The organism is Streptomyces sp. MMBL 11-1, assembly GCF_028622875.1.
In the GTDB taxonomy this organism is placed as follows: domain Bacteria; phylum Actinomycetota; class Actinomycetes; order Streptomycetales; family Streptomycetaceae; genus Streptomyces.
Map to the genome: position 1 here is coordinate 1,141,459 of NZ_CP117709.1, position 57,064 is coordinate 1,198,522.

The 57,064-nt window shown below is 71.1% G+C and carries 49 protein-coding genes and 1 pseudogene (1 of these 50 cut by a window edge); 15 read left to right on the forward strand and 35 right to left on the reverse strand.

What is annotated here, in order from left to right; genetic code table 11:
• The 3 genes in view from PSQ21_RS04775 to PSQ21_RS04785 are tightly spaced (each overlapping or abutting the next) and all read right to left on the reverse strand, a layout consistent with a single transcriptional unit that may run on beyond the window.
• Positions 1 to 1,017, reverse strand: the 5' portion of a protein-coding gene (locus PSQ21_RS04775; protein ID WP_274029154.1) for an SAM-dependent methyltransferase. The gene continues 249 nt to the left of window position 1, outside the view; only the first 1,017 of its 1,266 coding nucleotides appear in the window; it begins with the start codon at positions 1,015 to 1,017; its stop codon lies beyond the left edge, outside the window.
• Positions 1,014 to 1,736 carry a DUF1365 domain-containing protein gene (locus PSQ21_RS04780; protein WP_274035643.1) on the reverse strand — a complete coding sequence of 241 codons (723 nt, stop codon included), beginning with the start codon at positions 1,734 to 1,736 and terminating at the stop codon, positions 1,014 to 1,016. Before PSQ21_RS04780 ends, PSQ21_RS04775 begins: the two co-directional genes overlap by 4 nt.
• The gene (locus PSQ21_RS04785) at positions 1,733 to 3,028 is read right to left on the reverse strand and encodes an NAD(P)/FAD-dependent oxidoreductase (RefSeq protein WP_274029155.1); all 1,296 of its coding nucleotides are present in this window, start codon (positions 3,026 to 3,028) and stop codon (positions 1,733 to 1,735) included. The genes PSQ21_RS04780 and PSQ21_RS04785 overlap by 4 nt, the downstream gene beginning before the upstream one ends.
• A 290-nt stretch (positions 3,029 to 3,318) precedes the next feature.
• Here PSQ21_RS04785 and PSQ21_RS04790 point away from each other — a divergent pair, with 290 nt between their 5' ends.
• Together PSQ21_RS04790 and PSQ21_RS04800 are read left to right on the forward strand one after the other, a co-directional pair.
• The gene (locus PSQ21_RS04790; protein ID WP_274029156.1) at positions 3,319 to 3,966 is read left to right on the forward strand and encodes a fasciclin domain-containing protein; all 648 of its coding nucleotides are present in this window, start codon (positions 3,319 to 3,321) and stop codon (positions 3,964 to 3,966) included.
• A 378-nt stretch (positions 3,967 to 4,344) separates the two neighbouring features.
• A complete protein-coding gene (locus PSQ21_RS04800) occupies positions 4,345 to 4,782 on the forward strand; it encodes an SPW repeat protein (protein WP_274029157.1) in 438 nt (145 codons plus the stop codon).
• A gap of 111 nt (positions 4,783 to 4,893) precedes the next feature.
• Here the strand turns inward: PSQ21_RS04800 and PSQ21_RS04805 are convergent, their stop codons facing one another.
• From PSQ21_RS04805 to PSQ21_RS04860, 12 genes are all read right to left on the reverse strand, one after another.
• Complete coding sequence (locus PSQ21_RS04805; RefSeq protein ID WP_274029158.1) at positions 4,894 to 7,734, reverse strand: DEAD/DEAH box helicase; 2,841 nt, start codon at positions 7,732 to 7,734, stop codon at positions 4,894 to 4,896.
• A gap of 82 nt (positions 7,735 to 7,816) precedes the next feature.
• Positions 7,817 to 8,710, reverse strand: coding sequence for a YegS/Rv2252/BmrU family lipid kinase (locus PSQ21_RS04810; RefSeq protein ID WP_274029159.1), 894 nt, complete (start codon positions 8,708 to 8,710; stop codon positions 7,817 to 7,819).
• Between the two features lie 19 nt (positions 8,711 to 8,729).
• Positions 8,730 to 9,695, reverse strand: coding sequence for a twin-arginine translocase subunit TatC (gene tatC, locus PSQ21_RS04815; RefSeq protein ID WP_274029160.1), 966 nt, complete (start codon positions 9,693 to 9,695; stop codon positions 8,730 to 8,732).
• 49 nt (positions 9,696 to 9,744) lie between these two features.
• A complete protein-coding gene (gene tatA / locus PSQ21_RS04820; protein ID WP_274029161.1) occupies positions 9,745 to 10,041 on the reverse strand; it encodes a Sec-independent protein translocase subunit TatA in 297 nt (98 codons plus the stop codon).
• 213 nt (positions 10,042 to 10,254) lie between these two features.
• Positions 10,255 to 10,452 carry a hypothetical protein gene (locus PSQ21_RS04825; RefSeq protein WP_097866982.1) on the reverse strand — a complete coding sequence of 66 codons (198 nt, stop codon included), beginning with the start codon at positions 10,450 to 10,452 and terminating at the stop codon, positions 10,255 to 10,257.
• A gap of 51 nt (positions 10,453 to 10,503) precedes the next feature.
• On the reverse strand, positions 10,504 to 10,815 hold the full coding sequence (locus PSQ21_RS04830; RefSeq protein ID WP_274029162.1) for a hypothetical protein: 312 nt from the start codon (positions 10,813 to 10,815) through the stop codon (positions 10,504 to 10,506).
• Between the two features lie 22 nt (positions 10,816 to 10,837).
• Positions 10,838 to 11,794: a helix-turn-helix transcriptional regulator gene (locus PSQ21_RS04835; RefSeq protein ID WP_097866983.1), complete on the reverse strand. Its 957-nt coding sequence runs from the start codon at positions 11,792 to 11,794 to the stop codon at positions 10,838 to 10,840.
• A gap of 19 nt (positions 11,795 to 11,813) precedes the next feature.
• Complete coding sequence (locus PSQ21_RS04840; protein WP_274029163.1) at positions 11,814 to 12,767, reverse strand: helix-turn-helix transcriptional regulator; 954 nt, start codon at positions 12,765 to 12,767, stop codon at positions 11,814 to 11,816.
• Between the two features lie 162 nt (positions 12,768 to 12,929).
• Complete coding sequence (locus tag PSQ21_RS04845; protein ID WP_274029164.1) at positions 12,930 to 13,301, reverse strand: FKBP-type peptidyl-prolyl cis-trans isomerase; 372 nt, start codon at positions 13,299 to 13,301, stop codon at positions 12,930 to 12,932.
• 44 nt (positions 13,302 to 13,345) lie between these two features.
• Positions 13,346 to 14,284 (reverse strand): FKBP-type peptidyl-prolyl cis-trans isomerase, encoded by a 939-nt coding sequence (locus tag PSQ21_RS04850; RefSeq protein WP_274029165.1) that lies wholly within the window; start codon positions 14,282 to 14,284, stop codon positions 13,346 to 13,348.
• A gap of 219 nt (positions 14,285 to 14,503) precedes the next feature.
• Positions 14,504 to 15,865, reverse strand: a complete 1,362-nt coding sequence (gene pafA, locus PSQ21_RS04855) for a Pup--protein ligase (protein WP_274029166.1) — start codon at positions 15,863 to 15,865, stop codon at positions 14,504 to 14,506.
• A 9-nt stretch (positions 15,866 to 15,874) separates the two neighbouring features.
• Positions 15,875 to 17,134: an MFS transporter gene (locus PSQ21_RS04860; protein WP_274029167.1), complete on the reverse strand. Its 1,260-nt coding sequence runs from the start codon at positions 17,132 to 17,134 to the stop codon at positions 15,875 to 15,877.
• Positions 17,135 to 17,256: 122 nt separating this feature from the next.
• Here PSQ21_RS04860 and PSQ21_RS04865 point away from each other — a divergent pair, with 122 nt between their 5' ends.
• Complete coding sequence (locus tag PSQ21_RS04865; RefSeq protein ID WP_274029168.1) at positions 17,257 to 18,291, forward strand: LacI family DNA-binding transcriptional regulator; 1,035 nt, start codon at positions 17,257 to 17,259, stop codon at positions 18,289 to 18,291.
• A 37-nt stretch (positions 18,292 to 18,328) separates the two neighbouring features.
• On the opposite strand, the gene prcA is transcribed toward PSQ21_RS04865, so the two are convergent.
• The 6 genes and pseudogenes from prcA to arc all read right to left on the reverse strand — a co-directional run bounded on the left by prcA (position 18,329) and on the right by arc (position 24,201).
• Entirely contained in the window at positions 18,329 to 19,132 is an 804-nt protein-coding gene (prcA, locus tag PSQ21_RS04870) for a proteasome subunit alpha (protein WP_274029169.1), read from the reverse strand.
• 55 nt (positions 19,133 to 19,187) lie between these two features.
• On the reverse strand, positions 19,188 to 20,033 hold the full coding sequence (gene prcB, locus PSQ21_RS04875; RefSeq protein ID WP_274029170.1) for a proteasome subunit beta: 846 nt from the start codon (positions 20,031 to 20,033) through the stop codon (positions 19,188 to 19,190).
• Positions 19,985 to 20,168, reverse strand: a pseudogene (locus PSQ21_RS04880) (endonuclease domain-containing protein); the annotation flags it as partial. The gene prcB and the pseudogene PSQ21_RS04880, both read right to left, overlap by 49 nt.
• 171 nt (positions 20,169 to 20,339) lie before the next feature.
• A complete protein-coding gene (locus PSQ21_RS04885; RefSeq protein WP_003970166.1) occupies positions 20,340 to 20,558 on the reverse strand; it encodes a ubiquitin-like protein Pup in 219 nt (72 codons plus the stop codon).
• 130 nt (positions 20,559 to 20,688) lie between these two features.
• Positions 20,689 to 22,200: a depupylase/deamidase Dop gene (gene dop, locus PSQ21_RS04890; RefSeq protein ID WP_274029171.1), complete on the reverse strand. Its 1,512-nt coding sequence runs from the start codon at positions 22,198 to 22,200 to the stop codon at positions 20,689 to 20,691.
• Between the two features lie 234 nt (positions 22,201 to 22,434).
• Entirely contained in the window at positions 22,435 to 24,201 is a 1,767-nt protein-coding gene (arc, locus tag PSQ21_RS04895) for a proteasome ATPase (protein WP_274029172.1), read from the reverse strand.
• Positions 24,202 to 24,441: 240 nt separating this feature from the next.
• On the opposite strand from arc, the gene PSQ21_RS04900 reads away from it, so the two are divergent.
• Positions 24,442 to 24,753, forward strand: coding sequence for a ferredoxin (locus PSQ21_RS04900; protein ID WP_047175828.1), 312 nt, complete (start codon positions 24,442 to 24,444; stop codon positions 24,751 to 24,753).
• Positions 24,754 to 24,804: 51 nt separating this feature from the next.
• Here PSQ21_RS04900 and PSQ21_RS04905 read toward each other — a convergent pair whose 3' ends face one another.
• From PSQ21_RS04905 to PSQ21_RS04915, 3 genes are all read right to left on the reverse strand, one after another.
• A complete protein-coding gene (locus PSQ21_RS04905) occupies positions 24,805 to 25,386 on the reverse strand; it encodes a hypothetical protein (protein WP_274029173.1) in 582 nt (193 codons plus the stop codon).
• Positions 25,387 to 25,586: 200 nt separating this feature from the next.
• The gene (locus PSQ21_RS04910) at positions 25,587 to 26,504 is read right to left on the reverse strand and encodes a tRNA (adenine-N1)-methyltransferase (protein ID WP_265602514.1); all 918 of its coding nucleotides are present in this window, start codon (positions 26,502 to 26,504) and stop codon (positions 25,587 to 25,589) included.
• A gap of 89 nt (positions 26,505 to 26,593) precedes the next feature.
• On the reverse strand, positions 26,594 to 27,844 hold the full coding sequence (locus PSQ21_RS04915) for a site-2 protease family protein (protein ID WP_274029174.1): 1,251 nt from the start codon (positions 27,842 to 27,844) through the stop codon (positions 26,594 to 26,596).
• Positions 27,845 to 28,021: 177 nt separating this feature from the next.
• On the opposite strand from PSQ21_RS04915, the gene PSQ21_RS04920 reads away from it, so the two are divergent.
• On the forward strand, positions 28,022 to 28,867 hold the full coding sequence (locus tag PSQ21_RS04920) for a RecB family exonuclease (RefSeq protein WP_337961666.1): 846 nt from the start codon (positions 28,022 to 28,024) through the stop codon (positions 28,865 to 28,867).
• 9 nt (positions 28,868 to 28,876) lie between these two features.
• Entirely contained in the window at positions 28,877 to 29,548 is a 672-nt protein-coding gene (locus PSQ21_RS04925) for a response regulator (protein WP_003970158.1), read from the forward strand.
• An 89-nt stretch (positions 29,549 to 29,637) separates the two neighbouring features.
• On the opposite strand, the gene PSQ21_RS04930 is transcribed toward PSQ21_RS04925, so the two are convergent.
• The 3 genes from PSQ21_RS04930 to metH form a co-directional block, all read right to left on the reverse strand.
• A complete protein-coding gene (locus PSQ21_RS04930) occupies positions 29,638 to 31,236 on the reverse strand; it encodes an ABC transporter substrate-binding protein (protein WP_274029176.1) in 1,599 nt (532 codons plus the stop codon).
• A 306-nt stretch (positions 31,237 to 31,542) separates the two neighbouring features.
• Positions 31,543 to 32,253 (reverse strand): HAD family hydrolase, encoded by a 711-nt coding sequence (locus tag PSQ21_RS04935; RefSeq protein WP_274029177.1) that lies wholly within the window; start codon positions 32,251 to 32,253, stop codon positions 31,543 to 31,545.
• A 144-nt stretch (positions 32,254 to 32,397) separates the two neighbouring features.
• Entirely contained in the window at positions 32,398 to 35,928 is a 3,531-nt protein-coding gene (metH, locus tag PSQ21_RS04940) for a methionine synthase (protein WP_274029178.1), read from the reverse strand.
• Positions 35,929 to 36,167: 239 nt separating this feature from the next.
• Here metH and PSQ21_RS04945 point away from each other — a divergent pair, with 239 nt between their 5' ends.
• The 5 genes from PSQ21_RS04945 (at position 36,168) to PSQ21_RS04965 (ending at position 42,601) form a co-directional block, all read left to right on the forward strand.
• The gene (locus PSQ21_RS04945; protein ID WP_274029179.1) at positions 36,168 to 36,932 is read left to right on the forward strand and encodes an IclR family transcriptional regulator; all 765 of its coding nucleotides are present in this window, start codon (positions 36,168 to 36,170) and stop codon (positions 36,930 to 36,932) included.
• Between the two features lie 329 nt (positions 36,933 to 37,261).
• A complete protein-coding gene (locus tag PSQ21_RS04950; RefSeq protein WP_274029180.1) occupies positions 37,262 to 38,053 on the forward strand; it encodes an MIP/aquaporin family protein in 792 nt (263 codons plus the stop codon).
• Between the two features lie 45 nt (positions 38,054 to 38,098).
• The gene (glpK, locus tag PSQ21_RS04955; protein WP_274029181.1) at positions 38,099 to 39,643 is read left to right on the forward strand and encodes a glycerol kinase GlpK; all 1,545 of its coding nucleotides are present in this window, start codon (positions 38,099 to 38,101) and stop codon (positions 39,641 to 39,643) included.
• A 14-nt stretch (positions 39,644 to 39,657) separates the two neighbouring features.
• Positions 39,658 to 41,268 carry a glycerol-3-phosphate dehydrogenase/oxidase gene (locus tag PSQ21_RS04960; protein WP_274029182.1) on the forward strand — a complete coding sequence of 537 codons (1,611 nt, stop codon included), beginning with the start codon at positions 39,658 to 39,660 and terminating at the stop codon, positions 41,266 to 41,268.
• Between the two features lie 280 nt (positions 41,269 to 41,548).
• Positions 41,549 to 42,601 carry a PAC2 family protein gene (locus PSQ21_RS04965; protein WP_274029183.1) on the forward strand — a complete coding sequence of 351 codons (1,053 nt, stop codon included), beginning with the start codon at positions 41,549 to 41,551 and terminating at the stop codon, positions 42,599 to 42,601.
• Positions 42,602 to 42,710: 109 nt separating this feature from the next.
• Here PSQ21_RS04965 and PSQ21_RS04970 read toward each other — a convergent pair whose 3' ends face one another.
• From PSQ21_RS04970 to PSQ21_RS04990, 5 genes are all read right to left on the reverse strand, one after another.
• On the reverse strand, positions 42,711 to 45,776 hold the full coding sequence (locus PSQ21_RS04970; RefSeq protein WP_274029184.1) for an NPCBM/NEW2 domain-containing protein: 3,066 nt from the start codon (positions 45,774 to 45,776) through the stop codon (positions 42,711 to 42,713).
• A 124-nt stretch (positions 45,777 to 45,900) separates the two neighbouring features.
• Complete coding sequence (gene mshC / locus PSQ21_RS04975; protein WP_274029185.1) at positions 45,901 to 47,130, reverse strand: cysteine--1-D-myo-inosityl 2-amino-2-deoxy-alpha-D-glucopyranoside ligase; 1,230 nt, start codon at positions 47,128 to 47,130, stop codon at positions 45,901 to 45,903.
• 122 nt (positions 47,131 to 47,252) lie between these two features.
• The gene (locus tag PSQ21_RS04980; RefSeq protein WP_274029186.1) at positions 47,253 to 48,092 is read right to left on the reverse strand and encodes an SCO1664 family protein; all 840 of its coding nucleotides are present in this window, start codon (positions 48,090 to 48,092) and stop codon (positions 47,253 to 47,255) included.
• On the reverse strand, positions 48,056 to 48,646 hold the full coding sequence (locus PSQ21_RS04985) for a DUF3090 domain-containing protein (RefSeq protein WP_097869884.1): 591 nt from the start codon (positions 48,644 to 48,646) through the stop codon (positions 48,056 to 48,058). The genes PSQ21_RS04980 and PSQ21_RS04985 overlap by 37 nt, the downstream gene beginning before the upstream one ends.
• Before the next feature lie 75 nt (positions 48,647 to 48,721).
• Positions 48,722 to 49,453 (reverse strand): histidine phosphatase family protein, encoded by a 732-nt coding sequence (locus PSQ21_RS04990; protein ID WP_274029187.1) that lies wholly within the window; start codon positions 49,451 to 49,453, stop codon positions 48,722 to 48,724.
• Positions 49,454 to 49,517: 64 nt separating this feature from the next.
• Here PSQ21_RS04990 and PSQ21_RS04995 point away from each other — a divergent pair, with 64 nt between their 5' ends.
• The gene (locus PSQ21_RS04995; protein WP_274029188.1) at positions 49,518 to 50,510 is read left to right on the forward strand and encodes a magnesium and cobalt transport protein CorA; all 993 of its coding nucleotides are present in this window, start codon (positions 49,518 to 49,520) and stop codon (positions 50,508 to 50,510) included.
• A gap of 28 nt (positions 50,511 to 50,538) precedes the next feature.
• Here the strand turns inward: PSQ21_RS04995 and PSQ21_RS05000 are convergent, their stop codons facing one another.
• Complete coding sequence (locus tag PSQ21_RS05000) at positions 50,539 to 51,327, reverse strand: ferritin-like domain-containing protein (protein ID WP_274029189.1); 789 nt, start codon at positions 51,325 to 51,327, stop codon at positions 50,539 to 50,541.
• Positions 51,328 to 51,551: 224 nt separating this feature from the next.
• Entirely contained in the window at positions 51,552 to 52,601 is a 1,050-nt protein-coding gene (locus tag PSQ21_RS05005; RefSeq protein WP_274029190.1) for an LLM class F420-dependent oxidoreductase, read from the reverse strand.
• A gap of 138 nt (positions 52,602 to 52,739) precedes the next feature.
• Here PSQ21_RS05005 and PSQ21_RS05010 point away from each other — a divergent pair, with 138 nt between their 5' ends.
• On the forward strand, positions 52,740 to 53,723 hold the full coding sequence (locus tag PSQ21_RS05010; protein WP_274029191.1) for an aldo/keto reductase: 984 nt from the start codon (positions 52,740 to 52,742) through the stop codon (positions 53,721 to 53,723).
• Entirely contained in the window at positions 53,720 to 56,035 is a 2,316-nt protein-coding gene (locus PSQ21_RS05015; protein ID WP_274029192.1) for a helix-hairpin-helix domain-containing protein, read from the forward strand. Before PSQ21_RS05010 ends, PSQ21_RS05015 begins: the two co-directional genes overlap by 4 nt.
• A 91-nt stretch (positions 56,036 to 56,126) precedes the next feature.
• Here the strand turns inward: PSQ21_RS05015 and PSQ21_RS05020 are convergent, their stop codons facing one another.
• A complete protein-coding gene (locus tag PSQ21_RS05020; protein ID WP_274029193.1) occupies positions 56,127 to 56,792 on the reverse strand; it encodes a hypothetical protein in 666 nt (221 codons plus the stop codon).
• 47 nt (positions 56,793 to 56,839) lie between these two features.
• Between PSQ21_RS05020 and PSQ21_RS05025 the strand changes: the two genes are divergently transcribed.
• A complete protein-coding gene (locus PSQ21_RS05025; RefSeq protein ID WP_097868327.1) occupies positions 56,840 to 57,028 on the forward strand; it encodes a DUF5703 family protein in 189 nt (62 codons plus the stop codon).
• The last annotated feature ends 36 nt before the right edge of the window (positions 57,029 to 57,064 follow it).

Here is a 57,064-nt window from a genome sequence, read left to right on the forward strand (position 1 = left end):
CACGGCCTCGGTGGAGGGCAGGAGGCCGCCGGGAAAGATGTACTTGTGGATCCAGGTGTACGTGGAGCGGCTGGCGCGCAGCCGGTCGTCGGGCATGGTGATGGCCTGGAGGGCGATCCGGCCGCCGGGGGCGAGCAGCCGGTCCAGAGCCGTGAAGTAGACCGGCCAGAACTCCTCTCCGACCGCCTCGACCATCTCGACGCTGACGATGGCGTCGTAGTCGCCGGTGACCTGGCGGTAATCGTTCAGCCGCACCTCGACGCGGTCCGCGTACCCGGCCTCGCGGATCCGGACGCGGGCCAGTTCACGCTGTTCTGCGGAGAGGGTGACGGTGACGACCCGGGCGCCGCGGGCGGCAGCGCGGATCGCCAGTTCGCCCCAGCCGGTGCCGATCTCCAGGAGGCGGGTGCCCTCGGTGACCCCGGCGGCGTCCAGCAGCAGGTCGATCTTGCGGTGCTGGGCGGCGGGCAGCAGGTCGTGCTCGGCGGGGAAGCCGCGGAAGACGGCGGAGGAGTACGAGAGCGTCTCGTCGAGGAAGAGGGCGAACAGCTCGTTGGACAGGTCGTAGTGGTGGCTGATGTTGTCCCGGGAGCCCTCGGGGGTGTTCAGCTGCGCGGCGGGCCTGCGCGGCGCCCAGATGCCGCGCAGGCTTTGCAGCGACCGGGGAACGAGGTCGGCCGCGTGGTCGGCCAGCACGGTCAGTACGCCGACCAGGTCGGGGGCGTCCCACTCCCCCGCCATGTAGGACTCGCCGAAGCCGATGAGTCCGCTCGCGCCGATCCGCCGGAAGAAGGCGTCGGGGTCGCGAATGTCCATGAGCGGTCCGCCGAGGCCTATGTCGTCCCTGCCCGCGATCCGGGCGCGCAGGGGGAGCCGGCCGAGGGCGCGGCGGACGATGCGCTCGGCGACGGCGGTCCGGAGGCGGGAGGTCCGGGGCTGCTCGACGATGTCGGGCCAGCGTCGCGGGTCGGTCCCGGCGGTGTGGTCTGCCGGCGGCGCGGAGGTGGGCGCGGTCACTGCATGCCTTCCTGTGGGCGGTGCGGGGGGCGGGGGCGCACGGGGAGCCCGCGCAGATGGAGCCGGATGCCGTGCAGGCGGATCGCGGCGGAGACGAGGACGGTGGAGAGGGGGTGGCGCAGGGCGAGCCGCACCAGCTCCCGGGGGGCCGCGGGCCGCCGCTCGCCCCGGACGGTCCCGGTGAACGGGCGGGCCCCGTCGCGCTCCAGGTGGATGCTCAGGTCGAGCCGTGGCCCGGGCTCGGGCAGCCGCATCCGGTAGCCACCGTCCACGGGGAAGAACGGCGAGACGTAGAACTCCTTCTCCGTCACGGCCCGGTCGTCCCCGTCGGGGCGCAGGAGGTAGCAGTGGCGCCCGCCGTACGTGTTGTGCACCTCGGCGACGACGCAGAGCGGGCCCCCGTCGGCGCGGTGGCACCAGTAGACGGTGATCGGATTGAAGACGTACCCGAACACCCGGGCCTGGGTGAGCATGGTGACGGTGCCGTCGCCGAGTTCGACGTCCCGGGCCCGCAGGAAGCGCTCCAGGCCGGCCCGGATGGTGGGGGCGCTGCCGCCGAAGTGGTCGCGGGGGTCGAACCGGGCCAGCGGTCGCAGGAGGCGCGGCAGCCGGGGCGGCCGGTCGGGGTCGACGAGCCACAGGTACGTACGGTGCCGGAACGCGTACGCCGTCGGCCGGTTCCGTACGTGCGTGATGGTGCACGGGTAGAGGGCGTTCACCACGACCGCACCCCCAGGGCCGCCGCCGCCTCGGCCCCCGAACGGCAGCCGTCCTCGTGGAACCCCCAGCCGTGGTACGCCCCCGCGTAGGCGGTGACGGGTCCGGACAGGGCCGGCAGCCCGGCCTGTGCCTCGACGGACTCGGGTGTGTAGACGGGGTGTTCGTAGACCATGCGGGCGCGTACGGACGCGGGGTCGACGCGGTCGGATCCGTTCAGCGTGACGACGAAGGTCTCGGGTGCGTCGAGCCGCTGCAGCCGGTTCATGTCGTAGCTGACGGTGACACGGTCGGCGTCGGCGGCGCACGAGGGCATCAGGTAGTTCCAGGAGGCCCTGGCCCCACGGGCACGCGGCAGCAGCGCGGTGTCCGTGTGCAGCAGGGTCCGGTTGCTGGAGTACCGGAACGCGCCGAGCGTGCCGCGCTCGGCGTCGGTCGGGTCGGTGAGCAGCCGCAACGCCTGGTCGGGGTGGGTGGCGATGACGACGGAGTCGTACGGGGTCCTCGTGCCGTCCTCGGTGGTGACCTCGACGCCGTCCGCGTGCCGGGTGATCGTGCGCACCGGGGTCGAGGTGCGCACGGCGGTGAGCTGTTTGACGAGGAGGTCGACGTAACTGCGCGAGCCCCCGGTGACGGTGCGCCAGACCGGGGAACCGCCGACGGCGAGCATGCCGTGGTGGGCGAGGAACCGGAAGAGATGGCGGGCCGGGTAGCGCAGGGCGGTGACCGGGTCGCAGGACCAGACGGCGGAGACCATCGGTGTGAGGAAGTGGGCGTGGAAATATGGCGAGAAGCGCCCGCGCCGGGCGAACTCCCCCAATGTCATTCCACTCGTCCCGCCCGCCCCGCCCGCCCCGCTCTCCGGCAGTTCCAGCAGGGCCCGGGCCGCTCGGTGGAAGCGCGGCACTTCGGCGAGCATCCGCAGATAGGGGCCGCGCACGACGGAGCGCGGCTGTGCGAGGAGTCCGGCCGGGCCGCGCGCTCCCGCGTACTCGAGGCCGCATCCCTCGCACCGTACGGACATCGACATCTCGGACTCCTGGGTGGCGACGCCCAGTTCGTCGAAGAGCCGCAGCAGGTGGGGGTAGGTCCGCCGGTTGTGCACGATGAACCCGGAGTCGACGCGGTGCACCCGGCCGTCGGACGCGGCCAGATCATGCGTGTGGGCGTGGCCTCCGACGCGGTCCTCCGCCTCGTACAGCGTCACGTCGTGGGCGTTCCGGAGAACGTGGGCGGCGGTCAGCCCCGCCACTCCGGATCCGACCACGGCCGTCCGCCGTCGTTCCCCTGCCATTCCGGCTCCCTCCGGCCCTTCGCTGGTCGGAGCGCTGCCTGAGCGCTCCTCACCTTCCATTCGTGGCTGGTGACCGCATGGATGGGTCCGTCATCGGATCTGCTCCGAACGGGTGAATGTGGGCCCGGGACCAATCCGCCGGCCGAGCGGCGCCGAACCCCTTGTGTGAGAGCGAACCGGTACGACGCGCGGATGGACGGGGCACTTCCGCCCCGGCAGTCCCGCACGCCCCGCTCCCCCTTTCCCTCTTCTTCCTTTTCGCACCACACCTTCGATCCAGGAGAAACACCATGAACACGCTCCGCTTCCGCCGCGCAGCCGTCGCCGTGTCCGCCGCGGCCGTGCTGCCGCTGGCCCTGACCGCCTGCTCGTCGGACGACTCCTCCAAGGACTCGGCGGCAGGCTCGACGCCCAGCTCGGCCGCGCCGGCGAGCCCCTCGGCCGACGATGCGACGACCATGGACGGGCCGTTCGGGCCGGCCTGTTCGTCGGTGCCGAAGGAGGGCGCGGGCTCGTTCGACGGCATGGCTCAGGACCCGGTCGCCACGGCCGCCTCGAACAACGAGGCGCTGTCGACGCTGGTGGCCGCCGTGAAGCAGGCAGGCCTTGTCGACACGCTCAACAACGCGGAGAACATCACGGTGTTCGCCCCGACCAACGACGCCTTCGCCAAGATCCCGAAGGCCGACCTGGACGCGCTGTTGGCGAACAAGGCCGAGCTCACCAAGGTCCTCACCTACCACGTGGTGGGCGAGAAGCTGACGCCGCAGCAGCTGGAGAAGGGCTCCTTCGACACGCTGGAGAAGAGCAAGCTGACCACGGCGGGCTCGGGCGTCGAGTACACCGTGAACGACGCCTCGAAGGTCGTCTGCGGCAACGTCCCGACCGCCAACGCGACGGTCTACATCGTCGACACGGTCCTGATGCCCCCGAAGTAGCCCCACCGGCCCCCACGGACGAGGGGCGGGGAGCCACGGCGTGCCGCGGCTCCCCGCCCCTCGTCGTGCGTGGACGCTGCCTACTGGCCTGACCGGACGACACACCGTGCCCCCCTCGGAACGATCCCCGCCCGCTGGACCGAGCCCCTGCACGTACCGCTGCCCGGCTACGGGGCCCGCCGGCTGACCACGGGGGACCTTCGCACCCTGGCCGGCCGGCTGGACTCCGAAGGGCCTCGGATCACCTGAGAATCCCTGGCACAGACATCGCCCGAAAAGTACACATAAGCGCCGGATAAGAGCACTATGGGGATGAGGGCGCCTGCCGCATTCATCCCCACGGCGGCGGGGCCCGCACGACGAAGGAGACGAGATCTCATGAGCAACGTCTCACACGCGAGGAGTGACATATCAGGCCACCCCGATGCCTCCGAAATGCGTGCGCGGTACGACCGGGTGATGGGCGGTCGCGATGTGGCGCTGGTGGACGCGCCGGTGTTCCTCGTCGGCCTCTACTGCGCCGTTTCCCCGTGGGTGCTCCACTTCACGGCCAGCCAGCCGGCCCTGGTCACGCACAACCTGGTGATGGGCATCGCCATCGCGGTACTGGCTCTCGGCTTCACCGTGATGCCGGAGCGCATGTACGGCCTGAGCTGGGCGATCTGCGCCATGGGGGCGTGGATCATCGTGTCGAGCTGGGTGGTGGGCAGCAGCCCGGACGCCGGGATCGTGATCAACAACATCATCGTCGGCGGCTTGACCGTACTGCTGGGCATGGTCTGCGCGGGAGCAGCGGCCAGAACCCGAAGCACCTGAACCCGACGCGCCCGGGCGGCCCCGCCCCTCGTTGAACCCGGTCAAGCTCCTCCGGCGTTCGAGGAGCGGGGTCCGGGGCGGAGCCCCACCCCGCCACGGCACACCGCCCGGTCACCCGACCGAGCTGTACGCCACCACCCCCCGCAACACCGCGTCCACGGCCTTGCGCGCGTTCTTCGCCACGCCTGAGGCGCCCGCCCCCGCGTCCCGGGGGGCCGCCGCGGCCACCTGCCCCAGCACATCGATCACCTGCTTGCACCACCGTACGAAGTCCCCCGCCGGCATCTCCGCCTCGCGCAGCACCTCGTCCAGTGTCCGGCCGGAGGCCCACATGTAGACCGCCCAGGCGAAGCCGAGATCGGGTTCGCGCTGCCCGACCCCTTCCGTCTGGTTGATCTTGAAGTCCTCCTCCAGGGCGTCCAGCCGCCCCCAGATCCGCACCATCTCGCCCATGGCGACCTTGGCGGGACCGGACGGCAGCTTCGGCGCGACGGCGTCATCTGCCTGCCGCGCCTCGTACACCAGCGCCGAGACGCACGCGGCGAGTTCGGCGGGGTTGAGCCCCTCCCAGACTCCCTCCCGCAGGCACTCGCTGGCGAGCAGGTCCAGCTCCCCGTACAGCCGGGCCAGCCGCCGCCCGTTCGCGGTGACCTCGTTGCCCCGGAGGTAGTCCAGCTCGGTGAGGAGTGCGACGATCCGGTCGAAGGTCCGGGCGATCGTGTTCGTCCGCCCCTCGATCCGCTTCTCCAGCTGCCGGGTGTCCCGCCGCAGCCGGTGGTAGCGCTCGGCCCACCGCGCGTGGTCTTCCCGCTCGTCGCACCCGTGGCACGGGTGGGCGCGCAGCTCGGTCCGCAGCCGGGCGATCTCGCGGTCGTCGGCGGCCGGCGCCCGCCCCTTGCGGTGCCGGTCGGGCACGATGTGCCCGGCCTTGGTCCGCAGCGCGGAGGCCAGATCGCGCCGGGACTGCGGCGAGCGCGGGTTGAACGACTTCGGGACCCGCATCCGGTCCAGCGCCTCCACGGGCACCGGGAAGTCCATCGAGGCCAGCCTCTTGACCTGCCGTTCGGCGGTCAGCACCAGCGGACGCGGCCCGTCGTGGTGATCGAACCCGCGGTGCCCGTTGGCCCGCCCGGCGGGCAGCCCGGGATCCAGCACCAGGGCAAGCCCCGCGAACTTCCCCGTGGGCACATGGATGACGTCCCCGGCCTTCAGCTTCTCCAGCGAGGAGGCCGCCGCCGCCCGACGCTGCGCCGCGCCCTGCTTGGCCAGCTCCGTCTCGCGGTCCTTGAGGTCGCGCCGCAGGCGCGCGTACTCCTCGAAGTCGCCGAGGTGGCAGGTCATGCCCTCCTGGTAGCCCTCCAGGCCCTCCTCGTTCCGCTGCACCTGACGCGAGATCCCCACGACGGACTTGTCCGCCTGGAACTGGGCGAACGAGGTCTCCAGCAGCTCGCGCGAGCGGTGCCGCCCGAACTGCTGCACCAGGTTGACCGCCATGTTGTACGAGGGGCGGAAGCTGGAGCGCAGCGGATACGTGCGGGTGCCCGCGAGGCCGGCCAGCGCCGTCGGGTCCATGCCGCGCTGCCACAGGACCACCGCGTGGCCCTCGACGTCGATGCCACGGCGTCCGGCCCGGCCGGTGAGCTGGGTGTACTCACCGGGGGTGATGTCGGCGTGCTGCTCGCCGTTCCACTTGACGAGCTTCTCCAGCACCACGGAACGCGCGGGCATGTTGATGCCGAGCGCCAGCGTCTCGGTGGCGAAGACGGCCTTCACCAGACCGCGGACGAACAGCTCCTCGACGACTTCCTTGAACGTCGGCAGCATGCCCGCGTGGTGTGCGGCGATGCCCCGCTCCAGGCCTTCGAGCCACTCGTAGTAGCCCAGGACGTGCAGGTCCTCGCCTGGGATGGACGCGGTCCGCTCCTCGACGATCTCGCGGACCAGCCGGCGGTTGTCCTCGTCGTTGAGCCGCAGGCCGGCGTACAGGCACTGCTGGACGGCGGCCTCGCAGCCGGCCCGGCTGAAGATGAAGGTGATCGCGGGCAGCAGGCCCTCGTTGTCCAGCCGGTCGATGACCTCGGGCCTGCCGGGCGTCCAGATCCGGCCGCGCTGACGCCTCTCGCGCTCACGGTCGGCCTCGCGCACCATCTTGCCCCGGCGGCGGTCCCGCGGGTTGTAGACGTTCTGGCTCTCCTGGCGGGCGAGCCGGACCAGGTCCGGGTTGACCTCACGCCGTCCGGCGCCGCGCCCCCCGTGGTCGGTCGCCTCCTCGAAGAGGTCGTACATCTTGCGGCCGGCCATCACGTGCTGCCAGAGCGGCACCGGGCGGTGCTCGGAGACGATCACCTCGGTGTCGCCGCGCACGGTGTCCAGCCAGTCGCCGAACTCCTCCGCGTTGGAGACGGTCGCCGACAGGGAGACCAGCGTCACCGACTCCGGGAGGTGAATGATCACTTCCTCCCACACCGCACCCCGGAAGCGGTCGGATAGGTAGTGCACCTCGTCCATCACCACATAGCCGAGGCCGGACAGCGACTGGGAGCCCGCGTACAGCATGTTCCGCAGGACCTCGGTGGTCATCACGACCACCGGCGCCTCGGAGTTGACGCTGTTGTCGCCGGTCAGCAGGCCGACCTTGTCGGCGCCGTACCGCTTGACCAGATCGGCGTACTTCTGGTTGGACAGCGCCTTGATCGGTGTGGTGTAGAAGCACTTGCGGCCCTGCTCCAGGGCCAGATGCACGGCGAACTCGCCGACGATCGTCTTGCCCGACCCGGTGGGGGCCGCGACCAGCACCCCCTTGCCCGCCTCCAGGGCCTGGCAGGCCTCGATCTGGAACGGGTCCAGACCGAACTCGTACATCTCGCGGAAGGGCCCGAGGGCCGTCGCCATCTCGGCCGCTCGGTCCCGAGAGGCCTGGTATCGCTCAGCTGGTGAGAGGTCCTCTGTCATCTTGGCTACGAGCCTACCCGCCACCTCTGACACTCAGCGCGATCTTTAAATGCCCTTGGCCGATCCCTCGTCCGGGCCCCGCTCAGCGTCCGGTGAGCACCCGCACGGCACCCGGTACGCAGGTGGCGGTGAGCGGCAGCGCGCCCAGCGGTTCACCGTCCGCGTACGCCGTGACCATGGCCGCCGCCAGTTCGATCGAGGAGACCCGGTGCACGGTGACGGCGGGGTGGCCCAGATGCGTGCCCTGGTAGACCCTCGGGAAGACCTTGAGGAGCGTGGTGCGGGTGCACCGCCCCACCACGGTGACGTCGAAAAGACCGTCGTCCATCTCCGCGTCGGCGCAGATCCGCATGCCCCCGCCGTACATGGTTCCGTTGCCGACCGCGATGAGGGTGGCCTCGATCTCGGTGGCCTCTCCCCCGTCGAGCCGGATCCGGTACGGGATCGGCCGGAAGGCGGCCAGTTCCGCGAGGATCGCGAGGTCGTACGTGAACCGGCCGCCGACGGAGCGCCTCCGGTTGACCCGGTCGTTGACCCGGGAGTCGAAGCCGGAGGCGAGGACGGAGCCGAACCAGCGGTCCCCGACCCGTCCGAGGTCGACCTCGCGGTGGCCGCCCTCCTTGAGCGCCCGCGCGGCCAGCCGTCCGGCGGCGGCCGGGTCACGTATCGGCAGCCCCAGCGCTCGGGCGAAGTCGTTGCCCGTGCCGACGGCGACGACCCCGAGCGGGGTGGCGGACCCGGCGACCGCCTGGAGGGCCAGGGACATCAGTCCGTCCCCGCCCACGGCTATCAGCGCCCCGGTCCCGGCCGTGACGGCCTCGCGGGCCCGGCGCAGGGCGTCGTCGGCGTCCTCGCCCAGCACCGTGCGGACGGAGAATCCGGCGTCCCGCAACGCGGAAGCGGCCGGCTGCGCGGCGTGCGCGCCCCGGCCGCGTCCCGCGGTGGGATTGACGAAGAGGGTGATCTCGCTGGTCACCCTTCCGGACCTTACAAGGTCAGGTGATGTCGTCGTAACCGTTCAGCCGGTGGGATCCGGGGCCGTCCGCCTCGCCGGACGCCTGCCCCGGAAGCGCGGGGCGGGAGCGGGAGACGTTCTCGACGCTGCCGACGGGCTCGGGCGTCAGATCGAGATCCGAGGCCTCGTCGTCGCTGAGCTCGGCGTCGGGGTTGTTGCGGTTGCGCCGCTTGTCGTTCAGCAGGGAGAAGCCGACGGCGACGAAGTAGAGCAGCGCGAGCGGTCCGGCGAGAAGGAGCATGGAGACCGGTTCGCCGCCGGGGGTCGCGATCGCCGCGAAGGCGGTGAGGCCCACGATCATCCCGCGCCACCAGCCGAGCATCCGCTTGCCGGTGACGACACCGGTCATGTTCAGCGCGATGAGCAGCAGCGGCAGTTCGAAGGCGATGCCGAAGACGATCACCATGCGGACCAGCAGATCCAGATAGCTGTCGAGCTCGATCTGGTTCTGCACGTTCTCGGGGCTGAACCCGAGCATGATCTCGGCGGTCTGCGGCAGGATCGCGTACGCGAGGTAGCCGCCGGAGAGGAAGAGGGGCGCGCCCACGACGGCGAAGGCGTAGGCGTAGCGCTTCTCGCCCTGGTGCAGCCCGGGGGCCACGAAGGCCCACAGCTGGTACAGCCAGACCGGGGTGGCCAGCAGGACGCCGGACATCAGGGCGACCTTGAGGGCGTTGGTGAACGGCGCCAGCAGGGTGTTGGTCTTCAGCAGCGCGCAGGGTTTGCCGTTGACGGCGACGACCACGCCGTCCTTGCACCCGACGGATTCGAGAAGGGGGCGCAGAAGGAAGTCGTAGATCTCCTTCTGGAAGAACGCTGCCACGATCGTCACCACGACGATCGCCAGCACGGCCTTCAGCAGCCGGTTACGCAGCTCACGCAGGTGATCGAGGAGAGGCATCCGCCCCTCGTCGTCCTTCTCCTGCTTGCGGGCAGACTTGAGCAACCCACTTCCCTCGTCTCGTGCGGCGGCTGTCGGCGGAGCGCGTCAGCTGTCAGCTCTGGGTGGTGGGCTTGGCCTCGCCGACCGGACGGGAGCTGGTGACGTCTCCCGGCGCGGCCTGGATGGTGCGCGCGGTGGTGGACTGCGGGGGCGTCGGGTCCTCGACGGTCTCCGTCGTGGGCGCCGTGGTCGCCGCGTCGTCCTTCTTCATGGCCTTGGCCTCGCTCTTGAGGATGCGGGCCGACTTGCCGAGCGAGCGCGCCATGTCGGGAAGCTTCTTGGCGCCGAAGAGCAGCAGGATGACAGCGATGATCAGAACGATCTCGAGGGGCTTCAGATTGCCGATCATGTGCGACTTCCTTCTCACTGAGGCGGCTGGAGGGTGGGCTCGCCGTTCGACCGGGCATACGTCCGATCATTGCGCTTGGCAGCGATCGTAACCCGCAAGGGTAAACGCGAGGCAATGCCCGTGCGTACTCCCGCTTGCGACCCGCACCTCCCTGCCTGGGCCGACTCCTGCAGCGTACCCTCCGGTGCCGAAGGACATCAGGCCCCGGGGCCGCTATCGCAGGCCCTCGCCGGTGGCCGCGAGGCGGGTGGCCGCTCGTTCGAGGTCCTCCGACGCCCGGTTGATCCGCTCCGTGGTGACCGTCACCTGTCGGCCGAGACGCTGGGCCTCGACGAAGACCTTGACGCCGAGCACACCGAGCACGGCGATGCCCAGGAATCCCAGGGCGATGGCGAGCATGGGCCAGAACATTCGGCGGTGCCTCTTCCTACGGGGCTTCCAACGGGCGCTGGGGTCGGGGTGCTACAGGGCGGTGTGCAGGCGCAGTGTCCGTACGCCACCGCCGGTGAGCAGTTCGATGATGCGCTCCCCGGCGGGCTTGCGGACCGAGGCGCCGCACTCGGGGCAGGTGAAGGTGTAGAAGGTGGTGCGGCTGGTGGCGCCGATCGCCAGGCGCAGTGCCGCGGCGGCCAGCTCGAAGCGCCCGCGGCAGTCGGGGCAGGCGGCCCGGAAGCGTACGGCGGCGGATACGGGCACGGGGACGGGCCCCGTGCCGGGCAGGGGCGTCGGGCGGGACCCGGTCGCCGCGGCCGGAAACAGGCGCGTCCGGTTCATCGTTGTCTCCCCTCCTCGGGACTCAGACCGCGTCCTCGTAGGCGGCGAGTGCCTCGCGGGCGGCCTCGCGGGCGCTGTCGGCGAGTTGCGGCGGGGTGACGATGCGGCCGTCGCCGCCGAGGCGCAGGGCGAGCCGGCGCAGGGAGGCCGGGTCCGGGGTGCGCAGGGTGATCCGCAGGCCGCCGTCGGGGAGTTCCTCGGCGGAGTCGTGCGGGTAGTACTCGGCGACCCAGCGGCCGCCGGTGCCGACCTCGATGACGACTTCCGGGTCCTCGGCGGCCGGCTGGACCAGCCCCGCGGACAGGTCGCGCAGCTCCAGCTCGGGCGGGGCGGCGGGGGCGTCGAGGAGGCGGATCTCGGCGACCCGGTCCAGCCGGAAGGTCCGGCGGGCCTCGGAGAGCCGGCACCAGCCCTCCATATAGGTGTGGCCGACGGCGAAGAGCCGGATCGGGTCGACCTCGCGCTCGGTGAGTTCGTCGCGGGCGGGCGAGTAGTAGCGCAGCCAGAGCCTGCGGCGCTCGGAGATGGCCCGGTCGACGTCGGCGAAGACGCCGCCCTCCGCCTCGAAGGTCACCGAGAGCCGGGAGCTGGCCGCCCCCGACTCCCCCGCGGCCGTCTCCAGCTTGGCGGTCGCGCGGACGAGGGCGAGCCGGTCGCTCTCGCGCAGGCCGGGGAGGGTGGCGACCGCGCGGGCGGCGACGAGCAGCGCGGTGGCCTCGTCCGCGGCGAGGCGGAGCGGCTCGGCGACGTCGTCCGGGTTGTGCCACCAGATCCGGTCGCCGTCGGTGTCGATGTCGAGGAGGTCGCCGCCGCGGAAGCTGGTGCCGCACATGGGCAGGACGTCGAGGTCCGAGATCAGCTCGTCCTCGGTGATCCCGAAGGCCCGCGCCACGTCCTGGACGTGGGCGCCGGGGCGCTCGCGCAGATACGTCACCAGGGACAGCATCCGGCGGGTCTGGTCGATCGCGTTCGTGGCCATCGTTTCCCTGTCCCTGTCCCTAGTCCTTGGCCACGGCGCGGAGCCGGTCCACCACATCGGCCCGCAGATCGGCGGGTTCCTCCACGACGACGTCCGGGCCGAACTCGACGAGCCAGGCGTCGAGGCCGTGGCCGTACGGGATCTCCAGCTCGTCCCAGCCGTCTCCGCGTTCCCTCACGGCTATCGCCCGCGACCGGAGCGGGTAGCCGGCTCCGGCGCGCAGCCTGATCCGGGCGGTACGGGTCGCGGTCTCGCCGGCCCAGCTCTCGACGGTCTCGCGGACGGTGACCACGTCGGGCACCTCGGCGCTGAAGACCCCCGCGCGGGAGCGGACCTTGCCGGTGATGCGGGAGAGCCGGAAGACGCGTTCGGCGCCGCGCTCGCGGTCCCAGCCGGCGAGGTACCAGTGGCCGCGCCAGCATTCGAGGGTCCAGGGTTCGACCTGGCGCTGCTCGGGGCGGGCGGAGTTGGCCTTGCGGTAGTCGAAGGTGACGGGGCGGCGGTCGCGGCAGGCCAGCATCAGGGGCTCGAAGGCGGCCTCGTGGACGGGGATGCGGGGTTCCAGGGCGCTGTGGACCTCGTAGGCGTCCTCGGCCTCCGGCATCCCGGCGGCCCGCAGCTTCTGGAGGGCGCCGCTGGCGGCTCCGGCGAGGCGGGCCTGCTGCCAGACCTTGGCGGCGAGACCGAGGGCCGCGGCCTCCTCGGCGTCCAGGGTGATGGGGGGCAGCCGGTTGCTGTCGCGGCGGGCCAGGTATCCGGTGTCCCCGTCGAGGTTCTCTACGGTCTCGATGACGAGGCCGAGCTCGCGCAGATCGTCCTTGTCGCGCTCGAACATCCGGTTGAAGGAGTCGTCGGAGCCCGCTTCGAGGTAGGCCTCGATGGATCCGCGGAGCTCGCGCTTGCTGAGGGGGCGCCGGGTCCCCAGCAGGCACAGCGCCAGGTTCATCAACCGCTCGGCCTTGGCAATCGCCATCGACGCCCTTTCTCTTGTTGCTCTACGACCGCCGACCGTACCGCCCCGGGGTGTGGGGACCAAAAGGCGGGCCGCTGACCGAAGAGCGGTGGCGGGCCGGCCGGGCAGCGGTGAGGGCCCCCGCCGGGCGGCGGGGGCCCTCACGCTCACAACCGGAACGGATCAGACCGCGACGAGGTCGCAGACGAAGATCAGCGTCTCGCCCGGGGCGATCTTGCCACCGGCGCCGCGATCGCCGTAGGCGAGGTGCGCGGGGATGATCAGCTGGCGACGGCCGCCGACCTTCATGCCCTGCACGCCCCGGTCCCAGCCGGGGATGACCTGGCCGGCACCGAGCTGGAACTGCAGCGGGGTGCCGCGGTTCCAGGAGGCGTCGAACTCCTCGCCGGTGGAGAAGGACACGCCCACGTAGTGGACGGAGACGGTCTGGCCCGCCTGGGCCACCGCGCCGTCGCCCTCCCAGATGTCCTTGATCTGCAGGTCGGCCGGCGGCTCGCCACCCGGGAAGTCGACCTCGGGCTTGTCGATGCTCACGGAAACTGCTCCTCTAAATGATGAACTGGACAACCGGGACAGTCTTACACCTTGGCGAGGATGTCCACGGCGAAGACCAGGGTGGAGTTCTTCGGGATGGCCTGCTGCTGCTGGTCGCCGAAGGCCTGGTCCGGCGGGATGACGAGCAGCACCCGGCTGCCGACCTTCTTGTCGACCAGGCCGTTCTTGAGGCCCTTGAGGGTGACCTGGGACAGCGGGAAGGTCTGGGTCTTGCCCGTGGTGTACGTGTTGTCGAACTCCTTGGCGCCCTTCCAGATCATGCCGACGTAGTTCACGACGACACTGTCGGACTCCTTGACGACCTCGCCGTCGGACTCCAGGACGTAGTTGGAGACGAGCTTCTTCGGCGGGTCGCCCTTGGGGATGGTGACCGTCGGGGCCTTGCCGTCGGTCTTCACGCCGACCTTGGGCAGGTCGGCGTTGTCCTGGGCGACCTCGGCGCCCTTGGCGGAGGCCGGGATCTGGGTGGCCTTCAGAACGTCGACGACGAACACGAGCGTGGCGTTGGGCTTGATGTCCCCCTGGCCCTGCTCGCCGTAGCCGAGCTCCGGCGGGATGACCAGCTCGACGCGGCTGCCGACCTTCTGGCCGACCAGGCCCTTGTCCCAGCCCTGGATGACCATTCCGGCGCCGAGCGTCAGGTCGAAGGGCTGCTTGCGGTCGAAGCTGTTGTCGAACGGCTTGGTGGAGTCCCACGCCTGGCCGAGGTAGTTGACCTGGATCGCGTCGCCGTTCTTGAGCTTCGCGCCGTCCCCCGCGCTGATGACTTCGGTCTTCAGCTCCTTGGGCGGGTCACCCTCACCCTTGGACAGGGTGGGCTTCTCGCCGAACTTGTCGCCCGCGGTGATCGCGGGGACGCCGTTCTTGGACGAGGCGGAGTCGGAGGCCTTGTCGTCGCTGCCGCACGCCACTGCCGACAGCAGCAGGAGGGGGGCGAGAAGAAGGCCGGCAATTCGGCGCACTGGTTCCTCAGATCTCAGGGGGCACGGTGAATCAGTCCCGCAACACTCTAAGGGCTGTTCCGTCATCCCTGGCGGGCGCACGACGACGACTGCCGCACCTTCCGGCATTGTCGGAACATCCTCATACGTCCGGTGTGCGGCCCCCTCTGGCACGCGGACGGCCCCGGACCCCAGGACCGGTGGGTCCGGGGGCCGGGGCCGTGACGCGGTGACGTCGGCTCACATGCCGGCGATCAGCTTCTCCACCCGCTCGTCCACGGAACGGAACGGGTCCTTGCACAACACCGTGCGCTGCGCCTGGTCGTTGAGCTTGAGGTGGACCCAGTCGACGGTGAAGTCCCTCCGCTGTTCCTGGGCCCTGCGGATGAAGTCACCGCGCAACCGCGCCCTGGTGGTCTGCGGGGGCACCGACTTGCCCTCGAAGATCTTCAGGTCGTTGCAGATGCGGGCGGTCTGCCCCTTGCGCTCCAGGAGGTAGAAGAGGCCTCGGCGGCGGTGGATGTCGTGGTAGGCGAGGTCTATCTGGGCGACCCGCGGATTCGACATGGTCATGTTGTGCTTGGCCCGGTACCGCTCGATGAGCTTGTACTTCATGACCCAGTCGATCTCGGTGTCGATCCGGTCGAGGTCCTCGGCCTCGACCGCGTCCAGGGTGCGGCCCCACAGCTCCAGGACCTGGTCGACGGTGCCGGTGCGGATGCCCCGGCGCTCGACGAAGTCCACGGCCTTCTCGTAGTACTCCCGCTGGACCTCGATGGCCGAGGCCTCCCGGCCGCTGGCCAGGCGCACCTTGCGCTGCCCCGTGATGTCGTGGCTGACCTCGCGGATCGCCCGGATCGGGTTCTCCAGGGTCAGGTCGCGCATCACCGTGCCCGCCTCGATCATGCGGAGCACCAGGTCGGTGGCGCCGACCTTGAGCAGCATGGTGGTCTCGGACATGTTCGAGTCGCCCACGATGACGTGGAGGCGACGGTACCGCTCGGCGTCGGCATGGGGTTCGTCGCGGGTGTTGATGATCGGCCGGGAGCGGGTGGTCGCGGAGCTGACGCCCTCCCAGATGTGCTCGGCGCGCTGGCTGACGCAGTAGACCGCGCCGCGCGGAGTCTGGAGCACCTTGCCCGCACCGCAGATCAGCTGCCTGGTGACGAGGAACGGAATGAGGATGTCCGCGAGCCGGGAGAATTCTCCGTGGCGGGCGACGAGGTAGTTCTCGTGGCAGCCGTAGGAGTTTCCCGCAGAGTCGGTGTTGTTCTTGAAGAGATAGACGTCGCCCGCGATTCCCTCCTCGTGCAGGCGGCGTTCGGCGTCGACGAGCAGGCCTTCGAGAATGCGCTCGCCCGCCTTGTCGTGCGTGACCAGTTCGGTCACATTGTCGCATTCGGGGGTTGCATATTCCGGATGCGATCCCACGTCGAGGTAGAGGCGGGCGCCGTTCCGCAGAAAGACATTGCTGCTGCGGCCCCATGACACAACACGGCGGAAGAGGTAGCGCGCCACTTCGTCAGGTGACAGTCGGCGCTGTCCCCTGAACGTGCACGTGACGCCGTACTCGTTCTCCAGCCCGAAAATGCGGCGGTCCATGACTGAACATTACGCCTTATGGCCTGAGCTGAAACCGGGTTCGACGGCACCGTTTCGATCATTTTCCGAACCCGTCACGACGGCGGGCGTACGGGAGGCGCCCCCGAGGACCTTCCCGGTGGCCAGCAGGACCACCAGGGCGGCCGCTCCCCCGGCCCCCGCGACGGCGAAGCTCCAGGCGGTCGAGCCGAGTTCGACGGCCGGCCCCGCGACGGCCGTGCCGGCTGCCGCGCCTACGCCGAACGTGGTGACGAGCCAGGAGAACGCCTCGGTCACCGTGCCGCGCGGGGCATGCCGGTCGACCACGATGAAGGAGCAGGCGATGGCCGGTGCGAGAAACACTCCGGCGAGAGCGGCGAGGGCGGTCATGACGGGCACCGAGGGGGTGAGGGTCAACGGCAGATAGCCCAGCGCCAGCAGCCCGACGATGACCCGCAGCCGCTTCTCGGGGGCGCCGGCCCACTGCCGCGCCCCGTAGCCGAGTCCTCCGATCAGCGCGCCGAGCCCGAGCGCGGCCATCAGCCACCCGTACACCGATTCCCTGCCGTGGTCGTCGGCGTACGCCACCCCGGCCACCGTGATGGAGCCGAGGGCGAGCCCGACGAAGAAGAACGCGCCGAGCAGGGCGAGGAGTCCGGGCGAGCGCAGGGCGCCCAGCCAGTGGGCCTCACGGGGAGCGGAGCGCCAGGTGCGCGAGGGCTCGGACAGGACGACCGAGAGGGCGCCGAGGACGCCGATGGCGTTGATGACGAGCAGCGCGGCGGCCGGGGACCAGAGCGAGACGAGCAGCGTCACCAGGAGCGGGCCGACGGTGAACATGATCTCCTGCGCCACGGCGTCCAGGGCGTAGGCCCGGTGCACCTGCCCCTCCCCCTTGAGAACGCTGGGCCACAGGGCCCGCAGACCGCCCTCCAGCGGCGGTGTGGCGACCCCGGCGACGACGACGGCGAGGTAGGCCAGCGGGAGCGAGCCGAGGCCGGTGAGGGCCAGCAGAGCCATTCCGAGCGCGGAGAGCGCGGCGGCCGGCAGCTGGACACGCGGCTGCCCGTACAGGTCGACCGCTCGGCCGAGCAGCGGCTGCCCGACGGCGGTGGCCAGTCCGTAGGCGGCGGCGAGCGCGCCGGCCAGCGTGTAGCTGCCGCCCTCCGCCCGGGTGAACAGCACGATCGCGATGTGCGCGGTGCCGTTGGGCAGCCGCCCCACCAGGGTGCCCGTCAGCAGCCGGGCGGCGTGCCGCGCCCGGAGGATCTCCAGATATCCCGCGGCCATGTCCGCCCCTCTCCACCCCGGCACCCCGAGGTGTTACGTATAACGTCGAGGCTCATACGTACCATGTGCGCAGTTCGCGGGTCCACCTCGCGGCGTTACGGACATCCCGCACGGAGGCACGAGTGACCAGCGCGCAGCAGCCCGTCCCCGCCCGGCCCACCAGCCGCGACGTGGCCCGTGCGGCGGGCGTCTCCCAGGCGACGGTCTCCCTGGTGCTCGGCGAGAAGTGGCCGGGCAGGGTGTCGGAGACCACGGCCCAGCGGGTCCGGGACACCGCGGCGGAGATCGGCTACCGGCCCAATCTGGCGGCCCGCAGTCTCCGGCTCGGCCGCACCAGGACCGCGCTGCTGGTGGTTCCCGCGCTCACCAACGAGTTCTTCGCACGGGTGTACGCCGGGGCTGCGGCGCTCGCCGCCGAGCACGACTTCGGCGTGGTGCTCTACCCCTCGCCGGACGGCACGGGCCCGGCCCGGGACCCGTTCGCCTCCGCCCGCGCCGCGCTCGACGGGGTCATCGCGTCCTCGATGGCCGCCGACGCTCTGGGCGCGCTGCACGGGGCGGATCTGCCGCTGGTGATGCTGGACAGCGATCCATCGGACCCCGGGCCCGCCGCCCATGTGAACCTGGACATCGCGGACGGGATGCGACAGGTGACGGATCATCTGCTGGGGCTCGGCCACCGCCGCTTCCTGCATCTGGCGTCCGCCGTGGACACCTGGACGTTCGCGGTGCGCGCCGAGGCGCTGCGCGACGTGCTGGGAACGGCGGGGGACGCGACGGTGCGCACGGTGCGCGCCCCGCTGGACGTACGGGCGGGGCGCGAGGCGGCGGAACAGGCCCTGTCCGTCCCCGGGGACCGGCCCACCGCGATCGTCTGCGACGACGACATTCTGGCCGCCGGCGCGTGCAAGGCGGCCCGCAGGCTCGGGCTGCGGGTGCCGGAGGAGCTGTCGGTCACCGGGTTCGACGACCTCGCCCTGGCCACCGCGCTGGAGCCGGAGCTGACCACGGTGCGGTTGCCGGCGGAGCAGGTCGGGGAGAGGGGCATGGAGGCCCTGCTCACGGTGCTGGACGGCCGTCCCGTCCAGCAGGACGGTCTGCCGGTCCGGCTCGTCGTACGCGGCTCCACGGCGCCGCCGCCCGCAGGCCGGGCATGACGGCGCCCCCGGGCCGGGACCCGGGGGCGCCGCTCGTCTACTTGTCCGTCTCCTCCGCCGAGCCGGGGGCGGTGTCGGTGCTGTCCGTGCTGTCGGTGTCCTCGGTGTCGGACGGGGCGTCCGTCGGCGTGCTGCCGGCGGCTTCCGTGTCCAGCAGCCGGGCCAGCTGACGACCGACGATCCGCTTGAACTTGCGCTGCTGGGGGCGGGTGCGGTCCAGGACCGCGACCTCCAGGCGCTCCGCCGGGATCTCCCGCTCGCCGCCGCCGGGCTCGCGCGAGAGCGCCTGGACGGCCAGCTTGAGCGCCTCGGCGAGGGTCATGCCGTCGCGGTGGCGCTGGTCGAGGAAGCTGCTGATCTGCTCGGAGTTGCCGCCGACCGCGACCGAGCCGTGCTCGTCCACGATCGAGCCGTCGTGCGGCAGCCGGTAGATCTGGTCGCCCTCGGCCGCGCTGCCGACCTCGGCGACCACCAGTTCCACCTCGTACGGCTTCTCGGCAGCGCTGGAGAAGATGGTGCCGAGCGTCTGGGCGTAGACGTTGGCCAGCCCACGGGCCGTCACATCGTCCCGGTCGTAGGTGTATCCGCGCAGATCGGCGTAGCGCACACCGCCGATGCGGAGGTTCTCGTACTCGTTGTACTTGCCGGCGGCGGCGAAGCCGATCCGGTCATAGATCTCGCTGAACTTGTGCAGTGCGCGGGACGGGTTCTCGCCGACGAACACAATGCCGTCGGCATACTGCAGCACAACAAGGCTGCGACCACGGGCGATGCCCTTGCGGGCGTATTCCGCCCGGTCGGCCATGGCCTGCTGGGGTGAGACATAGAACGGCGTCGACACCGGCTATCCGTCCCTTTCTGTCAGTGACGAGTGCGTCTGAGGCTGGAGGTCCGGATCAGAGCAGCGCGGCGCGCGGGCCGTCGGGCTGCTCGAGTCGGCGTTCCAGGATGGAGCGCGCGATCTCGGAGGACTCCTGGTCGGTCAGCCTCCGGAAGCCTTCGTCGGTGATGACGGTGACGATCGGGAAGATGCGGCGCGCCACGTCCGGGCCGCCGGTCGCCGAGTCGTCGTCCGCCGCGTCGTACAGCGCCTGCACGACCAGGGTGAGGGCCTGCTCCTCCGTCAGGTCCTCGCGGTAGAGCTTCTTCATCGCGTTGCGGGCGAAGATCGACCCGGAGCCGGTGGCCGCGTAACCGCTCTCCTCGGTGCGGCCGCCGGTGACGTCGTAGGAGAAGATGCGGCCCTTCTCGCGGTCGACGTCGTAACCCGCGAAGAGGGGCACCACGGCGAGGCCCTGCATGGCCATGGCGAGGTTGCTGCGGATCATGGTGGAGAGGCGGTTGGCCTTGCCCTCCAGGGAGAGCTGGGCTCCCTCGACCTTCTCGAAGTGCTCCAGCTCCAGCTGGAACAGCTTGACCATCTCCACGGCCAGGCCGGCGGTGCCGGCGATGCCCACCGCGGAGTACTCGTCGGCGGGGAAGACCTTCTGCATGTCGCGCGAGGCGATCATGTTGCCCATGGTGGCGCGCCGGTCGCCGGCCAGGACCACACCACCGGGGAAGGACGCCGAGACGATGGTCGTCCCGTGCGGCGCCTCGATGGCCCCCTGGAGCGGCGGCAGGCTCCGGTTGCCCGGGAGCATCTCGGGCGACTGGTCGGACAGGAAGTCCATGAACGAGGACGAACCCGGCGTCAGGAAGGCAGCTGGTAGACGCCCGGTGCTACGAGTGTTGGCTTCCACGCGTTTCCCTCCACGTATGCGATGGCCCTGCGCAAGAGAGTCAGGATCATCCCCCAACTTGCCGATGGCCGAATTGCAGTTGAAGCAAGTACGTACGCCACGGACCCTACCCGCCCGGCGGGAGTGATCCACATGTTCGGAGTGGGTTATCCGCACCAATCCGGCGGGACCGGGAGCCGGCCCCGGGTCGGTGGGCGGGGTGACGGCGCCCGCCGCGGCGAACGCCGTCACCCCTTTCACCCCTCAAAATCTGCGCGGGTGTTCGCGTGAGCACCCGGAACACCTCCGAATGTTCACACTGGTGAACTACTGTCCACCCTTTTGAACGAAGGATCGGACGAAATCCTCGGCATTCTCTTCGAGGACGTCGTCGATCTCGTCCAGGACCGAGTCGACGTCGTCGCTCAGCTTCTCCTGGCGCTCCGCGAGGTCCTCGGACGCCTGCGCGTCCTGCGCCTGCTCCTCGACCTCCTCGGTGGAACGTGTCGCCTTCTGCTGTCCGCCGCCGGTGTCCTTGGTCGCCATGTAGCTCACCCCGCTCGGTTCGAAGCAATCGAAGCTCTTGATCAGACCCTACCCACGGGGTCCGACATTTGACCCGGTGGTTGAGGCAACGCCCGCGCCTCGGATGATTGATTCCCAGCCCGGAGGCCTTTCAGCCGCCCGACAGCACGCGGACCAGCTCCTCCGCCGTCCGGCAGCGGTCCAGCAGCCCCTTGACGTGCTCCTTCGTGCCGCGCAGCGGTTCCAGGGTGGGCACCCGCTGCAGGGAGTCGCGGTCCGGCAGGTCGAAGATCACCGAGTCCCACGAGGCCGCCGCCACGTCGTCGGCGTACTGCTCCAGGCACCGCCCGCGGAAGTAGGCCCTGGTGTCCTCCGGGGGCTTCGTACGGGCCCTGGCGACCTCGTCCTCGTTCAGCAGGCGCTTCATCTTCCCGCGGGCCGCCAGGCGGTTGTAGAGGCCCTTGTCGGGCCGTACGTCCGCGTACTGGAGATCCACCAGATGCAGCCGGGGCGCGTCCCAGTCCAGCGCGTCGCGGCGGCGGTAGCCCTCCATGAGCTCCCGCTTGGCGATCCAGTCCAGCTCGCCCGCCAGGCTCATCGGATCGGTCTCCAGCCGATTGAGGGTGTCCTCCCAGCGGGTCAGGATGTCCTTGGTCTGCTCGTCGGCGTCCGCGCCGTACCGCTCGTCGACGTACTTGCGGGCCAGCTCGAAGTACTCCATCTGGAGCTGGACCGCGGTGAGCGTCCGGCCGCTGCGGAGCGTGATCAGCTGCCGGAGGTCCGGGTCGTGGGAGACCTGGTGCAGGGTGCGCACGGGCTGGTCGACCGCGAGGTCGACGTTGATGAAGGCGTCCTCGATCATGGCCAGCACCAGGGACGTGGTGCCGAGCTTGAGGTAGGTGGAGATCTCCGAGAGGTTGGCGTCACCGATGATCACATGGAGCCGGCGATACTTCTCGGCGTCGGAGTGCGGCTCGTCCCGGGTGTTGATGATGGGGCGCTTGAGCGTGGTCTCCAGGCCGACCTCGACCTCGAAGTAGTCGGCGCGCTGGCTGATCTGGAAGCCGTGCTCGTTGCCGTCCTGGCCGATGCCGACCCGGCCCGCACCCGTGACGACCTGGCGCGAAACGAAGAACGGCGTCAGGTGGCGCACGATGTCCGAGAACGGCGTCTCCCGCCGCATGAGGTAGTTCTCGTGCGTGCCGTAGGAGGCGCCCTTGTTGTCGGTGTTGTTCTTGTAGAGGTGGATCGGCTGCGCGCCGGGGATCGCGGCCGCCCGCTCGGCGGCCTCCGCCATGACCCGTTCGCCGGCCTTGTCCCAGAGCACCGCGTCGCGCGGATTGGTGATCTCCGGGGAGCTGTATTCGGGGTGCGCGTGGTCGACGTACAGCCGGGCGCCGTTGGTGAGGATGACATTGGCCAGGCCGATGTCCTCGTCGGTGAGCTGACTGGAGTCGGCGGTCTCCCGGGCGAGGTCGAAGCCTCGCGCGTCACGCAGCGGGTTCTCCTCCTCGAAGTCCCAGCGGGCGCGTCGCGCCCGGTGCATCGCCGCCGCGTAGGCGTTGACGATCTGGGACGAGGTGAGCATGGCATTGGCGTTGGGGTGGCCGGGGACGGAGATCCCGTACTCCGTCTCGATGCCCATTACTCGCCGTACGGTCATGCGGCCCTCCTTGCCCGGCGTCGGCCCCTCCGGGAACGACGCTCAAGTACCGCTGCTGTGTCCGGTGCGTATGCGGTGCCCGTCACCGCACTGCGCGACTCGGCGGTACCGCAGAGCCTAGAGCGCCTCTGCGCCGGCGGGGAGATCAATCACGACATTGCTCCGGCACGGCCGGAACGGGGTAATGAAACCGGCTGCGGAGGCCCCTGGGGGCTTCCGCAGCCGGTCCGCGTATTACAGGTACTGGCCGGTGTTGGCCACCGTATCGATGGAGCGTCCGGTGTCCGCGCCCTGCTTTCCGGTGACGAGTGTGCGGATGAAGACGATCCGCTCACCCTTCTTACCGGAAATCCTGGCCCAGTCGTCCGGATTGGTCGTGTTCGGCAGGTCCTCGTTCTCCTTGAACTCGTCCACGCAGGCCTGCAGGAGGTGAGCGACCCGCAGCCCTTTCTGGCCCTGTTCCAGGAATGCCTTGATGGCCATCTTCTTTGCCCGGTCGACGATGTTCTGAATCATCGCGCCGGAGTTGAAGTCCTTGAAGTACAGGACTTCCTTGTCGCCGTTGGCGTACGTGACCTCGAGGAAGCGGTTCTCCTCGGACTCCGTGTACATCCGCTCCACGACGGACTGGATCATGGCGTGGGCAGCGGCCGGCCGGGAGCCGGTGTGCTCGGCCAGATCGTCCGCGTGCAGCGGGAGCCCCGGGGTGAGGTACTTCGCGAAGATGTCCTTCGCCGCCTCGGCGTCCGGACGCTCGATCTTGATCTTCACATCGAGGCGGCCCGGGCGCAGGATGGCGGGGTCGATCATGTCCTCGCGGTTGGAGGCGCCGATGACGATGACGTTCTCCAGGCCCTCCACCCCGTCGATCTCGGCGAGCAGCTGCGGGACGATGGTGTTCTCCACGTCCGAGCTGACGCCGCTGCCGCGGGTGCGGAAGAGGGACTCCATCTCGTCGAAGAAGACGATGACGGGGGTGCCCTCGCTCGCCTTCTCCCTCGCACGCTGGAAGACCAGGCGGATGTGCCGCTCGGTCTCGCCGACGTACTTGTTGAGGAGCTCGGGGCCCTTGATATTGAGGAAGTAGCTCTTCCCCGCGGGCTGCCCGGTGACCTCGGCGACCTTCTTGGCGAGCGAATTGGCGACGGCCTTGGCGATGAGCGTCTTGCCGCAGCCGGGCGGACCGTAGAGCAGGATGCCCTTCGGCGGGCGGAGCTCGTGCTCCTTGAAGAGGTCGGGGTGCAGGTACGGAAGCTCGACCGCGTCGCGGATCAGCTCGATCTGGTCGCCCAGGCCGCCGATCTTGTCGTAGTCGATGTCCGGGACCTCTTCGAGGACGAGCTCCTCGACCTCGCTCTTGGGGACCACCTCGTAGACGTAACCCGACCTGGAGTCCAGGAGCAGGGCGTCGCCGGAGCGGATGGTGGTGTCCAGCAGCGGCTCGGCGAGCCGCACCACCCTCTCCTCGTCGGTGTGCCCGACGACCAGGGCGCGCTCGCCGTCCTCGAGGATCTCCTTGAGGGTGACGATGTCCCCGGCGCGCTCGAACTGCATGGCCTCGACCACGTTGAGCGCTTCGTTGAGCATGACCTCCTGGCCACGCCGGAGCTCCTCGAGCTCGACACTGGGGCTGACGTTCACCCGGAGCTTGCGGCCCCCGGTGAAGATGTCACAGGTGCCGTCCTCGTTGGCCTGCAGGAAGACGCCGAAGCCGGCCGGCGGCTGCGCGAGCCGGTCGACCTCCTCCTTGAGGGCCACGATCTGGTCGCGCGCCTCACGGAGCGTGTTGGCGAGCCGCTCGTTCTGTGCGGACACGCCCGCCAGGTTCGTCTGCAACTCGACGATCCGCTCTTCGAGAATCCTCGAGTGACGCGGAGAGTCGGCGAGCTTACGTCGCAGGACGGCGATTTCCTGCTCGAGATAGGCAACCTGGCCGGCTGGGTCCTCTGACCCTCGCGCGGGCCGGATGCCGCGGTTGATGTCGTCGTCGTGGGCTGCCACGGTCCTCACCTCCTCCATGGGGAGCTGGACGCTTCCTGACCCTACCTGGGTGGGTGGTGATTGAAACCCCTAGATCACAAAGACTGCGGGGCGTGTCCGATCTTCACCCTTGCGCTCTCCCTCACGTCAAGGGAATACCCACCCTTCGGCACCGGAAAGCCGCCGGTTGTATCGTCGAACTGTTCAACACCCGTCAGGGCTGGCTCCAATTGGTTCAGATACGCAGGAACGGCAGGACACATGACCGTGCAGCAGGACTCGCCGGGCGACAGTGACACGCAGGACCTGGAGGTCTGGATCGACCAGGACCTCTGTACGGGCGACGGCATCTGTGTGCAGTACGCCCCCGATGTCTTCGAGCTGGACATCGACGGCCTGGCATACGTGAAGAGCGGCGACGACGAACTCCTGCAGACCCCTGGGGCGACCACCCCGGTGCCGCTGCCCCTCCTCCAGGACGTCGTCGACTCGGCCAAGGAGTGCCCCGGGGACTGCATCCACGTGCGGCGCGTCAAGGACAGCGTGGAGGTGTACGGGCCCGACGCGGACTAGTCGGTGCGGGGCCTCGCGGCCCGGTCCGGGACGGAGTTCCGCGGCGCGCGCTCAGACGCTGCGCGCGAGGTCGCCGGAGGCGCGGACGAACGCCTTCCCCTGCCATCGCCAGGAGGCCTGTTCCTCCTGGTCGGGGCAGCAGCGGGGCACGTCGAGCGAGGAGTAGCCGAAGAGGGTCGCCGAGACGAGGCCGTCGCGTACGGCGAGGTCCCCGACCGTCTTCCTGTCAGCGGGGTCCACCAGGGTCGCCACGACCCGGGGGGTGGCCCCGCCGCTCTGTGTCAGGACGTAGATGCCGCCCGGCGGGGTCCCGGATCCGGCGGCGCAGTGCACCACGGCGACGGTTTCCGGCCGCCCGTCGCCGTCGAGGTCCCCGGAGACCTTCTTCGCGACGGTCGTGCCGACGCCGCCGCACTCCAGCGGGAACTCCACGGCGGCCGGATCAGGGGCGGGCGCGGGGGCGCCGTGCCGCGTGGTGGTCCGCTGCTCGGGTGCCGTGGCGGTCGCGGTGGCCGTACGGGGCTGGAGCAGCCCGGCGAGCGCGACGACGCCGGCCATCGCCGCGGCCGTGGCGAGCCAGTGCACCGGCTTGGCGGCGGTGTGGGCGAGATCCGGGAGCGCGGGGGTCTGCACGCGGTATGTCTCCTGATGGTTCCTGGAAGCCCGGTGAGGGGGTGGGGAACACCCCCGAGGGGTTGGCCGCATCGTGCCACACCTCACACCCGGGCGGAACGGCGGGGTCTCGACGAATGAGGGTCCCAACGAAAAGGCGCCGCCGCGCAGTTCCCCGGTCGGTCGGGGAACCGCGCGGCGGCGCCGGTGCGTTGGACGGATCAGCCGCGGTCGGCGGCGGGGCCTCCACGGCTCTGGCTGCCGGGTCCGTCGTAGTCGTCGCCGTAGGCGCCCTTGGACGGGCGGCGGCGGCGCAGCGGGGGCTCGACGCCGTCCGCGAGGCGGCGGGCGGTGACCAGGAAGCCGGTGTGGCCGATCATCCGGTGGTCGGGGCGGACGGCGAGGCCCTCGACGTGCCAGTTGCGGATCATCGACTCCCAGGGCTGCGGTTCGGCGAAGCAGCCGATCTCGCGGATGGACTCGACGGTGCGCGAGAGCTGGGTGGTGGTGGCGACGTAGGCGCAGAGGATGCCGCCGGGGACCAGGGCCTTGGAGACGGCCTCCAGGCACTCCCAGGGGGCGAGCATGTCCAGCACGACGCGGTCGACGTCGGTGTCGGAGAGGTTGTCCTGGAGGTCGCCGACGGTCAGCTGCCAGGCCGGGTGCGGGGAGCCGAAGTAGCGCTCGACGTTCTGCTGGGCGATCTCGGCGAAGTCCTCGCGGCGCTCGTAGGAGTGCAGCATGCCCTGCTCGCCGATGGCGCGCAGCAGGAAGGTGCTGAGCGAGCCGGATCCGACCCCGGCCTCCACGACGCGGGCGCCGGGGAAGATGTCGGCGAAGGCCAGGATCTGGCCGGCGTCCTTGGGGTAGACCACGGCGGCGCCGCGGGGCATGGACAGGACGTAGTCGGGGAGCAGGGGGCGCAGCGCGAGATAGGCGACGTTCCCCGTGGTGCGGACAACACTGCCCTCGGGAGCACCGATCAGCTCGTCGTGCGGGAAAGAACCCTTGTGGGTGTGGAAGTTCTTTCCGGCTTCGAGCGTGAAGGTGTAGTGGCGGCCCTTGGGGTCGGTGAGCTGTACCTGGTCCCCGACCTTGAAGGGCCCACGTCGGCGGGCGGCACCGGTCGGTTCAGACATGTGACCAGCCTACCGGTGATTCGGGGCCCTCCGACCGCCCGGCCGCCGCGGTGGCGGGACCGCGAGCCGGCACGCTCGGGACACGGGGCTCAGGCGCCGGGGCGGGCCATGGCCTTGACGAAGGCGCGCTCCACGTCGGCGGTGGAGAGGACTCCGTAGATCTCGCCGGTCTCCTCGACGACCAGGTATTCGGTGGCGGGCGTGGCCTTGAGCCGGTCCAGGAGGGCTTCGCCGGCCAGTTCCGCGGGGACCTTCATGCCGTCGGTGAGGTCCTGGGCGAGGCCGCTGACGGCGACCCAGGGCCGGCGGTGTTCGGGGACGCCGACGATGGCGGCCTCGCGGACGACGCCCTTGGGGTTGCCCTGCCCGTCGACGACGACCAGGGCGCGGGCGCCCGCCTCGTTGGCCCGGCGCAGCGCTTCGGAGAGCGGGGTGGCGGACTCGACGGGGACGGCGCGGCGGGTGAGGGTGCGGGCCCGGAGGTCGGGCAGGTGCTCACGGAGGCGGGCCATGCGCAGGCTGTTCCCGGCGCCGGTCCAGATGATGCCCGCGAGGATCGCGGCGAGGAGCGCGTCCATGACGGTCTCGACCCCGCCGATGTCCTGGGCGGTGCCGCCCAGGGCTCCGGTGTGGGTGAGCAGCGGCAGTCCGACGAGGACGACGACGGCGAGCCCGCGGCCGACCCAGGCGGCGGCGATGGTGCCGCTCATGGGCTTGCCGGTGATCTTCCAGACGACCGCGCGGAGCATCCGGCCGCCGTCCAGGGGCAGGCCGGGCAGCAGGTTGAACGCGGCCACGATGAGGTTGGAGATCATCAGGCCCGCGACCAGGACGCCGGGGACCGTGCCGGGCTCGACGAGCTGCATCGCGCCGTAGAAGACACCGCCGAGGACCAGGGACAGGAGCGGTCCGACGAAGGCGAGGACGAACTCGCGGCCGGGCGTCTCGCTCTCCTTCTCGATCTCCGAGACCCCGCCGAAGAACTGGAGCTGGATACGGCGGACCGGGAGTTTGTAGCGCAGTGCGGCGACCGTGTGGGCCAGTTCGTGGACGAGTACGGAGGCGTAGAAGGCGATGGCGAAGAACAGGGCGACGAGGTAGCGGGCGGCGCCCAGCTCGGGCAGCACGCGGTCGAGCTGGCCGCCGAACACCCAGGTGATCAGCGCGGCGACGACGAACCAGCTGGGGGCGACGTAGACGGGCACGCCGAAGGGCCGGCCCATGAGCAGGCCGCCGCCGGGCTCGGCGGGGCGTTTCGGCTGGCCGTTGTCGGGATCGGCGCCGGGGGCCGTTCCCCCTGCGCCGGGCTGCGGCCGCCCGCTGTCGCCGCTGTCGTCCACGGGGTCCCTTCGGTTCGGTGAGTGGCGTTTGCCACGATCATGCAGTGTGCGAGGGTCTGCCGTCGATGGTATGCCGCTCGCTGTCAGTGGCGGGCCGTAGGGTCTTCAGACATGACTTCCGTGCCGCGGCCGCCCCAGCCGCCTTCGTCCCTGTCGCCGTCGCGGGCGAGCGATTTCATGCAGTGTCCCTTGCTCTACCGCTTCCGGGTCATCGACAAGCTGCCGGAGAAGCCCAGCGAGGCGGCTACCCGCGGCACGCTGGTCCATGCGGTGCTGGAGCGGCTCTTCGACGCTCCCGCGGCCGACCGGACGGCGCCGCGGGCGCGGGCGCTGATTCCCGGCCAGTGGGACCGGCTGCTGGAGTCGAGGCCGGAGCTGACCGGGCTGTTCGCCGACGACACCGAGGGCGAGCGTCTGACGCGCTGGCTGGGTGAGGCGGAGCGGTTGGTGGACCGGTGGTTCTCGCTGGAGGACCCGACGCGCCTGGAGCCGGCGGAGCGTGAGCTGTTCGTCGAGACGGAGCTGGAGTCGGGGCTGCGGCTGCGCGGGGTGATCGACCGGGTGGACGTCGCGCCGAGCGGCGAGGTCCGGATCGTCGACTACAAGACGGGGAAGGCGCCGCGTCCGGAGTACGCCGATGGTCCGCTGTTCCAGATGACGTTCTACGCGCTGGTGATCTGGCGGCTGAAGGGCGTGGTGCCGCGCCGCCTCCAGCTGGTCTACCTGGGCAGCGGGGACGTGCTGACGTACGACCCGGTGGTGGCCGACCTGGAGCGGGTGGAGCGCAAGCTGCTGGCGCTGTGGGACGCGATCTCGCTGGCGACGGAGACCGGTGACTGGCGTCCCCGGCCGACGAAGCTGTGCGGCTGGTGCGACCACCAGGCGGTGTGTCCGGAATTCGGCGGGACTCCCCCGGTGTATCCGCTGTCGGTACGCCCTGCCGATTCGGGTGAGGATGGCCAGGGCAGAATGGGACCGGTCCGGGCCGAGGCCGGCCGTGCCGTGGCCCTTGAGGGCCCTTAAGGAGTTCCTGTGGCGATCCGCGTCCTTCTGGTCGATGACCAGCCTCTGCTGCGCACCGGTTTCCGGATGATTCTGGAGGCCGAAGGCGATCTGGCGGTGGTCGGTGAGGCCGGTGACGGCCTGCAGGCCATCGATCAGGTGCGGGCGCTGCAGCCCGATGTGGTGCTGATGGACATCCGGATGCCGCGGATGGACGGGGTGGAGGCGACCCGTCAGATCACCGGCCCCGGGAAGGACGGTCCGGCGAAGGTGCTGGTGCTGACCACCTTCGATCTCGACGAGTACGTGGTGGAGGCGCTGCGTGCCGGGGCGAGCGGCTTCCTGCTGAAGGACGCTCCGGCGGCCGAGCTGGTGCAGGCGATCCGCGTGGTGGCGGCGGGCGAGGCGATGCTGGCGCCGAGTATCACGCGCCGTCTGCTGGACAAGTACGCGGACCACCTGCCGTCCGGCGAGGACCCGGTGCCGGACGCCCTGCACACGTTGACGGACCGTGAGGTCGAGGTGCTGAAGCTGGTGGCGCGGGGCCTGTCCAACGCGGAGATCGCGGCGGATCTGTTCGTCAGCGAGACGACGGTCAAGACGCATGTGGGCCATGTGCTCACGAAGTTGGGCCTGCGTGACCGGGTGCAGGCCGCGGTGTACGCGTACGAGAGCGGGCTGGTGCGTCCCGGCGCGCAGTAGCGGCCCCGCGCACGCACACGGAGAAGCCGTCCGGCCCGTCCCCTCCTCGGAACAGGAGGGGGCGGGCCGGACGGCTTTCCGGTCCGGTCTCAGACGTTGGGCCGGTTGAGCTCCCAGAGCTGGAGTTCGGAGGTGGCGCTGACGGAGCGCTCCACCCCGGCGATCCCGTCGCGGGAGGCCACGTACTGCTTGCCCTGCCAGATCGGCAGCACCGGCACATCGGTGGCGACGATGTCCTGGAGCTTCTCGTAGGTGATGGCGGCGGCGGTGCGGTCGGTCTCGCGGCGGGACTCCGGGATGAGGACCTTCTGCGCCTCGCGCGACCGGTAGGGCGAGTTGAGGAAGTTGTTCTCGTCCAGGAAGGGCGCGGTGTAGTTGTCCGGGTCCGGGAAGTCGGGGAACCAGCCCATGCCGTAGGCCGCGTAGTCGCCGCGCTTCTGCTCGGGGCGGTACTCCGACCACTCCTTGCCCTGGATGGAGACGTCGAAGAGGCCCGAGCTGTTCAGCTGCTGCCGGATCGCCTTGAACTCCTCGGCGGTGGCCGGGCCGTAGTGGTCGCTGATGTAGTGCAGGGTGAACTTCACCGGCGTCTTGATCCCGCCGTCGCGGAGGATCGCCGCAGCCTTGGCGGTGCTGGGCTCGCCGTACTTGTTGAAGAAGGCGTTGGTGTGCCCGGCGATGCTGGACGGGATCAGCGAGTAGAGCGGTTCGGCGGTGGTGCCGTACACCTTGCCCGCGATCTCGCCCCGGTCGACGAGCTGCGCCATGGCCTGCCGGACGGACTTGTTGACCACGGGGTCCTTGGTGTTGAACCCGACGTAGCTGATGGCGAGGCCGGGCAGTTCGGTGAGCTCGATGCCCTCCTTCGGCGCCACGAGCATGTCCCGGGCCTGTTGGGGCGACATCGCCCGGGTCATCATGTGGATCTTCTTCTCGTCGAGCGCCTTGCCCATGGCCTCGGCGTCGGGGAAGAGCTCCATCTCGACCTTGTCGTTGAGGACCTTCAGCTCGCCCTTGTACGAGGGGTTTCTGTCGAAGGCGATCTTGACGACCCGGCCGTCCTCGACCTGCGGCTTCATGGTGTACGGGCCGGAGCCGTTCACCTGGAAGCCGGTGCGGCCCTCCTTCGCCGGGTACTGCGCTTTCGGGACGATGCCGGCGGCGGGGGTGGCGAGCTTGTAGGGGAAGGTCGCGTCGGGCGCGTTCAGGTGGAAGATCACCTGGTCGTCGCCCTTGGTCTCGATCATGTCGATGTTGGCGAGGAGTCCGACGGGCCCGCTGTCCGCGTCGATGTCGATGACGCGCTGAATGGAGTGCTTCACGTCCTCGGCGGTGACGGGCGCCCCGTCGGCGAAGGTGAGGCCCGCCCGCAGGGTGCAGCGGTAGCTCTCGTTCGCGGTGTCGGTGAAGGTACAGCTGCGGGCGGCCTCGGGCACCGGCTCGCCGCCGCCGCTCGGCACCGCGGTCAGGGTCTGCACGGTCTGCCGCAGGACGTTCCAGACGCCCGCCTCGTAGGCGATGGCCGGGTCGAGCGGCGCGGGGTTCTCCTTGGAGGCCACGAGCTGGTCCGTGGTGCCGACGACGATGGCTCCCTTGCCACCGGCGCCGCTGTCCGTGCTGCCGCAGGCGGCGAGCACGGGGGCGAGCAGGCCGATGACGGCCGGCAGCACCAGGGTCTTGCGGTTCATCTGGACGTTCTCCCTCATCCCGGCAGGTGAGGAATCAAAGCTAGTAGCCGCGGGTGGCCCCTCCGACCGTCCGGCGGGCGACGCCCGCTCCCCCGACGGCCGGAGGGGGCGACATACGATCACCCTTGCGGACATCTCATCCGATCCCGGCGGTCCACCGGAGGCCTGCTGGTGAGAAAGGTCACCCGTCAGGCCTCTTCACACGGACCCCCCGCAACTGATCCACATCCATGGAACGTTGCCGGAACACACACGGAGGCGACCAGGAAATCCACGGTTCGTTCACAAGTGCCCGCTCGGCGCGGGTCAGCCCGTTCCGCCCGCTCCGGTGATGAGCTTGCGCAGGAAGGCGAGGTCGACCTCTTCGAGGGAGCCGACGACCACGCGTCCGGCCGCGGGCGCGATGGGGGCTACGGACGGCACGGCGACGACCCGGCAGCCGGCGGCCTCGGCGGCTGCCACCCCGGTCGCGGTGTCCTCGATGACGGCACAGCGCCAGGGGTCGGCGCCGAAGCCCGCGGCCGCGGTGAGGTAGGGCTCGGGGTGGGGCTTGGTCCGGGTGACCTCGTCCCCGGCGACGGTGAGCGCGAAGTGGTGGCGGCCCACCGATTCCAGCACCCGGTCGATGATCCGGCGGTGGGAGGCGGAGACGAGCGCGGTGGGCACCTCGTACGCGGCCAGTTCGGCGAGCAGCCGCTCGGCGCCCGGCATCAGCGGCACCCCGCGCTCGATGCGCTTCTCGAAGCCGTCGTTGAGCAGCACGGTCAGCTCGTCCAGCCGGATGTCGGCGCCGGTGGCGTCGATGAGGTAGCCGGCGCTGCGGGTCATCGGCCCGCCGACGACCACATCCCGCCAGGACTCGTCCAGCCGGTGCCCGAGACCGGCGAAGACCTCTTTCTCGACGTCCCACCAGAAGCCCTCGGTATCGACCAGGGTTCCGTCCATGTCGAGAAGGACCGCCTGCAGGGCGGCGCCTTCGGCCGTGCGGGTCAAGGACGCGGGGACCGTACTGGTCATCCGGCACACCTTCCGTAAGGGACGAGAAGGCCGGCCGCCATTCCCCGAGAACGGGAGGGCGACCGGCCTGCACTGGACCGACCAGTCTACGACGTGTCCGGCCGCGGTGCGCGAAGGGCGCGAGACCGCGGGGGGAACACGCGGCTACCGGGCGTTGAAGTACTTCGCCTCGGGGTGGTGGATGACGATGGCGTCGGTGGACTGCTCCGGGTGGAGCTGGAACTCCTCGGAGAGGTGCACGCCGATCCGCTCCGGCTGCAGGAGGTCGGCGATCTTGGCCCGGTCCTCCAGGTCCGGGCACGCCCCGTAGCCGAGCGAGAACCGTGCGCCGCGGTACTTCAGCGCGAACATGTCCTCGACGTCCGCCGGGTCCTCCCCGGCGAAGCCGAGCTCGCTGCGGACCCGTGCGTGCCAGTACTCGGCGAGCGCCTCGGCGAGCTGGACGGAGAGGCCGTGCAGCTCCAGGTAGTCGCGGTAGGAGTTGGCGGCGAACAGTTCGGCCGTGGCCTCCCCGATCCGGGAGCCGACGGTGACGATCTGGAGGCCGATGACGTCAATCTCGCCGGATTCCTCGGGGCGGAAGAAGTCGGCGAGGCAGAGGCGGCGGCCGCGGCGCTGGCGCGGGAAGGTGAAGCGGGTGCGCTCGGAGCCGTCCTCGTGGAGGAGGACCAGGTCGTCGCCCTTGGAGACGCAGGGGAAGTAGCCGTAGACGACGGCCGCCTCCAGCAGGTTGTTGGACTGGAGGTGGTCGAGCCAGCCGCGCAGGTGCGGGCGTCCCTCGGTCTCCACCAGCTCCTCGTACGTCGGTCCGTCGCCGGTCCGGGCCTGCTTGAGGCCCCACTGGCCCTTGAACAGCGCGCCCTCGTCGAGCCAGGAGGCGTAGTCCTTGAGCGGGATCCCCTTGATGACGCGGGTGCCCCGGAACGGCGGGGTGGGGATGGGGTTGGTGACGGAGACGTCCGAGCGCACCGAACCCTCGGGCTCCTCGACCTCCAGGACCGCGGTGCCGACCTCCTTCTTGGGCACCCGGCGCTGCTTGAGCTCGGGCAGGACCGCGCCGGGCACGCCGCGCTTGACGCCGATGAGCGCGTCCATGAGGCGCAGGCCCTCGAAGGCGTCACGGGCGTAGCGGACCTCGCCCTCGTAGATCTCGTGCAGATCCTGCTCGACGTAGGCCCGGGTCAGCGCGGCGCCACCGAGGATGACGGGGAAGTCGGCGGCCATCTTGCGCTGGTTGAGCTCCTGAAGGTTCTCCTTCATGATCACCGTCGACTTCACCAGGAGGCCGGACATGCCGATCACATCGGCGCGGTGCTCCTCGGCGGCCTCCAGGATCGCGGAGACGGGCTGCTTGATGCCGAGGTTGACGACGTTGTAGCCGTTGTTGGAGAGGATGATGTCGACGAGGTTCTTGCCGATGTCGTGGACGTCGCCGCGGACGGTGGCGAGCACGATCGTGCCCTTGCCGACCGCGCCCTCGCCGTCAGTGACTTTCTCCATGTGCGGCTCCAGATGGGCCACCGCGCTCTTCATGACCTCGGCCGACTGGAGCACGAACGGCAGCTGCATCTGGCCGGAGCCGAACAGCTCGCCGACGACCTTCATGCCTTCCAGCAGCGTGTTGTTGACGATGTCGAGGGCCGGGGTGTCCTGGAGAGCTTCGTCCAGGTCGGCCTCCAGGCCGTTCTTCTCGCCGTCGATGATGCGGCGCTGGAGGCGTTCGTCCAGCGGCAGGGCCATCAGCTCCTCGGCCTTGCCCGCCTTCATCGACTTCATGTTGACGCCCTCGAAGAGCTCCATGAGCCTCTGGAGGGGGTCGTAGCCCTCGGCACGGCGGTCGTAGATCAGGTCGAGGGCGACCTTGACCTGCTCCTCCTCCAGCCGGGCGATCGGCAGGATCTTCGAGGCGTGCACGATCGCGGAGTCCAGGCCCGCCTTGACGCACTCGTCGAGGAACACGGAGTTCAGCACGACACGGGCGGCCGGGTTCAGGCCGAAGGAGATGTTGGAGAGGCCCAGCGTGGTCTGGACGTCCGGGTGACGCTTCTTCAGCTCGCGGATCGCCCCGATGGTGGCGATGCCGTCGCCCCGGGACTCCTCCTGACCGGTGCAGATGGTGAAGGTCAGGGTGTCGATGAGGATGTCCGACTCGTGGATGCCCCAGTTGGTGGTGAGGTCCTCGATCAGCCGCTCGGCGATGGCGACCTTGTGCTCGACCGTACGGGCCTGGCCCTCCTCGTCGATCGTCAGCGCGATCAGCGCGGCCCCGTGCTCGGAGGCCAGGGCGCTGACCTTCGCGAACCGTGACTCGGGGCCGTCGCCGTCCTCGTAGTTCACCGAGTTCAGCACGGCACGGCCGCCGAGCTTCTCCAGACCGGCCCGCAGCACGGGCAGCTCCGTGGAGTCCAGCACGACCGGAAGGGTCGAGGCCGTCGCGAAACGGCCGGCCAGCTCCGCCATGTCCGCGACCCCGTCGCGGCCCACGTAGTCGACGCAGAGATCGAGCATGTGCGCGCCCTCGCGGATCTGGTCGCGGGCCATCTCCACGCAGTCGTCCCAGCGGGCCTCCAGCATGGCCTCGCGGAATTTCTTGGACCCGTTCGCGTTGGTCCGCTCCCCGATCGCCAGATAGGCGGTGTCCTGCCGGAAGGGGATGGTCTGGTAGAGCGAGGCCGCGCCGGGTTCGGGGCGCGGGTCCCGCTCGGCCGGCGTGATCCCGCGGACCCGCTCCACCACCTGGCGCAGATGCTCCGGCGTCGTACCGCAGCAGCCGCCGACGAGGGAGAGGCCGTAGTCCCGGACGAAGTGCTCCTGGGAGTCGGCGAGGCCTTCGGGGCCGAGCGGGAAGTGCGCGCCGTCCTTGGTGAGGACGGGCAGGCCGGCGTTGGGCATGCACATCAGGGGCGTACGGGAGTGGCGGGCGAGGTAGCGCAGGTGCTCGCTCATCTCGTCCGGGCCGGTCGAGCAGTTCAGACCGATCAGGTCGATGCCCAGCGGCTCCAGGGCGGTCAGGGCGGCGCCGATCTCGGAGCCCAGCAGCATGACGCCGGTCGTCTCGAACGCGAGGGAGCAGATCAGGGGCACGTGGACACCGAGGGCGTCCATCGCCCGGCGCGCGCCGATGACGCTGGACTTCGTCTGCAGCAGGTCCTGGGTGGTCTCGACGATCAGGGCGTCGGAGCCGCCCGCGAGGAGGCCCTCGGCGTTCTTCTGGTAGCCGTCGCGCAGGACGTCGTACGTGATGTGGCCGAGCGAGGGCAGCTTGGTGCCGGGGCCGATCGAGCCGAGGACCCAGCGCTGCCGGCCGTCCTGGGCGCCGAACTCGTCGGCGACCTCACGGGCGATCCGGGCGCCCGACTCGGAGAGCTCGAAGATCCGGTCGGCGATCTCGTACTCGTTCGCGGCGGTGTGGTTCGCGCCGAAGGTGTTGGTCTCGACGCAGTCGACGCCGGCCGCGAAGTATTCCTCGTGGACCGAGCGCACGATGTCGGGCCGGGTGAGGTTCAGGATCTCGTTGCAGCCTTCGAGGTTCTCGAAGTCATCCAGTGTGGGGTCCTGCGCCTGGAGCATGGTGCCCATCGCCCCGTCGGCCACCACCACGCGGGTGGAGAGCGCTTCTCGGAGTGCGTCTGCGCGGGTCCGGCTGTCGGCGGCGGATGTCGGCAACGAGGCCATGGATGATCTCCCAGGGATGCGACGGCTGTCGGCTTTGCGTCCTTCTCGGGGAAGGCGCACCTCGCCAGCGTAGCCGGACGGCGCCGGGACCGTGGGGGACGTCCATGGGGCGGACTGCATGCTGTGCGGGTGCGGCGCGCGCGGCGCGGTGGCGGAGACTTTCCCCTGGAGTCCGGCGAAGGTCGGCATCGACCGATAGTGTTCAGCATTGTCGAACCGAGGTGGAGGAGTACGGCGCGATGGCCAAGAACATCCAGTCGCTGGAGCGGGCGGCCGCGATGCTGCGCCTGCTGGCGGGCGGCGAGCGCCGGCTCGGGCTCTCCGACATCGCCTCCTCGCTGGGGCTGGCCAAGGGCACCGCGCACGGCATTCTGCGCACGCTCCAGCTGGAGGGCTTCGTCGAGCAGGACGCGGCGTCGGGGCGCTACCAGCTGGGCGCCGAGCTGCTGCGGCTGGGCAACAGCTATCTGGACGTCCACGAGTTGCGGGCGCGCGCCCTGGTCTGGACGGACGACCTGGCCCGCTCCAGCGGCGAGAGCGTCCACCTCGGGGTACTGCACCAGCACGGCGTCCTGATCGTCCACCACGTCTTCCGGCCCGACGACAGCCGCCAGGTGCTGGAGGTCGGGGCCATGCAGCCGCTGCACTCCACGGCGCTGGGCAAGGTGTTGTCCGCGTACGACCCGGTGGCCCACAGCGAGGCCATGGAGGCGGAGCGCCGCTCCTTCACCGGGCGCACCGTCACCGCCGCCGACGATTTCGAGTCGATGCTCGACCTGATCCGGGCCCAGGGCTGGGCCGCCGACGCCGAGGAGACCTGGGAGGGCGTCGCCGCCGTGGCCGCCCCGATCCACGACCGCCGCAGGATGCCCGTCGGGGCGGTCGCCGTGACGGGCGCGGTGGAGCGTGTGGCTCCGGGCGGGACGCTGCGCCCCGAGCTGATCGCGGCCGTCCGCGACTGCGCCCGCGCGGTCTCCCGGGATCTGGGCGCCGGCCGCTTCTGAGGGTCGCGGGCCGCCCCTCCCCGCGCTCCGTACCGACCGGCGCCCGCTCGCGCCCCGGGGGCCCGGCCCGCCGGTAACGATCGCGTCGCGCACCGAGTCGTGGGCCACAGAACCCTTGACGCTTCCTTCACCTGGGGGAAACACTGCCGTTCAACGGTCGGCATTGTCGAACGCCTAACGGCAATACGCGTTAGGGTGTGATGGTGCCAAGGGCCGGTCAAGCCCTTACAGGTGGGCTGCCCACGCTTCGTGGATACCCATCTGGGGCGCGGAACACCGGCGGGACCGGTGCTCCGCTCTCCCCTGGACGAAGGACAAAGGAGTCGCGGGTGTCCAGCTCCGACATTTTCATCGGCGAGACCATAGGTACCGCCGTACTCATCCTGCTCGGCGGCGGTGTCTGTGCCGCCGTCACGCTGAAGAGCTCGAAGGCCCGCGACGCGGGCTGGCTGGCCATCACCTTCGGGTGGGGTTTCGCCGTGCTGACCGGCGCCTATCTCGCCGGCGGCGTCTCGGGCGCCCACCTCAACCCCGCGGTCACGGTCGGCCTCGCCATCGAGGGCGGCACCGCGTGGGGCGACGTCCCCCTGTACCTCTTCTCGCAGCTGGTCGGCGCGATGATCGGCGCCCTGCTGGTCTGGGCGGTCTACTACGGCCAGTTCCACGCCCATCTGACCGACCCGGAGATCATCGGCACGAAGTCCACCGACGAGGGGATGGTCGACCGGGCCGCCGCCCCGAAGGCGGGTCCGGTGCTCGGGATCTTCTCCACCGGCCCGGAGATCCGCAACGGCGTGCAGAACGTGATCACCGAGATCATCGCGACCGCCGTACTGGTCCTGGCGATCCTGACCCAGGGCCTGAACGGCGCGGGCAACGGTCTCGGCACCCTCGGCGCGCTGATCACCGCCCTGGTCGTCGTCGGCATCGGCCTCTCGCTCGGCGGCCCGACCGGCTACGCCATCAACCCGGTCCGCGACCTCGGTCCGCGCATCGTGCACTCCCTGCTGCCGCTGCCGAACAAGGGTGGTTCGGACTGGGGCTACGCGTGGGTACCCATCGTGGGTCCGCTCATCGGCGGCGCCCTCGCCGGCGGGCTCTACAACCTCGCCTTCGCCTAGTCCGAGCCGCACCTCTTCTCTTCCACAGACTTCCGGGAGCACACCGTGACCGACGCACACACCACCGGCACCCACGGCGCCGGGCCGTTCATCGCGGCCATCGACCAGGGCACCACCTCCAGCCGCTGCATCGTCTTCGACAAGGACGGCCGGATCGTCTCCGTCGACCAGAAGGAGCACGAGCAGATCTTCCCGAAGCCGGGCTGGGTCGAGCACGACGCGACCGAGATCTGGGAGAACGTCCAGGAGGTCGTCGCCGGGGCGATCGTCAAGGCCGGCATCACCTCCGCCGACGTCAAGGCGATCGGCATCACCAACCAGCGCGAGACCACGCTGATGTGGGACAAGAACACCGGTGAGCCGGTGCACAACGCGCTGGTCTGGCAGGACACCCGCACCGACGCGCTCTGCAAGGAGCTCGGCCGCAACGTGGGCCAGGACCGGTTCCGCCGCGAGACCGGGCTGCCGCTCGCCTCCTACTTCGCGGGGCCCAAGGTCCGCTGGCTGCTCGACAACGTCGAGGGGCTGCGCGAGCGCGCCGAGGCCGGCGACATCCTCTTCGGCACCATGGACTCCTGGGTCATCTGGAACCTGACCGGCGGCACCGACGGCGGTGTGCACGTCACCGACGTCACCAACGCCTCGCGCACCCTTCTGATGAACCTGCACACCATGGCCTGGGACGAGAAGATCCTCTCCTCCATCGGCATCCCGGCCGCGGTCCTCCCCGAGATCCGCTCCTCCGCAGAGGTGTACGGCCACGCCAAGGGCGGCATCCTCGACGGCGTCCCCGTCGCCTCCGCCCTCGGCGACCAGCAGGCGGCGCTCTTCGGCCAGACCTGTTTCGCCGAGGGCGAGGCCAAGTCCACGTACGGCACCGGCACCTTCATGCTGATGAACACCGGCTCCACCCCGGTGAACTCGTACAACGGGCTGCTCACCACCGTCGGCTACCAGATCGGCGACAAGCCCCCGGTGTACGCGCTGGAGGGCTCCATCGCGGTCACCGGCTCGCTGGTGCAGTGGATGCGCGACCAGATGGGCCTGATCAAGTCGGCCGCCGAGATCGAGACGCTGGCCTCCTCGGTCGAGGACAACGGCGGCGCGTACTTCGTGCCCGCCTTCTCCGGCCTCTTCGCCCCCTACTGGCGCCCCGACGCCCGTGGGGTGATCACCGGTCTCACCCGCTACGTCACCAAGGCGCACATCGCCCGTGCCGTCCTGGAGGCCACCGCCTGGCAGACCCGCGAGATCAGCGACGCCATGACGAAGGACTCCGGCGTCGAGCTGACCGCGCTCAAGGTCGACGGCGGCATGACGTCCAACAACCTGCTGATGCAGACGCTCGCCGACTTCCTGGACGCGCCCGTAGTGCGCCCCATGGTCGCCGAGACCACCTGCCTCGGCGCCGCCTACGCCGCCGGTCTCGCCGTCGGCTTCTGGCCGGACACCGACGCGCTGCGCGCCAACTGGCGCCGGGCCGCCGAGTGGACACCCCGCATGGACGCGGACACCCGTGCCCGCGAGTACAAGAGCTGGCTCAAGGCCGTCGAACGGACCATGGGCTGGGTCGAGGACGAAGAAAGCTGACGAGGAGCATCACCATGACCACCCTGCAGAGCGTTCCCGCCCTCGGAACGCACCCGGCCTCCGGCTCGCTGCCGAGCCGCGCCGAGACCCGGGAGCAGCTGTCCCGGGCCACGTACGACCTCCTGGTCATCGGCGGCGGCATCCTGGGCATCTCCACCGCCTGGCATGCCGCGCAGTCCGGGCTGCGGGTGGCTCTGGTGGACGCCGGCGACTTCGCCGGCGCCACCTCCTCCGCCTCCTCCAAGCTCCTCCACGGCGGTCTGCGCTACCTCCAGACCGGCGCGGTCAAGCTGGTCGCGGAGAACCACTTCGAGCGCCGCGCGGTCTCCCGCGAGGTGGCCCCGCACCTGGCCAACCCGCTCACCTTCTACCTGCCGGTCTACAAGGGCGGCCCGCACGGCGCGGCCAAGCTCGGCGCGGGCGTCTTCGCCTACTCCGCGCTCTCCGCGTTCGGCGACGGCGTCGGCCATGTGATCAGCCCGGCCAAGGCGCAGCGCGACGTCCCCGAGCTGCGCACCGACAACCTGAAGGCCGTCGCGGTCTACGGCGACGACCAGATGAACGATGCCCGCATGGCGCTGATGACGGTCCGCGCCGCCGCCGACGCGGGCGCGGTCGTCCTGAACCACGCGGCGGTCACCGGGCTGCGCTTCACCCGGGGCCGGGTCACCGGCGCCGACCTGAGGGACAGCACCGACGGCACGGAGTTCGGCGTCACCGCCCGCCTCGTACTGAACGCCACCGGCCCCTGGGTCGACCACCTGCGGAAGATGGAGGACCCGAACGCGGCCCCCTCCATCCGCCTCTCCAAGGGCGCGCACCTGGTCCTCAAGCGGACCCGGCCGTGGCGGGCGGCACTGGCCACCCCGATCGACAAGTACCGGATCACGTTCGCCCTGCCGTGGGAGGACATGCTGCTCCTCGGCACCACGGACGAGGAGTACGAGGGCGACCCGGCCGATGTCGCGGTGACCGAGGCGGACACCGCGCAGATCCTCGACGAGGCGGCGTTCTCGATCAAGGACCAGCAGCTGTCGCGCGATCTGATCACGTACTCCTTCGCGGGTCTGCGGGTGCTGCCCGGCGGACCGGGCAACACGTCGAAGGCCAAGCGCGAGACGGTCGTCACGGAGGGCCGCGGCGGGATGCTGTCGGTCGCCGGCGGCAAGTGGACGACGTTCCGCCACATCGGCCGCACCGTGATGAACAAGCTGGCCGCCCTGCCGGGGCACCCGCTGGCCGAGGACATGGAGCCGATGAACCGGCTGCCGAGGAAGCTGCCGCTGCCCGGTATCGCCAACCCGAACGCGGTCGCCCACCGGCTGCTCGTCGACGGTGGCACGCCCGGCCCCCGGATGGCGCCGGACACCGCCCGGCACCTGGCCACGCACTACGGCTCGCTCGCCTTCGACATCGCCCGCCTGGCGAACGAGAGCCCGGAACTGGCCGAGCGCGTCCACCCGGACGCCCCGGAGATCTGGGCCCAGGTCGCCTACGCCCGGGACCACGAGTGGGCCGAGACGGCGGACGACGTGCTGCGCCGCCGGACCACGCTGACGATCCGGGGCCTGGCGACGGACGACGTCCGCGCCGACGTCGAGAAGCTGCTGGCCGAAAGGGACTGACCCACGGGTACGAGGACGGGGCGGCTTCCCACGGGAAGCGCCCGGTACCCACGGGAACCGCCCCGGTACCCACGGGAAGCGGGCCGGTACCCACGGGAAGCGGGCCGGTACCGACGGGAAGCGGGCCGGCCGCCGTGCCGGGGGGCCATGATGCACTGATCCGCCCGATGATCCACTCCCGGTGGCAGGGTTCACCCGGCCGTGCAAGAGGGCTGCGGTGGGGGCCCCCGGAAGCCGTAAGGTTGCTCCGTACGTATGGAGACATCGGAAGGAGGCCCGGGTGATCGAGCTCGAGTCGGTGCCCGAGCTGGTCGACCCGGTCATGGTGGCCGCGTTCGAAGGCTGGAACGACGCCGGGGACGCCGCCTCCACAGCGGTCGGTCATCTGGACCGGGAGTGGAAGGGCGAGGTGTTCGCGGCGCTGGACGCCGAGGACTACTACGACTTCCAGGTCAACCGGCCCACGGTGTGGCTGGACGGCGGGACGCGGAAGATCACCTGGCCGACGACGCGGCTGTCCGTGGTGCGGGTGGGCGGGGAGAAGCCGCGGGACCTGGTCCTGGTGCGCGGCATCGAACCGTCGATGCGCTGGCGGTCGTTCTGCAACGAGATCCTCGGCTTCGCCCATGAGCTGGGCGTCGAAATGGTCGTCATCCTGGGCGCGTTGCTCGGTGACACCCCGCACACCCGGCCGGTGCCGGTGAGTGGGGTCACCTCGGACGCGGATCTGGCGCGGACGATGGACCTGGAGGAGACGCGGTACGAGGGCCCCACGGGCATCGTCGGGGTCCTCCAGGAGGCGTGCACGCACGCCGGGGTGCCCGCGGTCAGCCTCTGGGCGGCGGTGCCCCACTATGTGTCGCAGCCGCCGAACCCCAAGGCGACGCTGGCCCTGCTGAACCGTCTTGAGGACCTGATCGGGCTGCGGATCCCGCTGGGCGAACTGCCCGAGGACGCACGGGCCTGGCAGCTCGGGGTGGACCAGCTGGCCTCGGAGGACAGCGAGGTCGCCGAGTACGTGCAGACGCTGGAGGAGGCTCGGGACACCGCGGAGCTGCCCGAGGCGTCCGGCGAGGCCATCGCCCGGGAGTTCGAGCGCTATCTGCGCCGGCGGGACGGCGGCCCCGGGCAGGGGCCGGGCGGCCATGCGACGGAGACCGGGGACGTGCCGTATCTGCGCGATCCCTCCAGTGGCCGCACCCGCCCGCCGAAGCCGCCGCGTCCGGAGACGGGCCGGGGGAAAGCCTCCGACGACAAGGGCGCCAGGGGGCCTGACGAGGCGTCGGGGGGCAACCCCGGCGAAGGGCCCGGGGACACGCCCGAGGCGGACTGACCGCACAGCGGTGGCGGACCGCGGAGCGCCGCACGGGAGACGATCCCGTGCGGCGCTCCTGTTCGTGGGCCCGGGTACGGCACAGGCTGTCCGTGGGCCCGGGTACGGCTCAGGCGCAGTGGAACCTCGCCGCCGCCCAGTCGCCGTGGTCGCCGGTCCTGGACCCGTTGGTGTCGGTGACCTTCAGCCGCACCTGGCGTACGCCGTCGAGCCTCACGTCCACCGGCAGGGTCGCCGACGCCCCGGTCAGCTTCGGCGAGGTCCACAGCACCTTGCCGTCGCCCTCCACGGAGAACGCGACCTCCCCGTAGCCGTTGATCTCGTCGTCGATCCCGACGTCGGCGGTGAACGCGGTGCACCTGCCGCCGAGATGGACGGCGATGTCGGAGTCGGCGTGGACGCCGATCCCCTTCGCGTACGTCGTTCCCGCGAGCGTCAGCGTCCTTCCGTCGCTCGCGCCCGACTCCCCGTTGGACCGGTCGCGTTCGGCCGGGCCGTAGCCGTTGGTCTCGGAGAGCCAGACGAGGTCGCTCGCCCAGGCGTCGCCCTCGGGCGGCGGCGGCATGACGGAGACGGCGAGCCGCTGCTGACTCGTGCGGGTCTCGCCTGCGGCCCGGTAACGGGCGAGGGCCGTCAGCGTGGTCTCCCGTACTCCGGCGTCCTTCGCCGGGGTGAGCGCCACCTCGACCCGACGGGTGGCGCCCGCCGGGATCCGCCCGGGGACCTTCGCCGCGGCGGCCCTCCAGCCCTCGGGGACCTGGAGAAAGACCGTGGTGTCGGTGAGGTCGGCGCTGCCCGCGGTCACGTCGACCAGGACCGTGCCGGGCGTCCCGGCGCCGGCCTCCTGGCCCGCGGGGGCGCCGAGGACGGCGGCCGCCGACGCCCGCGTGCCGCCGACCGCGCTGGTGCCCTGGAGCCTCACCGTGAACTTCTTGTCCGTGCGCTGGGGCGCGGTCTTCACGTGCACCACGCCGCCGCGGTCGTCGCGGTCGTACCACCAGCCCTGCGGGGCCCGGTCGTACGCGCTCTTCGAGGTCAGTTCGGGCAGCGTCCGGCCCAGTTTCACCTTGCGGGGCTCGGAGCCGGTGTGGACGGTGAACTCGTAGGGCCGCTCGGTCTGCCGGCCGGCGAAGCTCCCCCGGCTGGCGTTGATCGTGACGGAGACGTCGCCGGCGCCGCGCTCGGGGGCCCGGACGTCGGCGCGCTGGGTGGCGTACGCGCCGTCCCGGTGCTGCCGGGTGACGCCGTCGTCCTCGTACAGGGTGAAGGAGGTGTTCCCCTGCGGGTAGACGTCCCAGGCCAGCGGGGAGTCGGCGGTGCGGTCGCGGTAGGAGCGGATGCCCGGCCACATCGGGACGGCCGCGCCCGCCTTCACGAAGAGCGGGAGGGTGTCGAGCGGGGCGGCGTAGGTGTCGATGGTGGTGGGGCCCTCGTGGGTGCGGCCGCTCCAGTAGTCGATCCAGGTGCCCTCGGGGAGGTAGATGTCCTTGCGCTCGGTGCTGTCCTGGTAGACGGGCGCCACGAGGAAGTGCTCGCCGGAGAGGAACTCGTACTTCGCGGCCTCCGTCGACGCCTTCGGGTCGTCCGGGTATTCGAGGACCAGCGGGCGGACCATGCCGACGCCGGTCTTGGTGGCCTCGTGGGCGTAGGAGTACTGGTAGGGCAGCAGCGACTCCTTGAGCTTGAGGTAGTCGCGGTTGATCGAGGTGTACGGCTCCCCGTGGCGCCAGGGCTGCTTGTCCGTGGCGGCCCAGCCGTCCATGGTCATCGTGGTGCCGAGGAACATCTTCCACTGGAGGTCGCGGGTGTACGTCTTGGCGCTGCCGCCGAAGATCCCGTCGACGTCACCGGTGGTGTAGGCGAGGCCGGACATGGTGGCGCCCGCGTAGGTGGGGATCTGCCAGCGGATGTACTCCCAGCTGCCGGACTGGTCGCCGGACCACTGGACTCCGCAGCGCTGCGCGCCCGCCCAGCTCTCGGGGGCCCAGGTGAAGCCCCGGGCGTCGCTGTTGTCCTCGATGCCCTTGTAGGCGTCCTTGCAGCCGTCGAGGGCGAACTTGTAGCCCTCGCCGACCCAGGCGACGTCCAGCTTGGCGACCCGCTGCCCGGCCTTCACCTGGGCGGCGAGGTTCTCGATGCCGTCCTCGGTCCACAGGCCCAGCTCCATCTTGCGGTCCTTCAGGCCCTGGGCGGTCTCCTCCAGGTCCTCGTAGCCGCAGCCGTAGCCGTCGTTGACGAGCATCCAGCCGTTGGGCATGTCGTTCTCGACGTATCCGTCGGCGACCTTCAGCGAGTCCAGGGTGCGGCGCTCGCCCCGGTTGGCGTTGTGGAGGTAGCAGTCGGCGTCGCCGATCTCCATGCCGTAGACGGGCGGCAGGAACGGCTTGCCGGTGAGGTCGGTGTACTGGCCGATGACGTCCTTGGCGGCGTCGGCCCCCTCACCCGCGAAGTAGTAGGCGTCGAAGCGCCGTTCCTTCGCGCCGGTCGTCACCGGGTCGGTGAACGCGTAGGTGTTGGGTGCGTAGGTGTTGCGGAAGACGCCGTAGCCGGCCGATGAGAGGTAGAACGGGACGGAGTTGGGGTGGCCGCCGTCGTCCCAGTTGTAGTCGACGGCGACCTCGACGGTCTTGTCCCGGTGGGAGGTGTTGCCGCGGCCGTTCTGCATCCCGGCCCCGTAGAACTGCTCCCCGGCGCCCCGGGCCAGCGTCTGGACGGTCTGCTCGCCGGTCCAGCTCAGCCCCTTCGCCTCGGACCAGACGCGGCTGCCGTCCGCCCGGTGCAGGGCGAAGCGCAGCGGCTTCTTGTAGGCCCGCAGGGTGACGTCGCCCGTCGACAGGTCGTAGCGGTCCCCCCGGTCCTTCCAGCGGGTGCGGGGCGGCTCGCCCTGCGGCAGGACGATGTCGTCGCCGGTGGGGTCGGTGAACTTTCCGTCGGGGGCGAGTTCGATGCGGAAGGTCTCCTCCGAGACGAAGCTGACCCGGGCCTCGGCCTGTCCGGCGCTGAGCCGGTACACCGCCCCGTCGGCCCGGAATCCGGTCACGTCCCCGACCGTGGTGGTCTCCGGGCCGGCCGTCGGGGCCGCGTCGGCGTGGGCCCCGCCGGGTCCCGCGAGGGCCGCGAACAGTCCGAGCAGCGCGGTAGCCACTACCGCCCTCATGCGCGTTGATGTTTGCATAGTGAGCTTTTAGCGCAACTTCGAGCACGTGACCATGGACAAAAAGGAACCGGCCCCGAACTTCGTGGAGAAGTCCAGGACCGGTCCGGACGACCGGATCGGGCGGCGGGAGCCGCGCTCCGTCCTACAGCGCGACCCCCAGCAGGGCATCGACGGTCCGCGAGACGACGCCGGGCGCACCTTCGTCCGTGCCGCCCTCCGCACCCTGGAGCGCGGCCCAGCGGTCCACCGCGGCGAGTGCCGAAGGGCTGTCCAGATCGTCCGCCAGGGCCTCGCGGACCTCCTCGACCAGCGCGTCGGCGGACGGCCCGTCGGGGCGTGAGACGGCGGCCCGCCAGCGCGCGAGGCGCTCGACGGCCTCGGCCAGCACCTGGTCGGTCCACTCCCAGTCGGAGCGGTAGTGGCGGGAGAGCAGGGCGAGCCGGAGGGCCGCCGGGTCCACTCCGTCACGGCGCAGCGTCGAGACGAAGACCAGGTTGCCGCGCGACTTGGACATCTTCTCGCCGTCCAGGCCGACCATTCCGGCGTGGACGTACGCCTTGGCGAACGGGTGCTCGCCGGTCAGCGCGTGGGCGTGGGAAGCGCCCATCTCATGGTGCGGGAAGGCGAGGTCGGAGCCGCCGCCCTGGATGTCGAAGCCCATGCCGAGGTGGTCGAGCGCGATGGCCACGCACTCGATGTGCCAGCCCGGGCGGCCCTCGCCCAGGGAGGCCCCGTCCCAGCTCGGCTCGCCCGGACGGGCGGCCGTCCAGAGCATCGGGTCGAGGGGGTTCTTCTTGCCGGGGCGCTCCGGATCGCCGCCCCGCTCGGCGGAGAGCAGGCGCATCGCCTCCGCGTCGAGGCCGGAGACCTCGCCGAAGTGCGGGTCGGCGTCGACGGAGAAGTAGGTGTCGCCGTCCAGGTCGTAGGCGGCGCCCGCGTCCCGGAGACGCTCGACGAGGGGCACGATCCCGGGTATCGCCTCGACCGCTCCGATGTAGTGCCGCGGGGGCAGCATCCGCAGGGCGGTCATGTCCTCGCGGAAGAGCGCCGTCTCGCGCTCCGCGAGCTCGGTCCAGTCCTGACCGTCGCGCACGGCCCGCTCCAGCAGCGGATCGTCCACGTCGGTCACGTTCTGGACATAGTGAACTTGCCGCTTGGTGTCGAGCCACACGCGCTGAACGAGGTCGAACGCGTTGTAGGTCGCCGCATGACCCATGTGGGTCGCGTCGTACGGCGTGATGCCGCAGACATAGATGCGGGCGACGGGACCGGGGTCAAGGGTGATCCGTCCGCCGGTCGCGGTGTCGTGGATCCGAAGGTCGCGGCCCTTGCCAGGCAGGGCGGGGACCTCAGAAGCGGGCCAGGCATGCATGTCATGAGCGTAACCGGACGATGCTTCCGGATACGAACCGGCTCCGGAAACCTGTCCGAAGAGGCCCCCTTGCGTGAATCCGCCGCCAGGCGGTAGGGCCTGGCGGCGGATTCGAGGGGCTTCTACACCGGCGGCCAGGGGATGGGCGGCCACTGACCGCTCGGCCGCGGGTGTACGGCGCTCTTGACCAGCACGGTGACCCGCTCCCGCAGGGCCTCCAGTTCGGCCGGTGTGATGAGTTCGGCCATCCGGGTGGCGAGGACGCTCCCGGGAGCCAGCTCACCGGCGAGCCGGCCCAGCACCGCCAGCGCCTCCTCCGTCAGCGGCTCGCCGGCCCAGCCCCAGAGCAGGGTCCGCAGCTTGTCGTCCGCGTTGAAGGTGACGCCGTGGTCGATGCCGAAGAGCCGCCCACCGGGGGCGGGCAGCAGGTGTCCGCCCTTGCGGTCACCGTTGTTGATCACCGCGTCCAGCACGGCGAGCCGCCGCAGCCGGACGTCGTCCGCGTGCACCAGCAGCGCGGTCTTCCCCTCCCCCACCTCCGCGAAGCCCACGGCCTTCCAGCCGTCCCCGGGCTCCTCGCCCTCGACGAGCGCCAGCAGCGAGGGCGCGTCCTCACCGGGCTCGGGACCGTCGACCCAGAGCTGGCACATGCCCTGCCCGTACGGCCCCTCCCGCAGCACGGTCGGCGGCACCAGGTCCCAGCCGGTCGACCGGGAGATCTCGTACGCGGCGACCTCCCGCTGGGCGAGTGTCCCGTCGGGGAAGTCCCACAGCGGCTGCTCCCCCGCGACCGGCTTGTACGCGCAGGCGCGTTCCTCGCCCTCGTACGCCACCGTGCAGCGCAGCACCGCGTTGGACGCGCCGCCGACCCGGCCGAGGACGGTGATCGTGCCCTCGGTGAGCAGGGTGAGCAGGTCGGCGTCCGTCAGGCTCCGCGACGGTATCCGTTCTGGCGCGGGCATACGTGTCCTTCCGGGTCGAGCGGCAGGCTGCACAGCGGACACGGCGGGCGACCGGCGTTGATGACGTCCAGGGCCCGCTTGGCGAAGGCGCGGGCCTGGGCCCCGCTGAGCCGGACCCGGAGCATCGGCGGGCCGTTCTCCTCATCCTGGAGGAGCTTCTCCTCGGCCTCCGCGAGGTCGTCCTCGGAGTCGGTGTCGAGTTCGACGAGGGCCTGCGCCTCGACGATCATGCGCTGTTCCTCGCCGTCCCAGGCCAGGGCCATGGTGCCGACCCGGAACTCCTCCTCGACGGGTACGTCGAGCGGCGCGGTGTCGGAGACGTCGGTGGGGGCCACGGCGGGCACCGGGGAGTTGCCCCCGGTGCGGCGTACGACCTCGTCGAGCAGTTCGTCGATCCGCTCGGCGAGAGCGGCGACCTGGGCCTTCTCCAGGGCGACGCTGGTGACCCTGCCCTGGGAGGACGCCTGCAGGAAAAACGTACGGCGGCCAGGCAACCCGACCGTACCGGCCACGAATCGGTCCGGCGGGTCGTAGAGGAACACCTGACGGGACACGTCCTGCTCCCTTGAGCTTCGATGGTTGGGTGGGTGGGTGGCGCTACGGCGCGTCCACCCTACTGCCCGGAGCGATCACGGCGCGCCCGCGCCGCCCCCGACCGTCGCGTTCGCCGCGTCCGCCGGGCCGCTGTCCGCCGGGGACGCGGCGGCGTCCGCCCCTACGGAGTGCTCGCGGGGGGCCAGGGAGGCGAGGTCGCCGGTGTCGCCGAGCCTCAGGAGGAAGGGGCGCAGCCGTGTGTAGCGGATCGCGGTGACCGAGCAGGGGTCGACGTGGACGCGCTGGAAGAGGTCCAGGTGCATGCCCAGCGCGTCGGCGACGAGGGACTTGATGATGTCGCCGTGCGAGCACAGGACGTACGTGGCGTCCTCGCCGTGCTCCGCCTCGACCCGCTCGTTCCAGTCGCGGACGGCGTCGACGGCGCGGGCCTGCATCGCGCGCATCGACTCGCCGCCCGGGAACGCCGCCGCGGAGGGGTGCTGCTGGACGACGGACATCAGCGGTTCGTCGGCGAGTTCGGCCAGCTTCCGCCCCGACCAGTGGCCGTAGTCGCACTCGCTGACGCGGTCCTCGATGTGCAGGGGCAGGCCGGGGCGGGCGTCGAGAAGCGGCTGGAGCGTCTGCCGGCAGCGCTCCAGAGGGCTGCTGACGGCGAGGACCGGGTCCACGGCGGAGAGCCGCGCGGGGAGGGCCGCGGCCTGTTCGGCCCCACGTTCGTCGAGGAGGACACCGGGGGTGCGGCCCGCGAGCACTCCCGCGGTGTTGGCGGTGGAGCGTCCGTGGCGTACGAGGATCAGCGTGGGCATGCTCGCCAGCGTAGAGGGTGCCGCGAGGACCGCGAAGGTGCGCGGAAGCCCCTCACGGGGAAGAATGCCCGCCGTGATCGTGGACTGTGCCATCTACCGGGACGGGCGCCGCATCGAACGGCCCGACGACTTCTCCGGCGCCCTGGACGAGGCGCGGGACGCACGCGACGCCTTCCTGTGGATCGGGCTGCACGAGCCGACGGAGGAGGAGTTCGACCTCGTACGGGGCGAGTTCGGGCTGCACCCGCTGGCCGTGGAGGACGCGCTGCGGGCGCACCAGCGGCCCAAGCTGGAGGTGTACGACGACTCCCTGTTCGTGGTCCTCAAGCCGATCGTCTACGAACCCGAGAGCGACACGGTCAGCGCCGACGAGCTGATGGTCTTCATAGGCGACTCGTTCGTGGTGACCGTCCGGCACGGCGAGGGCGCCCCGCTGGCGGCCGTGCGCCGTCGGCTGGAGGCCGAGCCCGAGGTGCTGAGACACGGCCCGACGGCGGTGCTGTACGCGGTCAGCGACGCCGTGGTGGACCACTACATGGACGTGTCCGGTGAGCTCCAGGTCGACCTGGAGGAGCTGGAGGCGCAGGTGTTCGCCCCGAGCGGCGGCGACTCGAAGAACACCGCGGCCCGCATCTACACCTTCAAACGACAGGTGCTGGAGTTCCGCCGGGCGGCCGGGCCGCTGACCGCTCCGATGGCCCGGCTCGCGGGGGCGGGTGTGCCGTTCGTCCACGAGCACGCGCAGCCGTTCTTCCGGGACGTGGCGGACCATCTGACGCGCGCCAACGAACAGGTGGACGGGCTGGACCGGCTGCTCTCGGACATCCTGTCGGCGCATCTGGCCCAGATGGGCGTGCGGCAGAACGACGACATGCGCAAGATCTCCGCCTGGGCCGCCATGGCCGCCGTCCCGACCATGGTGGCGGGCGTCTACGGCATGAACTTCGACCACATGCCGGAGCTGCACTGGGCGTGGACCTACCCGGCGGTGGTCGCGTCGATGGGCTGCGCCGTGTTCGGTCTCTACCGGCTGTTCAAGCGGCGCGGCTGGCTCTGAGCGCCCGGCGACCGCGAGCCGGGTGCGCTCAGGCGTATGCGCGATCCGGTGCCGCGGGGCCGCCCAGCGCGTCGCGCCGCCGCGGCATCTCCAGGCTCACCATGCGCCGCCAGCCGACGAGGCGCTCGTACGCGTACACCGCGTGAATGCCCGCGGCGAGAACGGCCGCCCTGGGCCGCGACCAGCCGAGCACCCGGCCCATGGCGGCCATCACGGCGAGGCTGACGTCGCGGTAGACCCGGATCTCTGCCAGGGCGCACTCGCGCATGATCCGCTGGATGGTCCGGCCGTGCCCGGCGCGGGCGAGCCCGAGGAGTTCCTCGTGGCAGTAGGCGAGGTGGTTGTCCTCGTCGCGGGAGATCATCTTCACCGCGCGCCCGATGTCGGGGTGGTCGGCGAAGTGGCGGCGCAACAGGCGCATCTGCTCGGAGGCACGCTGTTCGGTGACGCGGCTGTGGGCCAGATAGGTGATGATGTCGCGCTCGGTGAGCCGCTCATCGCCTCGCAGCCGGGAGTGCGCGAGGCCGATGCCCTGCTGTTCCAGGAGCATCGTGTAGTCGGTCTCCGGCGGGACCTCGACGGGCGGCAGACCGCGCTTCTTCAGGAGCGCGCCGAAGATCCGGCCGTGCTTGTCCTCGTCGGCGCCGTGCCGGACGATCTTGGGGGCCAGATCGCGGCTGCTCTCCGGAACCAGGGCGGCGATACGGGCGTTCTCCCAGCCGCCCTGGGCCTCGCCGCTCGCCGCGATGGAGCAGAAAAGCCGGTAGGACTCGTCGTTGTCCAGAATCTCCTGGAACAGGGTCCGCGCTGAGAGCATGACGGTCACCTCCGTACCCGTTGCCCGCGGAGCCGGAGTCCGCGGAGCAGTAGTCCGCAGGGAGAGTCAAATGCGCGGCGGGGCGGTCAGCAACCGGAGCGGGCCGGGGCAGCGCCCGGCGCGGCGGCGTAACTCCCGGGCGCGCGGCGCGTTGTTCCGTATGACGGCCGTGGCGGGGAAGACCCCCGAGCCCCCACCACGGCCGTAGTGCTGTCCGGGACCCGTCAGGCGAGTCCGGAGCGCTCCAGGGCGTCCGTGCCGGCGCGCAGGGCGGTGAGCCGCTCCTCCAGGGTGAAGCCGGCCGGGGCGAGGTTGAGCGTGGTGACCCCGGCGGCGGAGTAGGCCTGCATCCGGTCGGCGATCCGCTCGACGGGGCCGAGCAGCGAGGTCTGGTCGATCAGCTGGTGCGGCACGGCGGCGGCGGCCCCCGCCTTGTCCCCTCCGAGGTACTTCTCCTGGATCTCGGCGGCCTCCTTCTCGTATCCCATGCGCTGGGCGAGCTGGTTGTAGAAGTTCTGCTTCCGGCTGCCCATGCCGCCGACGTACAGGGCGGTGTACGGACGGAACATGTCGGCGAGGCCGGTCACGTCGTCGCCGACGGCGAGCGGCAGGGTCGGGCTGACATCGAAGCCCTCCATCGTCCTGCCGGCCTTCTCCCGGCCCGCGCGCAGCGGCTGGATCGCGGTCTCCTCCAAGTGCTCGGCGGAGGGGAAGATCAGCAGGGCGCCGTCGGCGATCTCTCCGGTCTGCTCCAGGTTCTTGGGGCCGATCGCGGCGATGTAGAGCGGGATGTGCTCGCGCTGGGGGTGCACGGTGAGCTTGATCGGCTTCCCCGGGCCGCCGGGGAGCGGCAGTGTCCAGTGCGCCCCCTCGTACGACAGGCGCTCGCGGGTCATCGCCCTGCGGACGATCTCCACGTACTCCCGGGTGCGGGCCAGCGGCTTGTCGAACTTCACGCCGTACCAGCCCTCGGAGACCTGGGGGCCCGAGACCCCGAGGCCGAGGCGGAAGCGGCCGCCGGACAGCGAGTCGAGGGTGGCGGCGGTCATCGCCGTCATGGTGGGCTGGCGGGCCGGGATCTGCATGATCGCGGAGCCGACGTCGATCGACTCGGTCTGGGCCGCGACCCACGTCAGTACGGTCGGGGCGTCGGAGCCGTACGCCTCGGCCGCCCAGCAGACGTCGTAGCCGAGCCGGTCGGCCTCCTGCGCGACGGCGAGGTTGTCGCCGTCCATGCCGGCGCCCCAGTAACCGAGATTGATGCCGAGCCGCATAACCGCTCCCCTTACTGATCAGTAACGTCCCTTGCCCCGGACTCTAGCGCGGGTGACGGGGATCCGGCAGGCCCGGCGGACCTCCGGTTGTCCACAGGCCTCCACCCGGTGGGGCCCCGGCCAGTAATCTCAGCGCCCATGGAGCAGAGGCATCTCGGCCGTACCGGCCTTCGCGTGTCCCGGATCGGGCTCGGCACCCTCACCTGGGGCCGGGACACGGACGAGCACGACGCCGCCGACCAGCTGAAGGCCTTCTGGGACGCGGGCGGCACCCTGGTGGACACCGCCGATGTGTACGGGGGCGGCGAGGCCGAGTATCTGCTCGGGCGGCTCGTCGGGAGCCTGGTCCCCCGTCAGGATCTGGTCCTCGCCACGAAGGCCGGCAACGTCCCGGACCCCTATCGCCGTTTCAACGGTTCGCGCGGGCACCTCCTGGCCGCCCTGGACGCGTCCCTGGAGCGGCTCGGCACGGATTACGTGGACCTGTGGCAGGTCCACGCCTTCGACCCGGCGACCCCGCTGGAGGAGACCCTCCAGGCGGTGGACCTGGCCGTGTCCTCCGGCCGCGTCCGGTACGCGGGCGTGTCGAACTTCTGCGGCTGGCAGCTGGCGAAGGCCGCCACCTGGCAGCTCGCCGCGCCGGGGGTGCGCACCCGGCTGGCCAGTACGCAGATGGAGTACTCGCTGCTCCAGCGGGGCATCGAACGCGAGGTGCTGCCCGCGGCGCTGGACCTGGGGATCGGGCTGCTGCCGTCCTCGCCGCTGGGGCGCGGCGTGCTCACCGGCAAGTACCGCCAGGGCACCCCGTCCGACTCCCGGGGAGCGTCGACCCGGCTCGCCCCGTTCGTCGAGCCGTATCTCGACGACGCGGCGGGCCGCATCACCGACGCGGTGGTGACGGCGGCGGACGGCCTGGCGACGAGCCCGCTCCAGGTGGCGCTCGCCTGGGTCCGGGACCGGCCCGGGGTGGCCGCGCCGATCGTCGGTGCGCGCAACGCCGGGCAGCTCGCGGAGGCTTTGTCGGTGGAGGCGCTTAGTCTTCCCTACGAGATCTGCCAGGCGCTCGACGATGTGTCGGCGCCCGTGCACCGCTATCCCGACCAGGACTGGAGCACGCTGTGACTGCGCTTCCCGGGGAGACCCCCGGCACCGTCGGCACGGACACACCACAGGACACCGTGTCCCCGCCCGATGCCGGTGCCGAAGGCCCCGAGCACGCCGAAGCGCCCGACGCGCCTGATGCGCCTGATGCGCCCGACGCGCCTGATGCGCCTGAAGGCTTCGAGCCCTCGGGCACCTCGGAGGACGCGGAGGACGACGGGGAGGACGGCGCGGAGGACGGAGAGGACGGCGCCGAGGCCGGGGCGACCGCCGAGGCCGCTCCCGCCGCCGAGCTCTCGGAGGCGCAGGCCGAGCTGGCCGCCCAGCGCGAGCTGCGCGAGCGGATCGAGAAGCGCAAGGCGGAGAAAGCCGCGCCCATCGCCGCCGGCACGGGTCTGAGCGGCACGGCCGCCGATCTGCTCGCGGCCGTCCGGGCCGTGGAGAGCGGCGAAAAGGCGGGCACCGCGTTCTTCGACCGGCCCGCCACGCCCCCGGCCGCCCGGCGCCCCGCACCGGCCGCCGCGCAGCCGCCCCGGACCCCCGTGCCCGAGGCCGCCCCCGTGGCACGGGCCGCCGCGCCGGAGGCCCTGGACGCGGTGCGCGCGGTGCTCGCGGAGGGCGAGGCCCCCGAGGCGCTGGCCCGCCCGGCCGTGGACGCGCTCGGTGAGCAGGCGGCCGAGCTGCTGCGCACCGACCCCTGGCAGTTGCTGGCCGTGTCCGGCGTGCGGCCGGAACAGGCCGACGGTTTCGCGCGAGCCCTGCTGGGCGCCGGTTGCGGCCCGGACGACGGCCGCAGGACAGCGGCCCTGGTCGGCTGGCTGCTGGAGCGCGCGGCCCTCCAGGGCCACACGGCCCTGGACGCCCGGGCCGTACGGGCCGCGCTCGCCGAGCGTGCGGTGGGCGATCCGGACGCGGCCGTGCGGGACGCCGTCGAGGAGGGCGTCGCCCTGGTATTCCAGGAGGACGACGAGCCGGCGACGGACGACACCGGGACGATGGACGGCGAAGCGGACGAAGCGGGCCTCGCGGAGGCCGCCGACACCGAGCGGGAGCCGGTCCAGGTGCTGCTGGGCCTGGACCGCTACGCGCTGGCCGAGGAGAGCCTCGCCGACGGCCTGGCCCGGCTGGTCAACGCCTGTGAGAAGGCCGCCGACTGGGCGGAGGCGGCCGCCGCGGCCCCGAGCCCGTCGGCCGCGGAGCTGATCCGTACGACCGCCGCGGCCGGACTGGTCGCGCACAGCGGCGGCGAGGCGGCCCGGGCCGAGCCCGCCGCCCTGATCGCGGCGGCGCGCGGCCTGGGGCTGCGGGCCCTGGGAGCCACCCACAGCGAGGACGGCCGCCGGCGGCTCGCGGCGGCCACCGGCGATCCGGACGCGGCGGTCACGCTGGCCGGCCTGCTGTCGGGTGCGCAGGGCCCCGGCCGGGACGAGGACGGGGCGCTGGCCCTGGACCTGCTGGTCGTGCTGGACGCCCCGCAGCTGGACGTGGAGGGTGCGGCGGTCCTGGTCGAGGCGCTGGCCGACGGAGCCCGGCTGGTGCTGAGCGGTGACCCCGGCGTGCTGGGCTCCGCGGGCGCCGGGCGGGTCTTCGCCGATGTGCTGGCGTCCCGCGCCTGTCCGCAGGTCGTCTCCCGCACCCCGGATCCCGGGCCGATCGGCGAGCTGGTCTCCGGTATCGGCATCGGCGAGCTGAACCAGGTCGACGCCCCGGGCAAGGAGGTGGTGATCGTCCCGGTCCGCGACGCGGGCGAGGCCGTCCACCGCACCGTGCAGCTGGTCGCCGACTCGGTGCCCCGGGCGTTCTCCATCCCCGCCGAGGAGACCCAGGTGATCACCGTGGGCCACGGCGGGGCCGCCGGGACCAGGGTGCTGAACGAGGCGCTGAAGCGACGGCTCAACCCGGGCCCCGGCCGGTTCGGCGGTTTCGATCCGGGCGACCGCGTGGTCCATGTGCCCGCGCCCGGCCGGGCGGTGCCCGGGGTGGTGCGCTCGGCCGACGCCGAGGGGCTGCGGCTGGACTGCGGGGGTGTCCCCGTCGTCGTACCGCAGGAGCGGGTGGAGACGTCGGTGCGGCACGGCTGGGCCCTCAGCGCGCATCAGGCGGCCGGGATGCGCTGGCCCGCCGCGGTCGTGGTGCTGCCGGGCGACGCGGCGCAGGGGCTGAGCAGGCCGTGGGTGTACACCGCGTTCGGCCGGGGCGAGCGGCATCTGTCCGTGGTCCACGGGGTGGACCAGGCGCTCCCGCACGCGGTGGCGCAGGTCCCGGCCCAGGAGCGGACGACCCGGCTGCGCGCGCTGCTGGAGGCGCTCCCGACGCCCGAGGCGTCGTCCTGAGCGTTGAGCCGGTCCGGACAGCGGTGGGGCCCCGGTGCGCTGCGCGCCGGGGCCCCACCGTCACGTCCGGTGCGGGAGCGGGGAAGGAGGGTCAGAGGCGGCCCGCCGAGGGCCCGGCGAAGTCCTCGTCCGACTCGTCCTCCTCGTCGAAGACCGCGCTGACGTCGAAGCGGCAGACCACCAGTTCGGGGTCGGCGTCCTCGAAGGGGGCGCCGAGCCACTCCCCCGGCTCCGGCGGTGCTTCCCCGGCCGAGACCCAGAGGGTGGAGTCGCCCTCCTCCAGGCCGAATTCCGTGTGCCGGGAGGCGATCTCGTCCGGTTCGAACTCGCCGAAGAGCACACCGAGCGCGGCGTGGACGCTGGTGCCGACCACCGGGGCCGTGTCCTGCCCGCCGCCCGGACCCGCGTCGAGGTCGGCGAGGCGCTGAGCCTGTGCGAGCAGACGCGGGGGCTCCGCGACCACGTAGTCGCGCCGGATCAGGACGCTGAGCGCGCTGGGCTCCGCGGGACCGGCGTAGGGAGGCAGGGAGTCGTCCGCGCCGGGGATCTCGAAGGGGGTGACTTCGTCGTAGCGCTCGTAGAGGAGTTCGTCGTAGACCTCGGCGGCAGCGGCAAGGGCGTTGAACGCGTCGTAGACGGCGGGGTCGTCGTCCCCGGTACGGCGTTCGACCGCGTCGAGGTGACGGTCGATCGCGGCTTTGACCGCCTCGGCGGCGGCACGTACCTCGGCAGCGGTGGGCTGCGCAGCATCAGACATAGTGCAGACGCTATCCGTACCGGGGCTCTGCCCGCACAATAGATGCGATGCCGGAATACGAATTCGTCGACGTGTACGTGCCGCGCGGGGTCTCCCGCAAGGAAGCGGCCCGACTCCTGACCGACCACGCCGAGTACGGACACTGGGAGCTGGACCGCCTGACGCTCCGCAGGGACGGCAGCCGCAGAGTGCGGCTGCGCAGACGGATCATCCGTCAGCTGCGGGCCAGCTGGTGACAGGAAGCGGGCCCCGCATTCGCGGGGCCCGCTCCG

Excerpts from the sequence above, each read along its gene's own strand:
- PSQ21_RS05005 (WP_274029190.1), bottom strand. The coding sequence starts at position 52,601 with ATGCGGCTCGGCATCAATCTCGGTTACTGGGGCGCCGGCATGGACGGC.
- PSQ21_RS04860 (WP_274029167.1), bottom strand. The coding sequence starts at position 17,134 with ATGGCCGCGGGATATCTGGAGATCCTCCGGGCGCGGCACGCCGCCCGG.
- PSQ21_RS04835 (WP_097866983.1), bottom strand. The coding sequence starts at position 11,794 with ATGGCCACGAACGCGATCGACCAGACCCGCCGGATGCTGTCCCTGGTG.
- PSQ21_RS04990 (WP_274029187.1), bottom strand. The coding sequence starts at position 49,453 with ATGCCCACGCTGATCCTCGTACGCCACGGACGCTCCACCGCCAACACC.
- PSQ21_RS04945 (WP_274029179.1), top strand. The coding sequence starts at position 36,168 with ATGGCCAAGAACATCCAGTCGCTGGAGCGGGCGGCCGCGATGCTGCGC.
- PSQ21_RS04995 (WP_274029188.1), top strand. The coding sequence starts at position 49,518 with ATGCCCGCCGTGATCGTGGACTGTGCCATCTACCGGGACGGGCGCCGC.
- PSQ21_RS04840 (WP_274029163.1), bottom strand. The coding sequence starts at position 12,767 with ATGGCGATTGCCAAGGCCGAGCGGTTGATGAACCTGGCGCTGTGCCTG.
- PSQ21_RS04980 (WP_274029186.1), bottom strand. The coding sequence starts at position 48,092 with ATGCCCGCGCCAGAACGGATACCGTCGCGGAGCCTGACGGACGCCGAC.
- PSQ21_RS04910 (WP_265602514.1), bottom strand. The coding sequence starts at position 26,504 with ATGTCTGAACCGACCGGTGCCGCCCGCCGACGTGGGCCCTTCAAGGTC.
- PSQ21_RS04970 (WP_274029184.1), bottom strand. The coding sequence starts at position 45,776 with ATGCAAACATCAACGCGCATGAGGGCGGTAGTGGCTACCGCGCTGCTC.
- PSQ21_RS04885 (WP_003970166.1), bottom strand. The coding sequence starts at position 20,558 with ATGGCGACCAAGGACACCGGCGGCGGACAGCAGAAGGCGACACGTTCC.
- PSQ21_RS04785 (WP_274029155.1), bottom strand. The coding sequence starts at position 3,028 with ATGGCAGGGGAACGACGGCGGACGGCCGTGGTCGGATCCGGAGTGGCG.
- PSQ21_RS04790 (WP_274029156.1), top strand. The coding sequence starts at position 3,319 with ATGAACACGCTCCGCTTCCGCCGCGCAGCCGTCGCCGTGTCCGCCGCG.
- pafA (WP_274029166.1), bottom strand. The coding sequence starts at position 15,865 with ATGGACCGCCGCATTTTCGGGCTGGAGAACGAGTACGGCGTCACGTGC.
- PSQ21_RS04935 (WP_274029177.1), bottom strand. The coding sequence starts at position 32,253 with ATGACCAGTACGGTCCCCGCGTCCTTGACCCGCACGGCCGAAGGCGCC.
- PSQ21_RS04900 (WP_047175828.1), top strand. The coding sequence starts at position 24,442 with ATGACCGTGCAGCAGGACTCGCCGGGCGACAGTGACACGCAGGACCTG.
- PSQ21_RS05025 (WP_097868327.1), top strand. The coding sequence starts at position 56,840 with ATGCCGGAATACGAATTCGTCGACGTGTACGTGCCGCGCGGGGTCTCC.
- dop (WP_274029171.1), bottom strand. The coding sequence starts at position 22,200 with ATGACCGTACGGCGAGTAATGGGCATCGAGACGGAGTACGGGATCTCC.
- PSQ21_RS04920 (WP_337961666.1), top strand. The coding sequence starts at position 28,022 with ATGCAGTGTCCCTTGCTCTACCGCTTCCGGGTCATCGACAAGCTGCCG.
- PSQ21_RS04930 (WP_274029176.1), bottom strand. The coding sequence starts at position 31,236 with ATGAACCGCAAGACCCTGGTGCTGCCGGCCGTCATCGGCCTGCTCGCC.
- PSQ21_RS05010 (WP_274029191.1), top strand. The coding sequence starts at position 52,740 with ATGGAGCAGAGGCATCTCGGCCGTACCGGCCTTCGCGTGTCCCGGATC.
- PSQ21_RS04960 (WP_274029182.1), top strand. The coding sequence starts at position 39,658 with ATGACCACCCTGCAGAGCGTTCCCGCCCTCGGAACGCACCCGGCCTCC.
- tatA (WP_274029161.1), bottom strand. The coding sequence starts at position 10,041 with ATGATCGGCAATCTGAAGCCCCTCGAGATCGTTCTGATCATCGCTGTC.
- PSQ21_RS04800 (WP_274029157.1), top strand. The coding sequence starts at position 4,345 with ATGAGCAACGTCTCACACGCGAGGAGTGACATATCAGGCCACCCCGAT.
- PSQ21_RS05020 (WP_274029193.1), bottom strand. The coding sequence starts at position 56,792 with ATGTCTGATGCTGCGCAGCCCACCGCTGCCGAGGTACGTGCCGCCGCC.
- metH (WP_274029178.1), bottom strand. The coding sequence starts at position 35,928 with ATGGCCTCGTTGCCGACATCCGCCGCCGACAGCCGGACCCGCGCAGAC.
- PSQ21_RS04805 (WP_274029158.1), bottom strand. The coding sequence starts at position 7,734 with ATGACAGAGGACCTCTCACCAGCTGAGCGATACCAGGCCTCTCGGGAC.
- PSQ21_RS04825 (WP_097866982.1), bottom strand. The coding sequence starts at position 10,452 with ATGTTCTGGCCCATGCTCGCCATCGCCCTGGGATTCCTGGGCATCGCC.
- PSQ21_RS04830 (WP_274029162.1), bottom strand. The coding sequence starts at position 10,815 with ATGAACCGGACGCGCCTGTTTCCGGCCGCGGCGACCGGGTCCCGCCCG.
- PSQ21_RS05000 (WP_274029189.1), bottom strand. The coding sequence starts at position 51,327 with ATGCTCTCAGCGCGGACCCTGTTCCAGGAGATTCTGGACAACGACGAG.
- mshC (WP_274029185.1), bottom strand. The coding sequence starts at position 47,130 with ATGCATGCCTGGCCCGCTTCTGAGGTCCCCGCCCTGCCTGGCAAGGGC.